46 protein-coding genes (2 of these 46 only partly in view) are annotated in these 57,671 nt (G+C 54.5%); 23 read left to right on the top strand and 23 right to left on the bottom strand.

Going from position 1 to position 57,671, the window contains the following annotated elements; genetic code table 11:
- From glnD to RTX30_RS04905, 3 genes are all read left to right on the top strand, one after another.
- A protein-coding gene (gene glnD, locus RTX30_RS04915; protein ID WP_312687400.1) for a bifunctional uridylyltransferase/uridylyl-removing protein GlnD crosses the window boundary here: on the top strand, nt 1–1,734 show its 3' portion. 942 nt of this gene lie to the left of the window's left edge; the window shows 1,734 of its 2,676 coding nt (coding positions 943–2,676); the start codon falls outside the window, past its left edge; it ends in the stop codon at nt 1,732–1,734.
- A gap of 33 nt (nt 1,735–1,767) precedes the next feature.
- Nucleotides 1,768–2,592 (top strand): 2,3,4,5-tetrahydropyridine-2,6-dicarboxylate N-succinyltransferase, encoded by an 825-nt coding sequence (gene dapD / locus RTX30_RS04910; protein WP_042289888.1) that lies wholly within the window; start codon nt 1,768–1,770, stop codon nt 2,590–2,592.
- 121 nt (nt 2,593–2,713) lie between these two features.
- Nucleotides 2,714–3,103, top strand: coding sequence for a DUF3461 family protein (locus RTX30_RS04905; protein WP_017457991.1), 390 nt, complete (start codon nt 2,714–2,716; stop codon nt 3,101–3,103).
- A gap of 82 nt (nt 3,104–3,185) precedes the next feature.
- Here the strand turns inward: RTX30_RS04905 and cdaR are convergent, their stop codons facing one another.
- The 3 genes from cdaR to dgt all read right to left on the bottom strand — a co-directional run bounded on the left by cdaR (nt 3,186) and on the right by dgt (nt 7,584).
- The gene (cdaR, locus tag RTX30_RS04900; protein WP_312687390.1) at nt 3,186–4,343 is read right to left on the bottom strand and encodes a DNA-binding transcriptional regulator CdaR; all 1,158 of its coding nucleotides are present in this window, start codon (nt 4,341–4,343) and stop codon (nt 3,186–3,188) included.
- Between the two features lie 159 nt (nt 4,344–4,502).
- Nucleotides 4,503–5,933: a serine endoprotease DegP gene (degP, locus tag RTX30_RS04895; protein ID WP_312687388.1), complete on the bottom strand. Its 1,431-nt coding sequence runs from the start codon at nt 5,931–5,933 to the stop codon at nt 4,503–4,505.
- 136 nt (nt 5,934–6,069) lie between these two features.
- A complete protein-coding gene (gene dgt, locus RTX30_RS04890) occupies nt 6,070–7,584 on the bottom strand; it encodes a dGTPase (protein WP_312687386.1) in 1,515 nt (504 codons plus the stop codon).
- A 106-nt stretch (nt 7,585–7,690) separates the two neighbouring features.
- Between dgt and mtnN the strand changes: the two genes are divergently transcribed.
- From mtnN to RTX30_RS04875, 3 genes are read left to right on the top strand one after another with little or no spacing between them, the layout of a single operon-like run.
- Nucleotides 7,691–8,389 (top strand): 5'-methylthioadenosine/S-adenosylhomocysteine nucleosidase, encoded by a 699-nt coding sequence (mtnN, locus tag RTX30_RS04885; RefSeq protein WP_312687383.1) that lies wholly within the window; start codon nt 7,691–7,693, stop codon nt 8,387–8,389.
- Nucleotides 8,382–9,182 (top strand): vitamin B12 ABC transporter substrate-binding protein BtuF, encoded by an 801-nt coding sequence (btuF, locus tag RTX30_RS04880; RefSeq protein ID WP_312687381.1) that lies wholly within the window; start codon nt 8,382–8,384, stop codon nt 9,180–9,182. The genes mtnN and btuF overlap by 8 nt, the downstream gene beginning before the upstream one ends.
- Before the next feature lie 14 nt (nt 9,183–9,196).
- Nucleotides 9,197–9,820: a TRIC cation channel family protein gene (locus tag RTX30_RS04875; RefSeq protein WP_312687378.1), complete on the top strand. Its 624-nt coding sequence runs from the start codon at nt 9,197–9,199 to the stop codon at nt 9,818–9,820.
- A 68-nt stretch (nt 9,821–9,888) separates the two neighbouring features.
- Here RTX30_RS04875 and erpA read toward each other — a convergent pair whose 3' ends face one another.
- On the bottom strand, nt 9,889–10,233 hold the full coding sequence (gene erpA, locus RTX30_RS04870) for an iron-sulfur cluster insertion protein ErpA (RefSeq protein ID WP_023480429.1): 345 nt from the start codon (nt 10,231–10,233) through the stop codon (nt 9,889–9,891).
- 81 nt (nt 10,234–10,314) lie between these two features.
- Nucleotides 10,315–11,724, bottom strand: a complete 1,410-nt coding sequence (gene clcA / locus RTX30_RS04865; RefSeq protein ID WP_312687376.1) for a H(+)/Cl(-) exchange transporter ClcA — start codon at nt 11,722–11,724, stop codon at nt 10,315–10,317.
- A gap of 171 nt (nt 11,725–11,895) precedes the next feature.
- On the opposite strand from clcA, the gene hemL reads away from it, so the two are divergent.
- Nucleotides 11,896–13,176, top strand: coding sequence for a glutamate-1-semialdehyde 2,1-aminomutase (hemL, locus tag RTX30_RS04860; protein ID WP_312687374.1), 1,281 nt, complete (start codon nt 11,896–11,898; stop codon nt 13,174–13,176).
- A 37-nt stretch (nt 13,177–13,213) separates the two neighbouring features.
- Here the strand turns inward: hemL and fhuB are convergent, their stop codons facing one another.
- The 6 genes from fhuB to hrpB all read right to left on the bottom strand — a co-directional run bounded on the left by fhuB (nt 13,214) and on the right by hrpB (nt 24,488).
- A complete protein-coding gene (fhuB, locus tag RTX30_RS04855; protein WP_312687372.1) occupies nt 13,214–15,196 on the bottom strand; it encodes a Fe(3+)-hydroxamate ABC transporter permease FhuB in 1,983 nt (660 codons plus the stop codon).
- Nucleotides 15,193–16,083, bottom strand: coding sequence for a Fe(3+)-hydroxamate ABC transporter substrate-binding protein FhuD (gene fhuD / locus RTX30_RS04850; protein ID WP_312687371.1), 891 nt, complete (start codon nt 16,081–16,083; stop codon nt 15,193–15,195). Before fhuD ends, fhuB begins: the two co-directional genes overlap by 4 nt.
- Nucleotides 16,083–16,880 carry a Fe3+-hydroxamate ABC transporter ATP-binding protein FhuC gene (gene fhuC / locus RTX30_RS04845; protein ID WP_312687369.1) on the bottom strand — a complete coding sequence of 266 codons (798 nt, stop codon included), beginning with the start codon at nt 16,878–16,880 and terminating at the stop codon, nt 16,083–16,085. Before fhuC ends, fhuD begins: the two co-directional genes overlap by 1 nt.
- Nucleotides 16,881–16,927: 47 nt before the next feature.
- A complete protein-coding gene (fhuA, locus tag RTX30_RS04840) occupies nt 16,928–19,171 on the bottom strand; it encodes a ferrichrome porin FhuA (RefSeq protein WP_312687368.1) in 2,244 nt (747 codons plus the stop codon).
- 245 nt (nt 19,172–19,416) lie between these two features.
- Complete coding sequence (mrcB, locus tag RTX30_RS04835; RefSeq protein WP_312687365.1) at nt 19,417–21,942, bottom strand: bifunctional glycosyl transferase/transpeptidase; 2,526 nt, start codon at nt 21,940–21,942, stop codon at nt 19,417–19,419.
- A 116-nt stretch (nt 21,943–22,058) separates the two neighbouring features.
- Nucleotides 22,059–24,488 (bottom strand): ATP-dependent helicase HrpB, encoded by a 2,430-nt coding sequence (hrpB, locus tag RTX30_RS04830; protein WP_312687363.1) that lies wholly within the window; start codon nt 24,486–24,488, stop codon nt 22,059–22,061.
- Between the two features lie 72 nt (nt 24,489–24,560).
- On the opposite strand from hrpB, the gene thpR reads away from it, so the two are divergent.
- From thpR to panD, 9 genes are all read left to right on the top strand, one after another.
- Nucleotides 24,561–25,091, top strand: coding sequence for an RNA 2',3'-cyclic phosphodiesterase (gene thpR / locus RTX30_RS04825; RefSeq protein WP_312687361.1), 531 nt, complete (start codon nt 24,561–24,563; stop codon nt 25,089–25,091).
- A gap of 15 nt (nt 25,092–25,106) precedes the next feature.
- Nucleotides 25,107–25,811 (top strand): DNA/RNA nuclease SfsA, encoded by a 705-nt coding sequence (gene sfsA, locus RTX30_RS04820; RefSeq protein ID WP_312687359.1) that lies wholly within the window; start codon nt 25,107–25,109, stop codon nt 25,809–25,811.
- A 174-nt stretch (nt 25,812–25,985) separates the two neighbouring features.
- On the top strand, nt 25,986–26,441 hold the full coding sequence (gene dksA / locus RTX30_RS04815; protein WP_007373199.1) for an RNA polymerase-binding protein DksA: 456 nt from the start codon (nt 25,986–25,988) through the stop codon (nt 26,439–26,441).
- 87 nt (nt 26,442–26,528) lie between these two features.
- On the top strand, nt 26,529–27,425 hold the full coding sequence (gluQRS, locus tag RTX30_RS04810; protein ID WP_312687357.1) for a tRNA glutamyl-Q(34) synthetase GluQRS: 897 nt from the start codon (nt 26,529–26,531) through the stop codon (nt 27,423–27,425).
- A gap of 56 nt (nt 27,426–27,481) precedes the next feature.
- Nucleotides 27,482–28,879, top strand: a complete 1,398-nt coding sequence (gene pcnB / locus RTX30_RS04805) for a polynucleotide adenylyltransferase PcnB (protein ID WP_312687475.1) — start codon at nt 27,482–27,484, stop codon at nt 28,877–28,879.
- Entirely contained in the window at nt 28,876–29,355 is a 480-nt protein-coding gene (gene folK, locus RTX30_RS04800) for a 2-amino-4-hydroxy-6-hydroxymethyldihydropteridine diphosphokinase (protein ID WP_312687354.1), read from the top strand. Before pcnB ends, folK begins: the two co-directional genes overlap by 4 nt.
- A gap of 109 nt (nt 29,356–29,464) precedes the next feature.
- Nucleotides 29,465–30,256 carry a 3-methyl-2-oxobutanoate hydroxymethyltransferase gene (panB, locus tag RTX30_RS04795; RefSeq protein WP_312687352.1) on the top strand — a complete coding sequence of 264 codons (792 nt, stop codon included), beginning with the start codon at nt 29,465–29,467 and terminating at the stop codon, nt 30,254–30,256.
- An 11-nt stretch (nt 30,257–30,267) separates the two neighbouring features.
- On the top strand, nt 30,268–31,131 hold the full coding sequence (panC, locus tag RTX30_RS04790; protein WP_312687350.1) for a pantoate--beta-alanine ligase: 864 nt from the start codon (nt 30,268–30,270) through the stop codon (nt 31,129–31,131).
- A gap of 102 nt (nt 31,132–31,233) precedes the next feature.
- On the top strand, nt 31,234–31,614 hold the full coding sequence (gene panD / locus RTX30_RS04785) for an aspartate 1-decarboxylase (RefSeq protein ID WP_312687348.1): 381 nt from the start codon (nt 31,234–31,236) through the stop codon (nt 31,612–31,614).
- A 4-nt stretch (nt 31,615–31,618) separates the two neighbouring features.
- On the opposite strand, the gene RTX30_RS04780 is transcribed toward panD, so the two are convergent.
- The 3 genes from RTX30_RS04780 to RTX30_RS04770 form a co-directional block, all read right to left on the bottom strand.
- On the bottom strand, nt 31,619–32,866 hold the full coding sequence (locus RTX30_RS04780; RefSeq protein ID WP_312687345.1) for a polysaccharide deacetylase family protein: 1,248 nt from the start codon (nt 32,864–32,866) through the stop codon (nt 31,619–31,621).
- Between the two features lie 133 nt (nt 32,867–32,999).
- Nucleotides 33,000–33,770 (bottom strand): ABC transporter permease, encoded by a 771-nt coding sequence (locus tag RTX30_RS04775; protein ID WP_312687343.1) that lies wholly within the window; start codon nt 33,768–33,770, stop codon nt 33,000–33,002.
- Entirely contained in the window at nt 33,767–34,693 is a 927-nt protein-coding gene (locus RTX30_RS04770) for an ABC transporter ATP-binding protein (RefSeq protein ID WP_312687341.1), read from the bottom strand. Before RTX30_RS04770 ends, RTX30_RS04775 begins: the two co-directional genes overlap by 4 nt.
- A 107-nt stretch (nt 34,694–34,800) precedes the next feature.
- Here RTX30_RS04770 and can point away from each other — a divergent pair, with 107 nt between their 5' ends.
- Nucleotides 34,801–35,463 (top strand): carbonate dehydratase, encoded by a 663-nt coding sequence (gene can / locus RTX30_RS04765; protein WP_312687339.1) that lies wholly within the window; start codon nt 34,801–34,803, stop codon nt 35,461–35,463.
- Between the two features lie 27 nt (nt 35,464–35,490).
- Here can and hpt read toward each other — a convergent pair whose 3' ends face one another.
- Entirely contained in the window at nt 35,491–36,027 is a 537-nt protein-coding gene (gene hpt, locus RTX30_RS04760) for a hypoxanthine phosphoribosyltransferase (RefSeq protein WP_312687337.1), read from the bottom strand.
- 206 nt (nt 36,028–36,233) lie between these two features.
- On the opposite strand from hpt, the gene RTX30_RS04755 reads away from it, so the two are divergent.
- Nucleotides 36,234–38,624: a glucose/quinate/shikimate family membrane-bound PQQ-dependent dehydrogenase gene (locus tag RTX30_RS04755; protein ID WP_312687336.1), complete on the top strand. Its 2,391-nt coding sequence runs from the start codon at nt 36,234–36,236 to the stop codon at nt 38,622–38,624.
- 41 nt (nt 38,625–38,665) lie between these two features.
- Here the strand turns inward: RTX30_RS04755 and cueO are convergent, their stop codons facing one another.
- Nucleotides 38,666–40,246: a multicopper oxidase CueO gene (gene cueO, locus RTX30_RS04750; RefSeq protein ID WP_312687335.1), complete on the bottom strand. Its 1,581-nt coding sequence runs from the start codon at nt 40,244–40,246 to the stop codon at nt 38,666–38,668.
- A gap of 144 nt (nt 40,247–40,390) precedes the next feature.
- On the opposite strand from cueO, the gene RTX30_RS04745 reads away from it, so the two are divergent.
- The 3 genes from RTX30_RS04745 to speD all read left to right on the top strand — a co-directional run bounded on the left by RTX30_RS04745 (nt 40,391) and on the right by speD (nt 42,553).
- Nucleotides 40,391–40,738, top strand: coding sequence for a YacC family pilotin-like protein (locus RTX30_RS04745; RefSeq protein ID WP_312687333.1), 348 nt, complete (start codon nt 40,391–40,393; stop codon nt 40,736–40,738).
- 148 nt (nt 40,739–40,886) lie between these two features.
- The gene (speE, locus tag RTX30_RS04740; protein ID WP_312687330.1) at nt 40,887–41,744 is read left to right on the top strand and encodes a polyamine aminopropyltransferase; all 858 of its coding nucleotides are present in this window, start codon (nt 40,887–40,889) and stop codon (nt 41,742–41,744) included.
- Nucleotides 41,745–41,758: 14 nt separating this feature from the next.
- The gene (gene speD, locus RTX30_RS04735) at nt 41,759–42,553 is read left to right on the top strand and encodes an adenosylmethionine decarboxylase (protein WP_312687328.1); all 795 of its coding nucleotides are present in this window, start codon (nt 41,759–41,761) and stop codon (nt 42,551–42,553) included.
- A 28-nt stretch (nt 42,554–42,581) separates the two neighbouring features.
- On the opposite strand, the gene yacL is transcribed toward speD, so the two are convergent.
- The 7 genes from yacL to pdhR all read right to left on the bottom strand — a co-directional run bounded on the left by yacL (nt 42,582) and on the right by pdhR (nt 54,817).
- Nucleotides 42,582–42,944, bottom strand: a complete 363-nt coding sequence (yacL, locus tag RTX30_RS04730; protein WP_312687326.1) for a protein YacL — start codon at nt 42,942–42,944, stop codon at nt 42,582–42,584.
- 269 nt (nt 42,945–43,213) lie between these two features.
- A complete protein-coding gene (acnB, locus tag RTX30_RS04725; protein WP_312687324.1) occupies nt 43,214–45,811 on the bottom strand; it encodes a bifunctional aconitate hydratase 2/2-methylisocitrate dehydratase in 2,598 nt (865 codons plus the stop codon).
- Between the two features lie 267 nt (nt 45,812–46,078).
- Nucleotides 46,079–47,506 carry a hypothetical protein gene (locus RTX30_RS04720; RefSeq protein ID WP_312687322.1) on the bottom strand — a complete coding sequence of 476 codons (1,428 nt, stop codon included), beginning with the start codon at nt 47,504–47,506 and terminating at the stop codon, nt 46,079–46,081.
- A gap of 158 nt (nt 47,507–47,664) precedes the next feature.
- A complete protein-coding gene (gene lpdA, locus RTX30_RS04715) occupies nt 47,665–49,089 on the bottom strand; it encodes a dihydrolipoyl dehydrogenase (protein WP_312687473.1) in 1,425 nt (474 codons plus the stop codon).
- A 203-nt stretch (nt 49,090–49,292) separates the two neighbouring features.
- Nucleotides 49,293–51,200, bottom strand: a complete 1,908-nt coding sequence (gene aceF / locus RTX30_RS04710; RefSeq protein ID WP_312687320.1) for a pyruvate dehydrogenase complex dihydrolipoyllysine-residue acetyltransferase — start codon at nt 51,198–51,200, stop codon at nt 49,293–49,295.
- A gap of 14 nt (nt 51,201–51,214) precedes the next feature.
- Entirely contained in the window at nt 51,215–53,878 is a 2,664-nt protein-coding gene (gene aceE, locus RTX30_RS04705) for a pyruvate dehydrogenase (acetyl-transferring), homodimeric type (protein WP_312687318.1), read from the bottom strand.
- 174 nt (nt 53,879–54,052) lie between these two features.
- Nucleotides 54,053–54,817 (bottom strand): pyruvate dehydrogenase complex transcriptional repressor PdhR, encoded by a 765-nt coding sequence (gene pdhR, locus RTX30_RS04700; RefSeq protein WP_312687316.1) that lies wholly within the window; start codon nt 54,815–54,817, stop codon nt 54,053–54,055.
- A gap of 534 nt (nt 54,818–55,351) precedes the next feature.
- Here pdhR and aroP point away from each other — a divergent pair.
- Together aroP and RTX30_RS04690 are read left to right on the top strand one after the other, a co-directional pair.
- On the top strand, nt 55,352–56,725 hold the full coding sequence (aroP, locus tag RTX30_RS04695) for an aromatic amino acid transporter AroP (RefSeq protein ID WP_312687314.1): 1,374 nt from the start codon (nt 55,352–55,354) through the stop codon (nt 56,723–56,725).
- Nucleotides 56,726–56,895: 170 nt separating this feature from the next.
- Nucleotides 56,896–57,671, top strand: partial view of an MFS transporter gene (locus RTX30_RS04690; RefSeq protein ID WP_312687312.1) — the 5' portion only. 628 nt of this gene lie beyond the right edge of the window; the window shows 776 of its 1,404 coding nt (coding positions 1–776); it begins with the start codon at nt 56,896–56,898; its stop codon lies beyond the right edge, outside the window.

The raw sequence follows: 57,671 nt of genomic DNA, 5'->3' as shown, positions 1-57,671 counted from the left end.
AAAGATTTCTTCCGCGTAACGCGCCGCGTTACGGAACTGAATCAGATGCTGCTCCAGCTGTTCGACGAAGCGATCCTGGCGCTAACAGCTGATGAAAAACCGCGTCCTATTGATGATGAGTTCCAGCTGCGCGGCACGCTGATCGACCTGCGCGATGAAACGCTGTTTATCCGGGAACCGCAGGCGATCCTGCGGATGTTCTATATTATGGTGCGCAACAGCACCATTACGGGCATTTACTCCACCACGTTACGGCATTTACGCCACGCCCGCCGTCATCTGACACAGCCGTTGTGCTACATCGCCGAAGCACGCTCAATTTTCCTGAGCATGCTGCGCCATCCCGGAGCCGTCAGCCGCGGTCTGCTGCCCATGCACCGTCACAGTGTCCTGTGGGCCTATATGCCGCAGTGGTCGCACATTGTCGGTCAAATGCAGTTTGATCTGTTTCACGCCTACACCGTCGATGAACACACCATCCGCGTGCTGCTGAAGCTGGAAAGTTTCGCTAAAGAAGATACCCGTAATAAGCATCCCTTATGTGTTGAACTCTGGCCGCGCCTGACGCATCCGGAACTGATTTTGATTGCTGCCCTGTTCCATGATATCGCCAAAGGCCGCGGTGGTGATCATTCGGTGCTGGGCGCGCAGGATGTGCTGAAATTTGCCGAATTGCACGGGCTGAACTCCCGCGAAACGCAACTGGTCGCCTGGCTTGTACGTCACCACTTATTAATGTCGGTAACTGCGCAGCGCCGCGACATTCAGGATCCGGAAGTTATCAAACAGTTCGCCGAAGAAGTACAAACGGAAAATCGCTTGCGCTTCCTGGTCTGCCTGACCGTGGCGGATATCTGCGCCACCAACGAAACACTGTGGAATAGCTGGAAGCAGAGCCTGCTTCGCGAACTCTATTTCGCCACTGAAAAACAGTTACGCCGCGGGATGCAGAACACACCGGATATGCGCGAACGTGTGCGCCATCATCAGTTACAGGCGCTGGCATTGCTGCGCATGGACAATATCGATGAAGAGCAGTTGCATCAGATTTGGGCGCGCTGCCGGGCTAACTACTTTGTTCGTCACAGTCCAAACCAACTGGCCTGGCACGCCCGTCACTTGCTTGAGCACGACTTAACGAAGCCGATGATCCTGCTGAGTCCGCAGGCCACGCGCGGCGGGACCGAGATCTTTATCTGGAGTCCGGACAGGCCGTACCTGTTCGCTGCTGTTTGTGCAGAACTGGACAGGCGCAATCTCAGCGTTCATGACGCGCAAATCTTTACCACCCGCGATGGCATGGCGATGGACACTTTTATTGTGCTGGAGCCAGATGGCAGCCCACTCTCCGCCGATCGTCACGATGCCATTTGCTTTGGGTTGGAGCAAGCCATCACGCAGCATACCTGGCAGCCGCCGCAACCACGTCGTCAACCGGCGAAATTGCGACACTTTACGGTCGATACAGAAGTTAACTTCCTGCCGACCCACACCGACAGAAAATCCTTCCTCGAGTTAATTGCCCTGGATCAACCCGGTTTGCTGGCACGCGTAGGCCAGGTGTTTGCCGACCTTGGAATCTCGCTGCACGGGGCGAGAATTACAACAATTGGTGAACGAGTAGAAGATTTATTTATAATCGCCACCGCCGACCGGCGCGGCCTTAATAATGCGCTGCAAATGGAGGTGCAACAACGGTTGACAGAGGCCCTCAATCCAAACGATAAAGGGTGATGTTTTTTTTACACAGATGGAAAGAGCTTAACAATGCAGCAGTTACAGAACGTTATTGAAACCGCTTTCGAGCGTCGCGCAGAGATCACCCCGGCAAATGTGGATACCGTAACCCGCGAAGCGGTTAATCAGGTTATCTCCCTGCTCGATTCCGGCGCGCTGCGCGTCGCAGAAAAAATCGATGGTCAGTGGGTCACCCACCAGTGGCTGAAGAAAGCGGTTCTGCTCTCTTTCCGCATTAACGATAACCAGGTTATCGACGGTGCAGAAAGCCGCTACTTCGACAAAGTTCCGATGAAATTCGCTGACTACGACGAAGCACGTTTCCAGAAAGAAGGTTTCCGTGTTGTGCCGCCGGCAGCCGTTCGCCAGGGCGCGTTTATCGCCCGCAATACCGTGCTGATGCCGTCTTACGTTAACATCGGTGCCTATGTTGATGAAGGTACCATGGTCGATACCTGGGCAACCGTAGGTTCCTGCGCGCAGATTGGTAAAAATGTTCACCTCTCTGGCGGCGTCGGTATTGGCGGTGTGCTGGAGCCGTTACAGGCAAATCCGACTATCATTGAAGATAACTGCTTTATCGGTGCGCGCTCCGAAGTCGTGGAAGGCGTTATCGTCGAAGAAGGATCTGTTATTTCAATGGGCGTATACATCGGTCAGAGCACCCGCATTTATGATCGCGAAACGGGTGAAGTGCATTACGGTCGTGTACCGGCGGGTTCCGTCGTGGTGTCAGGCAACCTGCCATCAAAAGATGGTAAATACAGCCTTTACTGCGCCGTTATCGTGAAAAAAGTGGATGCGAAAACGCGTGGCAAAGTGGGTATCAACGAACTGCTGCGTACCATCGACTAAGTCTTTCCCTCTCCCTGTTCGGGAGAGGGTGACGTATCCCGCCTTTTTTGTATGCGCTGGTGGAAAAAATAGATTTTTTCGTTAATTATTCATAGGTTATGTTGAGCTTAAGGGTACCGCTATGTACGATAATCTGAAAAGTTTAGGCATTACCAATCCTGATGAAATCGATCGTTATAGCCTCCGTCAGGAAGCCAATAACGATATCCTGAAAATCTATTTTCATAAGGACAAAGGCGAGTTTTTTGCCAAGAGCGTGAAGTTTAAATACCCACGCCAGCGTAAAACCGTGGTCGCAGACGGCGTTGGTCAGGGCTATAAAGAAGTGCAGGAAATCAGTCCTAACCTGCGCTACGTGATCGATGAATTAGATCAAATCTGCCAGCGCGATCGCACTGAAGTGGATCTGAAGCGTAAGATCCTCGACGATCTGCGTCATCTTGAAAGTGTCGTGACTAACAAGATCAATGAAATCGAATCGGATCTTGAAAAGTTAACGCGCGGGAAATAATTGCAGTACGCCTGAAGGCGCCTCGCTTACCTGGCCCGCAGTGTTATATGCAGGCCGGGTAACGGGACGCTGAAGCATCACATTAACGCTGTTCATCCAGTTGCAGCGCCACGTACAGCAGCAACCTGTCGTCAAAGTTGCCCAAATCCAGCCCTGTCAGTTCCGAGATCCGATTCAGACGGTATTCCAGCGTATTGCGGTGAATAAACAGCGCTTTCGACGTCGCCAGAGGCTGCACGTTATGGCGGAACCATGCGGTCAACGTTCGTCTGAGCAATCCGTTGTTATCCATCGCTTTTAAGCGCGACAACGGGCGCGCCAGCTCATTCGCCTGCCAGCCGCCGCGTAAGCTGTCGAGCAGAACGGGTAACATCAAATCCTGATAAAAATAGCTGCGGTTTTCGGGCATACGCTGCTTACCCACCATCATGGTGGTGCGGGCTGTGCGGTACGAACGGGCAATACTCCCAGGCCCGGTAAAATAGTTGCCCAGTGCGACACGGAAACGCAACTGCCCGTTCTCTTTCATCCGGGTTATCAGTTGCTCCACGCGTTTGCGGTGATCTTCCGCATCCCAGCGGCCAAACGGGTTAAGGGCGGGTTTCAGCACCACCATTTCTGTTAATGAAACAATGGCGATAAGGTTGTTACGCTCTGGCGTGGTCAGCGCGTTTTGCAGTTGCTGTAGTTCAGCCATTGCGCTGTCCACACCCAGCTGGCCGCTGTCGACTTCCACAACGGCGACCACACGTGGCTGATTTAGATCGATCCCCAGACGCTGAGCCCACTCTGTCAGCGCGGGCGTATGTTCTTCGGCCTGGATAAGGTTCATTACCAGTTCTTCCCGCAGGCGGCTGTCCTGTGCCAGCAGATGCATCAGACGAGACTGCTCCAGCATCATTTCAGCGGTCATGCAAACCAGCTCGCCGTATTTACGCAACGTTTCCGGTTCGCCGGTAAGTCCGATAACGCCAACAATTTCACCTTCAAGACGCAGCGGCAAGTTGATCCCCTGACGCACGCCGTGCAAGTGGCGGGCTACCGCATCATCAATGTCTACCACTCGCCCCTGGGAGAGGACTAACAGTGCGCCTTCGTGCAATTCTCCAATTCTTTCCCGATCGCCACTGCCGATGATGCGACCTCTTGCATCCATCACGTTAATGTTCGTATCGATAATGCGCATGGTGCGCGCCACGATATCCTGTGCCATTTTGGTATCAAGATGCCAGCCAGCCATGTAACCCTCCCCTGTGCAGAGCCCAAGCATATGGGAAGAAATCAGCGCCCGCACTGTGCAAATGCACAAAGCAGGGGGGAGAAGTATGGAGTTGTGGAAGGCCTCACAAAACAGGAGGAGACCCTCTTCCTCCGGCCGGAAGAAGAGGGTTGCTGCGGGTTATTGCATCAGCAGATAGATGGAACTATCGCCACGCTGAATGTTCAGCGCCAGTACAGAAGGTTTGCTGTCGAGGATTTTGCGTAACTCAGCGATGTTTTTCACAGGCTGCTGGTTGGCACCCACTATCACATCGCCTTTTTTCAGGCCGATTTGCGCAGCCGGCGTGTTGGCTTTTACTGAATTCACCACCACACCTTCTTCTTTGCCTTTATTGCTCATCTCCGCGCCTTCGATGCCGCTAAAGATGGTGCTGGAGTCGACCTGGTTCTGACTGCTTTGCTGCAGTTCCAGCGTAATATTGACTGGCTTACCGTCGCGCAGCAGACCCAGCGCAACTTTGCTGCCAATCGGCATTGACCCCACTTCCGCACGCAGCGCCGCAAAGCTGCTGATGGCCTTACCGTTCAGAGAGGTGATGACATCCCCCGCTTTTACACCGGCTTTCGCAGCAGCAGAATTCGGCATTACCTGGCTTACAAATGCTCCGCGCTGTGCGTCGACTTTCATCGCTTTTGCCAGCTCAGAGTTCAGTTCGGTCCCCATAATGCCCAACTCGCCACGACGCACCTGCCCGAACTGCACCATTTGCGCGGTGAGGTTTTTCACCATGTTGCTCGGAATAGCAAAACCAATACCGATATTACCGCCGTCCGGTGCGAGGATCGCTGTGTTAATCCCGATCAGCTCACCGTTCAGGTTCACCAGCGCGCCGCCCGAATTCCCCCGGTTGATGGCCGCATCGGTCTGGATAAAGTTTTCGTAGTTTTCCGCGTTCAGGCCGCTACGACCTAACGCAGAAACAATCCCGGAGGTCACGGTTTCGCCCAGGCCAAACGGGTTACCGATAGCAACCGTATAGTCGCCAACGCGCAGTGCATCAGAGTCTGCCAGCTTAATCGCCGTCAGGTTTTTCGGGTCCTGAATCTGAATCAACGCAATGTCAGAGCGGGGATCTTTACCTACCACTTTTGCGTCAAATTTACGCCCGTCGCTCAACTGGACTTTAATGGTGTTCGCGTTATCAACTACATGGTTGTTTGTTACCACATAACCTTTCGCGGCATCGATGATTACCCCGGAACCCAGCGCCATAAATTTCTGCTGCTGCGAACCATCAGGAGCGCCCTGTCCGCCCTGCTGGCAGAAAGGCGAGCTCTGGAATGGCGAACCGTCCTGGCAGAACGGTGAATTATCACCAAAGAATTGTTGGAAATTACGCGGCATACGCGGGGTGTTCACCGTCGTGCTGCCTTCTACATTGATACTGACTACCGAAGGCATCACCTTTTCCAGCATAGGCGCGAGGCTCGGCATTTGTTGCGATGGGGTGGCTGAAGATGCTGTTTCCGCCGCCGAAGCCGACAGAGGAGACAACGCTAAACTTAAACTCAGGGCCAGTGCACTCATTGCTAACGTCGTTTTTTTCATGTCTCTCAATCTCATTACCGATTAACGCAAACTGCTGTGTATGTACCACTCAGAGTCGATTTATAGCGTGAAGTTCCGGCATTTCGTTTCCGCAAAAGGTAAAAATTTATTGTCGTTCTTTACAATTCGACGGGGTTTATTCCACCGCCATCAAACGACGATATTCATCCCATGAATAAAGATCTGTCATGCCGCTGATATAATCCTGAATTAATCGACAACGGTGATAATACTCCAGCACCGGATACTCCGCCGACGCCGGGGATAATTTACTGACCGCCTCAACATAGGCTAACCGGTGGCGTGTAGACAGTTTATGAAACAGGCGCGAAGCAATAGGAAAACGCCGCAACCCCTCTTTTTCCACCAGCTCAGTAAAATCCGCCAGAGATAATTGCAACAATGGGCGGTAAATATCCAGCAACCCGCTAATGACGCGATAGCCTTGTAATTCCAGCTGCTCGACATCAGGGTGGCTGAATACCTGCTTTATGGCGACATTTTTATACAATTCAAGTAGCTGGCTAAACCCACTGTCATCTTCAAGTAACGCATGGTTGAATTCACCGCTGAAGATTTGTGGCAAGTTCTCAATAAAACGTTGGGCTGCGTAAGGCACCAGCTTATTAAGGGTATTTACCCGTAAATACATAAAGAATTGATCTTCTGCGCTGCGGCTCATGGAATTAACGCGCGATTTTTCCCAGGCATTCTCAACGACCTGAGCAAATAACGAGCCTTTTTCATGTGTTCCCCACGCCTCATACAGATGCTGATAAAGCTGCTCTGCGGTGAAAATACGCTTCTCTACGGCGTCTTCCAGATCGGCCACGCAATAGGAAATATCATCAGCGGCTTCCATTATCCACGTTAAAGGGAAGCGACTGTAAGTATCGAGGTTTAATTCTTTACGCAGGCGCTCGACATACGCCTCTTCAGAAAAATAGTAGCCTGGCTTTTTCATTAAATAGCTGTGCGAGGCAGGCGGATCGCCCACCCACCAGGCCGGTCGCGTATATTTTAAAATACAGCCTACCTGCGCCCAGGTCAGATTCATTCGCATTAACGTATGCACCAGGCGAATACCTTGTGCATTGCCCTCAAAATGGCTTAGGTCTTGACGCACTTTACTGCGCAGTGCATTAAGCTGCTCTTCACCCTCGCGCAAACGAAGAACGGCCACTTCGCAGCGATCGTCCGGCAAAGGCTGGCTAACCGCATCGTCGGGAGCCAGGCGCTGGCGGAACCAGTCATTGATCGCCGCCTCACCAAAATGCCCAAACGGCGGGTTGCCAATATCGTGCATCAGGCAGGCCATTTCGACGATGCTTTCAAACGGCCCGGTCAGTTCGTCCAGCCCGTACGTTTCCAGCAGCTTTAGCTCTTTTAGTCGGCTGAGGATCTCTTTGGCAATATAGCGCCCCACCTGCTGTACTTCGAGTGAATGCGTTAAACGCGTGCGCACTGCGGCATTGCGCTCCAGTGGAAACACCTGTGTTTTCTGTTGCAAACGTCGGATAGCAGGAGAGTTAACGATACGCCCACGATCGCTTTCAAAAATGCGCAGAATTTCACGTTCACTCTTCATTCCCTGTGGCGAACGGTAACGTCGGTGCCAGTTTATTTTATTGCGAAAGTCGATCTCTGCCATTTTCTCTCCTGTGCAAAGCGTCACGGGATATCATGCAATTGTGTATGCCATGATAGACTATGCCCTGAAAACGTAATTCTGTCTTATCACATTAGCGAGTATCTCCATGAAAATTGGCATTATTGGTGCAATGGAAGAAGAAGTTACGCTGCTGCGTGACAAAATCGAAAACCGCCAGACCCTGAATATTGGCGGAAGCGAAATCTACACCGGTACGCTGAATGGCACTGAAGTCGCACTGCTGAAGTCTGGCATCGGCAAAGTGGCTGCGGCAATGGGCGCGACCTTGCTGCTGGAGCGCTGCAAGCCGGATGTGATTATCAATACCGGTTCCGCAGGCGGTCTGGCATCGACGCTCAAGGTAGGCGATATCGTGGTGTCCGACGAGGCGCGCTACCACGATGCCGACGTCACCGCGTTTGGCTATGAGTATGGCCAGTTACCGGGTTGCCCGGCGGGTTTCAAAGCCGATGACAAACTGGTTGCTGCTGCAGAAGCCTGTATCGGTCAACTGAACCTGCACGCCGTACGCGGCCTGATCGTCAGCGGCGATGCTTTTATCAATGGGTCGGTCGGGCTGGCGAAGATCCGTCACAACTTCCCGCAAGCCGTTGCGGTAGAGATGGAAGCCACTGCCATCGCCCATGTTTGCCATAACTTCGGCGTGCCGTTTGTTGTGGTTCGCGCGATTTCTGACGTGGCGGATCAGCAGTCTCACCTGAGCTTTGATGAGTTCCTGGTGGTTGCCGCCAAACAGTCCAGCCTGATGGTTGAAACGCTGGTGCAGAATCTGGCACGTGGCTAATCGTCTTTATGGGGCGCTTGCCGCCCTGCTTTTGCTGCTCCCGGCGTGGCTCTCCGCCGCGCCACGTGTTATTTCTCTCTCCCCGGCCAATACAGAACTGTTGTTCGCTGCAGGCATTACGCCTGTCGCCGTCAGTAGCCATTCCGATTACCCGCCTGAAGCAGCACATATTGAGCAAGTTGCGAGCTGGCAGGGGATCAATCTCGAACGGATCATCGCCCTGAAACCGGATTTGGTCCTGGCATGGCGTGGGGGCAATACCGAACGTCAGGTTAATCAACTGAAGCAGTTTGGGATCACCGTACTGTGGGTGGATGCCATCACCATTGAACAAGTGGCGGAAACTCTGCGTAAGCTTGCCCCTTATAGCGTGCACCCCGATCAGGCGCAACAGGCCGCGAACCAGCTGCTGGCGCAGTACAACGAACTGAAAGCCCGCTACCAAAACCAACCGAAAAAACGCGTGTTTCTGCAATTTGGCGCGCATCCGTTGTTTACCACCGGCCAGGGTTCTATTCAGAACCAGGTGCTGGAACTGTGCGGCGGGGAAAATATCTTTGCTGCAAGCCGCGTTCCCTGGCCGCAGGTCAGTCGTGAACAGGTACTGGCCCGGCAGCCGCAGGCCATTGTCGTGGCTGGCGACGCAGGCGAAATGCCCAAAATCGAACAGTTCTGGCACAGCCAACTTGATGCGCCGATTATTTCTCTTCACAGCGACTGGTTTGAACGCGCAAGCCCGCGTATTATCCTCGCCGCTCAACAACTCTGTACTGCCCTTGCGCAGGTGAAATAACCGGGGAATCAACCATGCTCGTCTACTGGCTGGATATTATCGGTACTGCCGTGTTTGCCATCTCCGGTGTGCTGCTGGCGGGTAAATTACGCATGGATCCCTTTGGCGTGCTGGTTCTGGGCGTGGTCACCGCCGTCGGGGGCGGCACGATCCGCGATATGGCGCTGGCGCATGGGCCGGTGTTCTGGGTCAAAGATCCTACCGATCTGGTGGTAGCAATGGCGACCTGCATGTTAACCATTGTGCTGGTACGCCAGCCGCGCCGCCTGCCAAAATGGGTGCTGCCGGTGCTGGATGCCGTTGGTCTGGCAGTGTTTGTCGGCATTGGCGTAAATAAAGCCTTTATGGCCGGGACCGGGCCGCTGGTCGCGATCTGTATGGGCGTAGTAACCGGGGTTGGCGGCGGCATTATCCGCGATGTGTTGGCGCGGGAAGTGCCGATGATCCTGCGTACCGAAATCTACGCTACCGCCTGTATTGCTGGCGGTATTGTCCATGCGACAGCCTATTACGTCTTTAGCGTACCGCTGGAAAACGCGAGCATGTTGGGCATGGTGGTGACGCTGGTGATCCGCCTGGCGGCGATTCGCTGGCATCTGAAGTTGCCAACCTTTGCGCTGGATGAGCCCGGGCGTTAAGAGAAGGGAGCGATTCGGCTTACAAAAGCAGCCCGGTAAGCAAAGCGCCACCGGGCATCAGATGGGGATCAGATACTGAATGAAGATCCACACCCGCAGGTGCTGGTCGCGTTCGGGTTGGTAACCACGAAGCGGGAACCTTCCAGGCCTTCGGTGTAATCCACCGAACCACCCACCAGATATTGCAGGCTCATCGGGTCAACCACCAGGCCAACGCCCTGCTTTTCAATGGTCATATCGCCATCGTTGATTTGGTCGTCAAAGGTAAAACCATACTGGAAGCCGCTGCAACCACCACCGGTGATGTAGACACGCAATTTCAGATTGGGGTTCTCTTCATCGGCGATCAGGCTTTTTACTTTGTTGGCTGCTGCGTCGGTAAACTGCAGCGGCAGCGCTACGTCATCACTCATGTCTTGCTCCCATTGCTACTGCGATCTGGGCAAATAGTAACCCGATCTTTTCGGCTATTATCCAATACGCTATTAAATCGTTCAAGTATTCTCCCGCCGCGGCTCCGCAATACTGTTCGCTTCCTGCCTGGCAAGTGTACGTGCCAGGATCGCCGAATAGAGCGGTTTGCCGCCGAGAAACTGTGCTAACAGTGTCGCACCAAGGCAGGTAATGATCATTGGCAGAATAAGCTGATAATTGTCTGTCATTTCCAAAACCAGCACGATCCCTGTTAACGGTGCGCGTAATGAAGCGGCCAGTAACGCGCCCATGCCGGCAATTGCAAACGTTGCAGCATCCATCTGATAATGTGGGAAAATACTCACGCAAATGCTGCCGAAAGCCATTCCCAGCACGGTTCCTAATGCCAGCATAGGTGCAAAGATCCCGCCCGGCGCGCCGGAACTGAAACAGAGCAACGTGGTGCCAACACGCACGAGGAAAATCGCCACCAGCACACCTGCAGTATAGTTCCCCGCCGCCGCTATAGGGATCAGTGCAAAACCTCCACCAGAGAGCGATGGCGCTATCAGGCCGAGTACCCCACAAGCACCACCAATTAACCCACCAATCAGCACCCATTTTCCCGTGTGGCCGCCGTGAAGGCGCTGAAACAGATCCTGCACGCGTAACACCAGTGCATTGAACACCGGCCCGACGCAGCCAAACACCATTCCCAGCACCAGGTAAAGCCAAAGTGTGTAAACAGGCGCATTACTGAGTTTGCCCACATCTATTACCGCCGCTTCGCCATTGAACAGCCGGAACACGATGCTCGACATGATCACCCCGGTAAACACCGCCTTAATGGAGATCAGGCTGTAATGAAACTGCGAACGCATCTCTTCAATAATAAAAAGGATCCCGGCCAGCGGTGCGTTAAAGGCAGCAGACAACCCTGCAGCAGCACCAGTGGCCAGCAGTGTATGCCGCGCCTCTGCACTGCGCATGCGGAACAGATCAGCCACCATGCGGCCAATATTACCGCCAATCTGTACTGTCGGACCTTCGCGACCCAGCACCATCCCTGCACCCAGCGTCCCCATCCCACCTAAAAATTTGACCGGCAAAACACGCCACCAGCGCACCGGACGCAACTCTTCCAGTGCACCTTCAATTTCAGGAATACCTGAACCGCCCGCCTCAGGGGCGAAGCGCCGAACGAGAAAATAGCCGAGCATCGCCAGCAGTGCGGAACCAACAAACGCCAGCAGCCACAACAACCCGCCATGATCCGCCATTTTCCCCAGTGCACCGAGACGCGCATTCACAACGGCATTCACCGCTTTTTCAAACGCCACACCAACCAATCCGGTCAGCGTCCCGGCTATTGCGGCCATCATTAAAATCGCCAGCGGGGTTTTATCGCGTTGCAGCAATTGGCGCAAAATATCTCTGCGCCGACGCCGCTCAACTTGTTGTTGTTCGAAGGAGGAGATTTCTGGAGTCATGAGCCTGAGAATGTCATACAAATATAAACGCCATTGTAGCGGGCCAGAACAGCCGCGTCGCGCCAGAAATGCCTGCAAAATGTGTCGTTTCCGGGGGCAAAACTTTCATAACTTTCCTGTAATCACATAGAATGGCGGGCATTGATTTTTCCACCAACCAGGAATGAAAGCATGAGTAAGTCTGAAAAACTCTATAACGCAGCGCGTGAACTGATCCCCGGCGGCGTAAACTCGCCGGTGCGCGCCTTTACAGGCGTGGGCGGTACACCGCTGTTTATTGAGCGTGCTGACGGTGCTTATTTGTACGATGCCGACGGCAAAGCCTATATCGATTACGTCGGCTCCTGGGGGCCAATGGTGCTGGGACACAACCACCCGGCTATTCGCAACGCGGTCATCGAAGCCGCCAGCCGGGGTCTGAGTTTCGGTGCGCCCACCGAGATGGAAGTCAAAATGGCGGAGCTGGTCACCGAACTGGTACCGACCATGGATATGGTACGCATGGTGAACTCCGGCACCGAAGCCACCATGAGCGCCATCCGCCTTGCGCGTGGTTTTACCGGCCGCGACAAAATCATTAAATTTGAGGGGTGTTACCACGGCCATGCCGACTGCCTGCTGGTGAAAGCGGGTTCCGGCGCGCTGACGCTGGGCCAGCCGAACTCACCGGGCGTTCCGGCTGACTTTGCGAGACATACCCTGACATGTACTTATAACGATCTCGACTCCGTCCGTGCGGCGTTCGAACAATATCCACGGGATATCGCCTGTATCATCGTTGAGCCGGTGGCGGGCAATATGAACTGTATCCCGCCGCAGCCAGAATTCCTGCCAGGCCTGCGCGCACTGTGCGATGAGTTTGGTGCCCTGCTGATTATCGATGAAGTCATGACCGGTTTCCGCGTTGCGCTGGCCGGGGCGCAGGACTATTACGGCGTGGTGCCGGATCTGACCTGTCTGGGCAAAATTATCGGTGGCGGCATGCCGGTCGGCGCATTTGGCGGCCGCCGGGATGTGATGGAAGCCCTGGCCCCCACCGGGCCGGTTTACCAGGCGGGGACACTTTCCGGAAACCCGATTGCCATGGCGGCAGGCTACGCCTGCTTAACCGAAGTGGCGCAGCCTGGCATTCACGCTACCCTGACCGAACTGACCAGCCAGCTGGCAAACGGTCTGCTGGAAGCGGCGCAGCAGGCAGGCATTCCACTGGTGGTGAACCATGTCGGTGGAATGTTTGGTCTGTTCTTTACTGATGCGCAGAGCGTCACCTGCTATCAGGATGTGGTGAAATGCGATGTGGAGCGTTTCAAACGCTTCTTCCACCTGATGCTGGAAGAAGGCGTCTACTTTGCGCCGTCGGCCTTTGAAGCGGGCTTTATGTCCGTGGCGCACAGCGAAGAAGATATTGATAATACGATTGATGCCGCGCGCCGCGTATTTGCGAAGCTGTAAGCAGCCCTTCCCTCTCCCCAGTGGGGAGAGGGAAAACTCAGCGGCTTTGCTTTCTTAGCAGATAGATAAAATAGGGCGCGCCAATAAACGTCGACAACAGACCCGCCGGGATCTGATACGGAAACAGCACCATACGCCCGCACCAGTCCGCAAACACCAGCAGCAACCCACCCACCAGTGCAGACATCACCATATGCGGCAACGTCCTACGAAAGCCCATCATGCGCGCAATATGCGGGGCCATCAAACCTACAAAACTGAGCGGGCCAATGGTCATTGTCGCTGTTGCGGTAAGCCCTGCCGCCAGCAGCAGTAGCGCAACACGCGACGGTGTTAACGCCATGCCCACCGATCGCGCGGTATCGCTCCCCAGCGGTAAGATCATCAACCAGCGGCGGCACAATGGCGTGAGTGCCAGCAGGATGACCATCATCAGGCTGGTGCGCCAGACCTGGTCTGTAGAAGCGTTATAGGTCGAACCGGAGATCCATGTCAGCACGCCCGCCATGCGCGGATCGCCGCTTGCCTGTAACATCATCAGCAACATGGTAAACGCGGTGCTTAAGGCCATTCCGGCCAGCAGCATACGGTGCGGAGAAAACCCACCGCGCCCGGCAGCCAGCATAATGATCAGCAGCGTACCTGCCGCGCCGAGGCTTCCGGCGGGCATCAGCCAGCCAAACGCATTCCCCGGCACAAAGAACAACATCAGCACCACGCCAAATGCCGCCCCGGAACTGATCCCCAGCACTTCCGGGCTGGCCATCGGATTGCCGGTCAGCCGCTGAATAATACAGCCCGCCACTGCCAGCATTACCCCGGCGGTTAACGCGGCGATAATGCGCGGCCAGCGCCACTCCAGTAATTGATCGAGCAGCATACCGCTGGCCCAGTGCCAGCCTTGTACATCCCGCCCGAAAGCCAGCGCTACCCACATCGCCAGCAGCAACACCACGACGCCAGCCAGGGCAAACCCCTGCACATGCTGGCGCTCGGGCGGAATATTATCGCCAGCGTTCATGGCTGGCGCGCTCATGCTACGCAAACGCGGCAGCAGCCATAACAACAGCGGCGCACCGATCAACGCGGTGATCGAGCCTGTGGAGACTTCCCGCCAGACGCGGGTCAACATCCAGATAACCTGATCGGAGAGCCACAGGATCAATGCGCCAATGAGCGGGGCCAGCATCAGGCGCGCCAGCAGTCTGCGTGCGCCGAGCATTTTCGCCAGTAAGGGGGCAAACAGGCCGATAAAACCAATGATCCCGACGGCGTTAACCAGCAACGCACTGAGGGCAATCGCCAGCGTCAGCGCCGCCAGGCGAGCCAGCGATAATGCCAGCCCAAGATTACGGGCCACGCCGTCGTCAAGGCCCATTAAGGTGAGCGGGCGCAACAACAGCAGCGTCAGCAACCCACCTCCCAGCAGTTGCGGCCACAGGCGCTGGACAACACTCCAGTCAGTCTGGGTCAGCGTACCGGTGCTCCACAAGAACATGCTTTGCAATTGATCGTGATGGAACAGCGCCAGAAGTTGGTTAATGGCCCCACAGTAAAGGCTGACCACCAGCCCGGCGAGGATCAGCGTGACCGGTGATAAGCGTTTACCCCAGGCGACACCAAACACCAGCGCCCCGACCAGACTCGCTCCCGCCAGCGCGGCGAACTGCGAGGCCAGCACACCCGGGATCGCCCATAACGTTGTGATGGTAATACCAAGCTGCGCACCGGTTGCCACGCCAAGCGTGGTCGGCTCCGCCAGCGGGTTTCGTAACACCTGCTGGAACAGCACGCCAACCAGCCCAAGCCCCGCGCCGACCAGCAACGAAATGACTAACCGGGGCAGCAAACTATAGTGGAACAGCATCTGATTGATCTGATCCTGGTCCGGCGCGCGCAGCGCCTCTCCCCACTGCGCACGGGGCAGTGCAATAGTCAAATTGGACCAGCTAAGCCAGGCGGCGGCAACAAACAACACGGCCAACAGCAGCGCCGGAAAAGGAGAAATACGTCGACTCATGCTTTTGCTCCCAGCGCATTGTCCAGTACGCGCGTGAAATGCATGGCCGACAACGTAGCACCGTAGAACCAGACCGCCGGTACACGCTGGAAGCGCCCGGCGCGGACAAACGGCATCGACTGCCATAGCGGCGTCGTCATCAGTTTTTGCATTGCCAGATCGTTGCCGTGATCAAAGCACAGCACATCGACATCTTTGTACTCTGCCAGTCTGTCGATACCGACCGCCACACTTCCCCAGAAGGTGGTTTCTCCGTGCCATGCATTGCGGATGCCCATACTGTCGAGAACTTCCTGGAAGAGGCAATTTGGCCCGAACGCCAGCACATGGCGCGCATCCAGCAGCGTGATCATTAATAGCGGACGATCGCCACGGCGGGCGAAGCGCGGTTTTGTCCTGGCGATCAGCGCATCAAATTCATCAAGGTGCTTTTTGGCAGCCGCTTCGCGGTTCAGTAACTGTGCCATCTCATTCAGCGAGTGACGCGCCATGGTCAGCGGTTTTTTGCCATCACTGAAAGTAAAACCGCGCCCCGGCGCAATTCTTGCCAGTTTGGTTTCAGCAGGGCCATAACCCGCCGACCAGACCAGATACGAAGGTTTCATTTGCGTGAGTAATTCGAGATTCGGCTCGGTGCGCAGCCCCACATCGATAACCGACGCAGGGAGAGCGGGCTCGTTTACCCAGACGTTATAGCTCCCGATGTCCGCCACGCCATAAGGCGCAATGCCCAGCGCCAGTAAGAGCTCCACCGGGAGCCACTCGAGCGCAACAATGCGCTGTGGATCGACCGACGCCGCCTTCGCGTTATGCATCTGCCATAACAAGGGGGAAAGCGCCATCGCGGTCAGCAAACGGCGACGGCTAATCTGATGTAATTCAACCATTAGTAGACAAAACTCACGGGTGCCGCGCCGGACGGATGTGGAAGGATCCCCATCGGGATGCCGTAAATGTGTTCGAGGGTATCGGCTCGCATGAGTACATCCGGCGTGCCTTCGGCGATCATCTCCCCACCGCGGAGCGCCACCAGATAGTCGCAGTATCGCGCGGCCATATTAATATCGTGCAGAACGGCAATCACCGTCAGCCCGCGCTGCTGGCTGAGGCGATGCACCAGCGCCAGTACATCCACCTGGTGGGCAATATCAAGCGCAGAGGTGGGTTCATCTAACAACAGGCAACGGCTGTCTTGCGCCACCAGCATGGCAATCCACGCCCGCTGGCGTTCGCCACCTGAAAGGCTGTCCACCAGGCGGTGAGCCAGCGGTTTTAATCCAACCAGTGCAATGGCTTCTTCCACTTTTTCACGGTCAGCGATGCCAAATCGTCCCAACGCGCCGTGCCACGGATAACGCCCTATCGCCACCAGTTCACGTACGGTCATCCCCTCCGCCTGCGGCAATTGCTGCGGCAGATAGGCCACTTTGCGGGCAAAGGCTTTGCTGTTCCAGTTTTCCAGCGGCTGGCCATCCAGCAGGATAGTGCCGTCAGAGGGCGGCTGATGGCGGCCGAGCATTTTCAGCAGGGTAGATTTACCCGATCCGTTGTGACCAATCAGGCCCGTAACGTTGCCGACCGGAAAAGTCAGGGATAACGGATGCAGCAACGTGCGCCCAGGGACGCTAAAGGTGACATCAGTCAGTTGAAAAGTGGTATCGGGAAGCGTTTTGTTATCCTGCATGGTAGCCAACTTGTCAGAGGGCACGGCGAACCGTGCCCGAAGAGAGATTAGAAGCGGAAGGTTGCGGTCGCCACCACCTGACGCTCAGCGCCCCAGAAACAGCCATAGGTGTTGAAGCAACTGGCCACGTATTCACGATCGAAGAGATTGTTTACATGCAGCGCGACGTTCGAGCCCGCCAGGCCGACACGCGCCAGATCGTAACGAACCAGGGCGTCTACAACTGTGTAGCTGCCCACCCTGAAGGAGTTTGCCGGGTCGCCATAGCTGGAGCCAGTAAAGCGTGCCCCCGTACCTAACGTCAGGCCAGACAATGCGCCATCGTAGAAGGTGTAATCACCCCACAGCGATGCCATATGCTTAGGCACCTGGGCTGGCGTGTTACCTTTATAGCTGGTATCGGTGGTGTATTCCGCTTGCGTATAGGTATAAGAGCTCACCACATTAACGTTCGCCGACAACGCGGCTTTGGCTTCAATTTCTACACCGCGCGCGCGGATTTCGCCGCCTTCAACAGAGAAAAGCGAACCGGCCGGATCGGCCATCAGGTTATTGCTCTTGGTCAGTTGGTAAAGCGCACCTGTCAGCACAATCGGACGATCTTTCGGGCTATATTTCACGCCGGCTTCGTACTGCTTACCTTTAGACGGTGCGAAAATTGCTCCGCTCGCACCTGTGGTCGAAGCGGGTTCGAACGATTCGCTATAGCTGAAATATGGCGTTACGCCATTATCAAACAGATAGTTAACACCACCACGCCAGGTAAATTCGTTGTCATCACGTTTTGTTGCGGTATTTGTCGTGCGGTTGAACGCACTCTGTTCCGCCCAGTCGTAACGGCCCCCTAATGTCACCAGAACCTTGTCCCACTGTGCTTGATCCTGTACGTAAAGACCGGTCTGTTTCTGACGGTTAAGGATTTGGTAAGCGCCCGAGGTTTTGGCATCTTTAGAACCAAAATCGAAATTGCTGGCAACGGGATTATACAAATCCAGTAACGGTACTGAGTTGTCGTAGCCAAACCAGGCATTGATATCATTACGCATGCGCATAAAGTCGAGGCCAGTCAACACAGTGTGTTCAATACCGCCAGTTGCGAAGCTGCTCTGCAATTGCGTATCGACAGAGAAGTTTTGCAGTTTCTCGCTATCGACAACATATTTGCGCGCCAGATAATGCCCTTTGTCAGCAGCAGACAATGCATTGCAACTGGCATTACCGGAGTTTGCCGCATCACTGCAAACTCCGTAGCCATACACGCTGTTTTGGGCTGTTTTGTTTTCTGCATAACGTAAATTCTGGCGTACAGTAAAGGTGTCATTAAAGCTATGCTCGAAACTGTAACCCACCATTTTCTCATTACGAGAATAGGTATTGTTCTTCGCACCTTCGTTGAAATCGGTCGACAGACGCGAGCCATTCGGTAGCGGCTGAACCGTACCCTCTTTCGGCAACCAGCCGTAATAACCCGTATCCGGTTCGTTCTGGAAATAGGACAGGAACGTAAAGTTAGTCTTATCGTCCGGGCGCCAAGTAAAAGAGGGGGCGATGGTATAGCGCTGCTCTTTCTTGTCGACCTGCTGTGCGTTGGCAGAGCGCGCCAGACCGGTTAAACGGTAAGAGAAGAAACCGTCATCATCCAGCGCATCGCTGAAGTCGAATCCGGTCTGGAATAGGTTATCAGTACCTGCCTTAAACTGAATTTCATACAGGGGTGTCGTAGTTGGACGCTTGCTGACCATATTCAGCAAGCCGCCCGGGCTACTTTTTCCGTAGAGTACAGAAGTCGGGCCACGCAGGACTTCAGCACGTTCAAGCATATAAGGATCAATTACCGCGTCGTTATAGAAGTTGCCCTGCATCTTCAGGCCGTCGAGGTAGTTATTCTGGCTCTGCCCATCAGCGGCGAAACCACGGATGATCAGATAGTCATAAGTGTTCGATGCACCGCGTGTACCGACAGCGACCCCCGGTGTATAACTCAGGGCTTCTTTTACCGATTTCGGCTGATGCAGTGCGATCTCTTCGCTGGTCACTACAGAGATTGACTGCGGTGTTTTCTCCAGCGGCGTATCCGTTTTGGTTGCCGTTGCAGTATGTTTCGCCGCGATGGTGGCCGCCGGGCCCCATGCGCTTTCCTGTGGAGCCGCGCTGGTGACGGTAATGGTTTCTTCTTTTGGGGTTGTTGCTGCCTGTGCATAAACAGACATGCCGCTAACCGCTGTGGCTACTACTACTGCGATTTTACGCAGCGTAGTGTTAACTGGCTGAGCAGTATCAGGACGTGCCATTGGTTTATCTCTGAATCAATGAGTGAATGATAACGTAAACGAGAATTATTATTATGACCGCAGCATAATATGCGAAGCGCCGCCTGCATAGCAAGCAGTTAGCCGCCCGAACAGGCGCAAAGGGCGAAGGAGTAACCAGACAAAAAGCAGGGGGTTAATCGGGTATTACGCAGGGATTAATCACGCGTTATGGGGATGTTTTACTAACAAGAAAAACCCCGGCCAGACGGCCGGGGTTGATAAGGTTAATTGCTGCCGAACATCTCTTTGATCCAGCCCGCCACGCCATCGCTTTTCTGCTCCTGCTGCGGCGGTTGCTGAGGTTGTTGCTGCGGCTGCTGCGGCTGCGTGGACTGATCAAACGGATTCCCGGTCTGCGGCTGCATCTGGTTTTGCTGACAGAGCGTTTCCGGGTTGGTTGTCCATACCGGCAACTGGCGCATACCGCCACCGCCGCAAACAAAGTTACCCATATCGTCGACACCCATCGTGGTAATGTCTTCCGGCGGCGTTAAATCCAGCGGGATGGGTGACTGATTCTCCAGGTAACGCTGGTAAATAGCCATCGCGCCGCTCGCGCCATACAGCTTGGTCGGCTGGTTGTTGTCGCGTCCGACCCAGGTAATGGTCACTTCACGCCCGTCGATACCCGCAAACCAGGTGTCGACGTTATTGTTGGTGGTCCCGGTTTTCCCTGCCAGATGCAGACCCGGATATTTCGCACCAAGCTGGCGACCCGTACCACGCTGAATCACCTGCTGCATGGTCCACAACGTCAGGTAGGCTGCCTGCGCCGGTACTGCGCGCTCCGCCTGCGGGAAACTCTGGTACAGCACCGTGCCGTCTTCCGCGATGACCGAACGCAGCGCAGAGAGCGGCGCACGGTTACCGCCGCTGGCGATCGTCTGGAAAGCCTGTGCCACTTCAATCGGCGTCAGGTTCAGCGCGCCCAACAACATCGACGGCATTCCGGTCAACTGATCCTTCGGTGCCCCCAGTTTTTGCCAGGTATCCGTCACTGCCGGTAAGCCAATCGCCATCCCGAGGTTCACAGTCGGTACGTTCATCGAGCGGGTCAGCGCATCCACCAGCATCACCTGGCCACTGAAGCGACGATCGTCGTTCTGTGGCGCCCACACCTGGCCATTCGACAGACGCAGCGAAATCGGCGCATCTGCAATCCAGGTATTCAAACGATAAGTGTTCGGCTGACTCAGCGCCGTCAGGTAGGTTGCGGGTTTTGCCAGCGAGCCGATAGAACGACGCGCCTGCATGGCACGGTTATAACCGGCAAACTGCGGCGTCGCCCCGCCGACCATCGCCCGTACCTCACCGGTAAAGCGATCAACCACCACCATCGCGGTTTCCAGGTCGGTCAGCTTGCGCTGTTTGATCAACGCCGGGATCCCTTCAACCGCCGCTTTTTCGGCAGCATCCTGCGCAACGGAGTCAAAGGTGGTAAAGATCTTCACGCCGGAGAGATCTTTCACTTTATCGCCCAGTTTCGCCTGCAGTTCCTGGCGCACCATCTGCATAAAGGCTGGCTGTGGAGAGATCACCCCACCGCGTGGCTGCACACCCAATGGACGGGCGCTCAGCATGTCATACAGTTCCTGGTCGATAACGTTCTGTTGCTGTAACAGACGCAACACCAGGTTGCGGCGTTCCAGCGCCAGTTTCGGGTTGCGCCACGGGTTGTAAACCGATGCTCCTTTTACCATCCCCACCAGCAGTGCCTGCTGGTCGAGACTGAGTTCTTCCACCGGGCGACCAAAATAGTAGAGGCTCGCCAGCGGGAAACCGCGGATCTCATTATCGCCGCTCTGACCGAGATAGACCTCGTTCATATACAGCTCAAGAATGCGATCCTTGCTGTAACGGGCATCCATAATCAGCGCCATATAGGCTTCGTTGGCCTTACGCCAGTAAGAGCGCTCACTGCTAAGGAACAGGTTTTTCACCAACTGTTGCGTCAGGGTACTTGCCCCCTGCACTGTACGGCCTGCGGTCAGATTCGCCAGCACAGCACGACCAATGGAGTAAAAACTGATGCCATCGTGCTCGTAGAAATGGCGGTCTTCGGTGGCCAGCAGCGTATCGACCAGCAGATCCGGGAAGCCATTACGCGGTACAAACAGGCGCTGCTCGCCGTTGGGCGAGGAGAGCATGGTGATCAAACGCGGATCGAGGCGGAAGAAACCAAACTGGCGGTTGCTGTCCATGTTCTCGATGGTTTCCAGACGATCGCCATCAAACGTCAGGCGCGCACGCACCTGCCCTTCTTTACTGTCCGGGAAATCAAACGGACGGCGGATCATCTCAATGCTTTTCGCCTGCACCGTAAACTCGCCGGGACGCGTCATCTTCGTCACCTGGCGGTACTGCGTGGCTTCCAGCAGTTTCACCATCTCGTTTTTACCGATCGCCATATCCGGTTCGAGGTTAACCATCCGGCCATAGACTGCTGCAGGCAGCTGCCAGACTTTACCGTCAATACGGGCGCGGATTTTTTGATCAAGATAGACGCCATACATCGCGCACAGCACAGCCAGAACGATGAAAATTTTTACCAACAGCCAGAACCAGCCACGTTTACCGCGGGGCTTTCTGCCTTTGCCTCTCCCTTTTTTCGGCATGGGTTTCTCATTCTCATCATCGTCTTCATAATCGTCATACTCCTCTTCCCGGAGTCGACGACGACTGATTTTCTCTTTCGCCGGGCGCGCAGGTTTCCCCTTGCGTCCAATTGGCTCGCGGTCATTCCCCGCCATGCTTTACTCTCCGCAACTTTCAGGCGCAAGGGCCTGATTCTCAACTCTTCTGCACAATGGCAGAAGAAGAAATCTCTCAATTTTTACCCGCACCGGGTGACACTGGGTTGACCGGTTCAGGAATATTTTTTTGTCCGCCGCGTGGGCGCGGTGTTCGCCGGATCATCCGGCCAGACGTGTTTCGGGTAACGCCCTTTCATCTCTTTTTGCACTTCGCGCCAGGAGCCAGCCCAAAACGCGCCTAAATCACGCGTAATTTGCAGCGGCCTCTGCGCAGGCGACAACAACTCCAGCACCAGCGGCACGCGGCCCTGCGCGATAACAGGCGTAGTGGATTCACCAAACATTTCCTGAATGCGAACCGCCAGCGTCGGCGGGTTATCTTCGTGATAACGAATGGCTATCCGGCTTCCGGTCGGCACAGTGTAATGCGCAGGAAGCTCACTATCCAGCCGTTGACGTAATGACCAGGGCAACGCGTTTTGTAACGCCTGCGTAACATCCAACGCTTTCAGATCGCGCAACGAACGGATGCCGCCCATTTGCGGCAGTAACCACTGTTCGAGATTGTCCAGCAGCGAGGCCTCATCCATCGCAGGCCATGCCGTTTCCGGTAGCCATTTCGCCGCACAGTGTAACCGCAAACGCAGCTGTTCCGCTTCTGGCGTCCAGTCCAACACACGTAGCCCTTTGTCACGAATGCCATTGAGCATCGCCTGATGTAACTCGTCTTCTGACGGTTTTGCCAGCGGCTGCACTTTTACCGTTAGCTGGCCAATCTGGCTGCGGCGCCAGGCTTTTAACGTGCCTTGCGCCTCGTCCCACTCAACGGTGTCCGACTGCTGTAACAACTGCGGGCACTCATCGATCAGCGCATCAATCTCCAGCGGCAACGCCAGCAAAATACGTGCGTCCGGCGATTGACTTCCCTGCAATAACAGCGGGGCGATCAGCCACTCGTGGCGGCTTAGCGCATCATCGGCATCCAGCGTAGCCCCCATCCCGTTCGCGAGTTGATAACGCCCTTCCTGGCCCCGCCTGCGGGCAATACGATCGGCAAACGCACGCGCCAGAAGCCTGGCCAGCGCACGGTTGTCCGGCTCGCCGGTGGTGCTTTTCAAACGACGCGCAAGCTGGCGGGCGCGCTGCTGCCAGTTCGCTTGATGGCGGGAAAAAGCGAAACGTAAATCACTGTTTCCGGCGCGCGGCGGCTCTTCAAGAATGGCCACCAGCTTCGCTGCTGTCGCAATCTCATCATCACTCCGGGCGCAAGCCAGCATCGCTGCAAGACGGGGATCGGTGCCCAGCGCCGCCATTTTGCGGCCAAACGCCGTTAAACGTTCTGCCTCCTGCGCCTGTAACTGCCCCAGGAGTTTGCGCGCCGCTGCCATGTTGACTGCCGGGGGCTGATCCAGCCAGCGCAACTGGGCAGGATCCTGGCATCCCCACTGTAATAATTCCATCAACAGCCCGGATAAATCGCTATGCAGGATTTCGGGGCTGCTTTGCGCGGCGGCCCGTTCGGCTTGCTCTTTCCCCAGCAAGTGCAAGCAGATCCCGGGTTCAAGTCGGCCCGCACGACCCGCGCGCTGCGTCATTGACGCAACACTGATTCGCTGGGTAATAAGGCGGGTTAAACCGCTACGCGCATCAAAACGGGCTACCCGCTCAAGGGCGCTATCGACCACCAGACGGATCCCTTCGATAGTAAGGCTGGTTTCGGCAATATTGGTCGCCAGCACCACTTTTCTTTGCCCCGCCGGGGGCGGCAGTATCGCTTTACGCTGCTCATGTAACGGCAGCGCGCCATAGAGCGGGCAGAGCATAACATCGCTTCCCACCCGGGAAACCAATTGCTCCTGTACCCGCTGGATTTCACCCACGCCGGGCAGAAACAACAGCAACGAACCTGCTTCGTTGCGCAGTAATTCCGCCGCCATTTGTGCCACGGCTTCGTCAAAACGCAACTGTACGGGCAGCGCCTGGTAGCGCTGCTCAACCGGGTACGCTCGCCCCTGCGAAACGATCACTGGCGCGTCCGGCAACAGAGCCTGTAAGCGTTCGTTATCCAGTGTTGCGGACATCACCAGCAGTTTGAGATCGTCCCGCAGCCCTTGCTGCACATCCAGCAACAATGCCAGCGCAAGATCGGCCTGCAAGCTGCGCTCATGAAACTCATCCAGGATCACCAGTCCCACGCCAGCCAGTTCAGGATCCTGCTGGATCAGACGGGTGAGAATGCCTTCGGTCACCACTTCCAGACGGGTCTGTGGCCCAACACAGGTTTCGGCGCGCATACGGTAGCCGACGGTCTCGCCGGGCTTCTCGTTAAGCTGTTCCGCGAGACGCTGCGCCACGTTACGTGCTGCCAGCCGGCGAGGCTCCAGCAGAAGGATACGCCCTTCAATATTCCCCTGTTGCAGCAACTGCAGCGGTAGCCATGTGGATTTCCCGGCTCCGGTAGGCGCGCTCAGCAATACCTGGGGAGCGCTTTGCAGCGCAGAGAGAATGTCGGGCAAAACGGCGGCGACCGGCAATAAGGACACAAAAGCTCCAGAGGGTTAACATACGATGGCGCAGTAGTATACCATCGCCGCAAACCATTACCGAGTGACGCTATGTCTGAAGCCAAACGGCTGTTTTTTGCCATCGAACTGCCTGCCGATATCCAGTCGCAGATTGTAACCTGGCGCGCGCAGCACTTTTTGCCGGAGGCAGGCAGGCCGATCGCGGCCGCCAACCTGCACCTGACGCTGGCTTTTCTTGGCGAGATCAGCCGCGCAAAGCAGCAAGCGCTGGAAACGCTTGCCGCACGCATTCGCCAGCCGGGGTTTACGCTCACGCTGGACGATGCCGGGCAGTGGCTGCGCTCGCGTGTGGTATGGATCGGTACGCGCCAGACGCCGCGAGGTTTGCTGCAGCTGGCGGATATGTTGCGCGCGCAGGCCGCACGCAACGGTTGCTACCAAAGCCCACAGCCGTTTCACCCGCACATTACGCTACTGCGCGATGCCAGCCATGCCGTCTCCCTTCCTCCGCCGGGCTTTCGTTGGTCATTTCCGGTGAATGAATTTGTGCTGTATGAATCGCAATTTATTAACGGACGCACCCGCTACACGCCGCTTAATCGCTGGTCATTAAAAACATAACAATAAGGATTTCCGATGCTGTTTTTTCCACCGCTTAAATCCGCCACGCTGATTCAACGCTATAAACGATTCCTTGCCGATGTCATGACGCCACAAGGCGAAACGCTGACGCTTCACTGCCCAAATACTGGCGCAATGACCGGTTGCGCGACGCCCGGTGATACGGTGTGGTATTCCACTTCAGAAAATCCTAAACGCAAATATGCGCATACCTGGGAATTGACTCAAACCCAAAAAGGCGCATTTATTTGTGTCAATACGTTGCGAGCAAATACGCTGGCCAAAGAAGCAATACTCGGCGGAATAGTACCGGAACTGGCTGGCTACAGCGTGCTGAAAAGCGAAGTTAAATATGGTGCGGAACGTAGCAGAATTGATTTCCTGTTACAGGCGGATGATCGCCCCAACTGCTATATTGAAGTGAAATCGGTCACGCTCGCCGAGCAGCAAGCAGGTTATTTCCCGGATGCGGTCACGCTCCGTGGTCAGAAGCATCTGCGGGAATTAATGAGCGTGGCGGCAAACGGCGATCGCGCTGTAATCCTGTTTGCCGTCTTGCATTCATCCGTTGAACATTTTTCTCCAGCGCGCCATATTGATGAGGAATACGCACGTTTATTGAATGACGCACAACGTCAGGGGGTCGAAATTCTCGCTTATAAAGCGGAACTTTCTGCCGATAACATCACTCTGAGTTTGCCGGTGCCTTTCACCGTATAGAGGCAAGCGTTTGACTATTAAATGTTCTGGTCGCGTGCGCAAATACGCTTTTCTTCACAGGGTTGTCAAGTGTTAGGTATAGAAATTTGCCATCCTGAAAAGCATCTGCTATTTATAGCGGCCTGATTTTTCCCCCAACACGGGGATCGATAGTGCGTGTTAAGGAGAAGCAACATGCAAGAAGGGCAAAACCGTAAAACATCGTCCCTGAGTATTCTCGCCATCGCTGGGGTGGAGCCGTATCAAGAGAAACCGGGCGAAGAGTATATGAACGAAGCCCAGCTGGCGCACTTCAAGCGTATTCTTGAAGCATGGCGTAATCAACTCAGGGATGAAGTCGATCGCACCGTCACACATATGCAAGACGAAGCTGCAAACTTCCCTGATCCGGTTGATCGTGCCGCTCAGGAAGAAGAGTTCAGCCTCGAACTGCGTAACCGTGATCGCGAGCGCAAGTTGATCAAAAAGATCGAGAAGACGCTGAAAAAAGTGGAAGACGAAGATTTCGGCTTCTGCGAATCCTGCGGCGTGGAAATTGGTATCCGCCGTCTGGAAGCGCGTCCGACTGCCGATCTGTGCATCGACTGCAAAACGCTGGCGGAAATCCGCGAAAAACAGATGGCGGGTTGATAACCCGTTATCACTGATAGCGCGCCGCGCAAGGGCGGCTGCGCCTTATACGGCGGGATTTATTCCCGCCCTATATTTCCTGTCGATATGCCTGAATCACACTATATTGGGCGCTTTGCGCCGTCTCCGTCCGGTGAACTGCATTTCGGTTCGCTGATTGCCGCTCTCGGCAGCTATCTGCAAGCGCGCGCCGCACAAGGCGTCTGGCTTGTCCGCATTGAAGATATCGATCCTCCCCGCGAAGTGCCCGGCGCGGCCAACACCATTCTTCGCCAGCTTGAGCACTACGGCCTGCACTGGGACGGTGACGTACTGTGGCAATCGCAACGCCACGATGCCTACCGCGAGGCGCTTGCCGCCTTGCAGCGCAAAGGATTAAGTTATTTCTGCACCTGTACGCGTGCACGGATCCAGAGTGTCGGTGGCATCTACGATGGTTATTGCCGTACCCGACACAACGGGCCAGAAAACGCCGCCGTGCGGCTGGTGCAGCAACATCCGGTGCTGCACTTTGAGGATAAATTGCGCGGGCGCATTACTGCCGATGAAAAACTGGCGCGCGAAGACTTTATTATTCATCGCCGTGACGGGTTGTTTGCTTACAATCTGGCGGTGGTGGTCGATGATCATTTTCAGGGCGTGAGCGAAATCGTCCGCGGCGCCGATCTGATTGAACCGACCGTGCGGCAAATTTCGCTTTATCAGCAGCTTGGCTGGCAGGTGCCGGGGTACATTCATTTACCGCTGGCGCTCAACGAGCAAGGGAATAAACTCTCCAAGCAAAACCATGCCCCAGCCTTGCCTGGGGGCGATCCGCGTCCCATAATAATCAGGGCTTTACAATTCCTGAACCAAGATGTAACAAAAGAATGGCAGGATCTCAGCATTGATGCCTTGCTGAAAAAGGCAGTGGCCAACTGGACGCTTTCCCGCGTTCCGGGAACAGCGGTTGCGAATACGGCATTCTCAAATGCCTCGCGCTGAGCTATGATTAGCCGCTATTTTTTTGTCCTGACGTTTGACACTTACCGAGGTGTACTATTTTTACCCGAGTCGCTAATTTTTGCCGCAAGGTGCTGAGCCGCGAAGAGAGCATGGTCGTTGAGGCTATGGCCCAACCACAGATGACGGTTATTCCGCGTGAACAGCACGCTATTTCCCGCAAAGATATCAGTGAAAATGCGCTCAAGGTGCTCTATCGTCTGAATAAAGCGGGCTACGACGCTTACCTGGTAGGCGGCGGCGTGCGTGACTTATTGCTGGGCAAAAAACCAAAAGATTTTGACGTCACCACCAACGCCACGCCGGATCAGGTGCGCAAACTGTTCCGCAACTGCCGTCTGGTTGGTCGCCGTTTCCGCCTGGCGCATGTCATGTTCGGGCCGGAAATCATTGAAGTCGCCACCTTCCGTGGGCACCACGACGATCAACAAACCGATCGCACCATCTCCCAACGCGGGCAGAACGGAATGTTGCTGCGCGATAATATCTTCGGCTCCATTGAAGAAGATGCCCAGCGCCGTGACTTCACCATCAACAGCCTTTATTACAGCGTCGCCGACTTTACCGTGCGCGATTACGTGGGCGGCATGCGCGATCTGGAAGAAGGCGTCATTCGCCTGATCGGCAACCCGGAAACCCGCTACCGCGAAGATCCGGTACGCATGCTGCGCGCCGTGCGTTTCGCGGCCAAGCTGGGAATGCGTATCAGCGATGAAACCGCCGAGCCTATCCCGCGTCTTGCAACGTTAATTAACGATGTTCCGCCGGCTCGTCTGTTCGAAGAGTCGCTGAAATTGCTGCAGGCAGGCTACGGTTACGATACCTGCCAGTTACTGCGTGAATATGGTTTATTCCAGCCCCTGTTCCCGACCATCACCCGTTATTTCACCGAAAACGGTGATAGCCCGATGGAACGCATTATTGAGCAGGTGCTGAAAAACACCGATAACCGCATCCACAATGATATGCGCGTTAACCCGGCGTTCCTGTTTGCCGCGATGTTCTGGTATCCGCTGTTGGAGAATGCGCAGCGTATCGCTCAGGAAGGCGGGCTGGCCTATTACGACGCCTTCGCGCTGGCAATGAATGATGTGCTGGATGAGGCCTGCCGTTCGCTGGCGATCCCTAAACGTATCACCACGTTGATCCGGGATATCTGGCAGCTGCAGTTGCGGATGTCGCGTCGCCAGGGCAAGCGAGCCTGGAAACTGATGGAACATCCGAAATTCCGCGCCGCCTATGATCTAATGGCGCTCCGCGCCGATGCGGAACGCAACGGCGAATTGCAGCGACTGGTGAAATGGTGGGGTGAATTCCAGGTTTCTGCGCCTCCCACCCAAAAAGATATGCTGGATAACCTGGGCGATGAACCGGCCGAACGCCGTCGTCACCGTCGTCCACGCAAACGTGCGCCGCGCCGTGAGGGCAGTGCATGACCCTTGCGTATATCGCGCTGGGCAGCAATCTGGCTTCACCGCTTGATCAGGTGAATGCCGCGATCGTCGCGATTGGAGAGATCCCGCAGAGTCATATTGTGGCGGTCTCTTCGTTATACCGTACTCCCCCACTCGGCCCGCCGGATCAACCGGACTACCTCAACGCGGCTGTCGCGCTGGAAACCGAACTCGCGCCAGAAGCGCTCCTCGACCATACACAACGTATTGAGTTACAGCAGGGCCGCGTGCGCAAAGCTGAACGCTGGGGGCCGCGCACGCTCGATCTCGATATTATGCTGTTTGGCGAGTTATCACTCAATACGGCGCGCCTGACAGTGCCACATTACGACATGAAAAACCGGGGCTTTATGCTGTGGCCGTTATTTGAAATCGCCCCAGATCTGCACTTCCCGGACGGCGCCTCCTTGCAGGCGATCCTGACGCAACTCAACGCGCCAAAACCCGACGTCTGGTAATACCCGCCATTCTTTCCACCCGCGTCTCACGGGTTGTCTAAAATCATTGCCCGCCTGAGTGGTGCTGTTAAAATGCGCCAGAATTCGTTCTGGACTATCAGGAAACGCTATGAAACCGACCACCCTCTCCTGGCTACACAAGTGCAAGCAGGAAAAGAAACGCTTCGCCACCATCACCGCTTACGACTACAGCTTCGCGAAACTGTTCGCTGAAGAAGGCATTAATGTACTGCTGGTGGGCGACTCGCTGGGAATGACGGTGCAAGGTCATGATTCCACCCTTCCGGTTACGGTGGCGGATATTGCCTACCATACTCAGGCAGTGCGCCGCGGTGCGCCGGCCTGCCTGTTACTCGCCGACCTGCCGTTTATGGCTTATGCCACGCCAGAGCAGGCATTCGAAAATTCCGCCGTTGTCATGCGCGCAGGCGCCAATATGGTCAAAATTGAAGGCGGCGCCTGGCTGGTGCCGACGGTAAAAATGCTCACTGAGCGCGCCGTTCCGGTGTGCGGTCATTTAGGCTTAACGCCACAATCGGTGAACATTTTCGGCGGCTATAAAGTACAGGGACGCGGCGATGCGGCTCAGGTCCTGTTTGATGATGCGCTGGCGCTGGAAGCCGCAGGCGCGCAATTGCTGGTACTGGAGTGTGTACCGGTTGAGCTGGCGCAGCGTATTACCGAAGCGCTGAGCATTCCGGTGATCGGCATTGGCGCAGGTAACGTCACCGATGGTCAGATTCTGGTAATGCATGACGCCTTTGGCATTACCGGCGGGCATATTCCCAAATTTGCGAAAAATTTCCTGAATGAAGCAGGCGACATGCGCGCCGCCGTTAGGCAGTATGTTGCTGACGTCGAGTCCGGCGCTTACCCGGGCGAAGAACACAGTTTCCATTAAGGAGTCCTGTTGTGTTGATTATTGAAACCCTCCCGCTGCTCCGTCAGCATATCCGCAGACTGCGCCAGGAAGGTAAACGCATTGCGCTGGTGCCCACCATGGGTAACCTGCACGATGGCCACATGAAACTGGTTGATGAAGCCAAAGCCCGCGCCGACGCGGTAGTGGTCAGTATTTTTGTCAACCCGATGCAGTTTGACCGCCCGGATGATCTGGCACGCTACCCGCGCACCTTGCAGGAAGACTGCGAAAAGCTTAACAAACGCAAAGTGGACTTCGTCTTTGCGCCCGCCCCGGCGGATATCTACCCGCAGGGTACCGATACGCAAACCTATGTGGATGTTCCGGGTATCTCTACCATGCTGGAAGGCGCTAGCCGTCCGGGCCATTTCCGTGGCGTGTCGACCATTGTCAGCAAGCTGTTTAACCTGGTGCAGCCAGACATCGCCTGTTTTGGTGAAAAGGATTACCAGCAGCTGCAACTGATCCGCAAAATGGTTGCTGATATGGGCTACGACATTGAAATTGTCGGCGTTCCTACGGTGCGTGCAAAAGATGGCCTGGCGCTGAGTTCGCGTAACGGCTATCTCACCGCAGAACAGCGCAAAATCGCCCCGGCATTGAGCAAAGTGATGAACGCTATCGCCGGGAAACTGCTGGCAGGCGAGCGCAACGAAGAAGAACTGGTAGCGATTGCGGAACAGGAAATTAACGATGCCGGTTTACGGGCGGATGATATTCAAATCCGCGATGCCGACACGTTACTGGCGCTGTCAGAGAGCAGCCAGCGCGCCGTGATTTTGATGGCGGCATGGCTCGGCCAGGCGCGCCTTATTGATAATAAAGTGGTTGAACTCCCCCGTCTGGCGGGGTAAATAGATGGGCAATATGCCGCGCGATAAGTGTGGCGTTACCGTACGGGGGATTAGCAGGGAGCGGCTCCCCTTTTACAGGTTAATTATCACGGGATTTAACTTATGATTCGCACAATGCTGCAAGGCAAGCTCCACCGCGTCAAAGTGACTCAGGCCGACCTGCATTACGAAGGCTCCTGCGCCATTGACCAGGATTTCCTTGAGGCGGCTGGTATTCTGGAATACGAAGCCATTGATATTTATAACGTGACCAACGGTAAACGTTTCTCCACCTACGCGATTGCCGGTGAGCGCGGTTCAAAAATCATTTCGGTCAACGGTGCAGCAGCGCATTGCGCTGACGTTGGCGATATCCTGATTATCGCCAGCTATGTCACCATGCCGGATGAAGCTGCCCGTAACTGGCAGCCGAAAGTGGCCTATTTTGATGGTGACAATGAAATGAAACGCACGGCCAAAGCCGTGCCGGTTCAGGTTGCCTGATGCCCTACCCCTGCGGCTGGTTACTGATCAGCCGCGACATCACTTCCAGCGAGTCCGTTCTTAACACATAGAGTCGCTTCAGTAAGAAGGGATTATCTCCCGGTTTCACCTTTCCGCGTACCGTGGTCACGGCCAGATGGAACCCCGCGTCATTCGCCGCTTTTACCGCTTTATCGTCATACACGCCGAACGGATATGCCAGATAGAGTACATGCGGATTAAACTGCGCCAGCGCGCGGCGCGAGCGTTTAAAGTCGAACAAAATATTGTGGTAGTTGCGGCTGAGCAGAATCGGATGCATCGTCGTTTCGTCAACACGGTGCAGGAAATGCGTATGCGACTGCACATCGAATACGTCACGGATACTGTTCAGTTCCGAAACGCTCATAAACTGCAGTGATTTGGGATCCCACGGCTGCGGCTTCAGCTTAATACGCGACGAGATGATAAAAGCTGTGGCTTTAAAACCATACTGTCGCAGTATGGGCCAGGCATAGCGGCTGACTGACTTCAGGCCATCATCAAAGGTGATCACCACCGACCGTGCGGGCAGATTCATGCGGTTGCGCACATAGCCTTCCAGCTGATACATCGACAAGGTGGTATAGCCCTGGTCGCGCAGCCAGGCCATCTGGTTAGTAAATGCGCGCACCGAAGTCGTGGTTGAAGTGTGCCGAAAACGGGTGTTTTCTTCATCGCGCAGAATATGGTGATACGTCAGCACCGGGATGCCGTTATCTTCCTGCGCGTCCAGGCTGCTCACCCACGCCAGACGGTTGCCAATGCGGATCTGAAACCAGGTCTGATTGAGACGATCTTTCAATTTATCGATAATCGGATAGCGCAGATTTTCCACCAGCGTACCAAACCGCTCGCTGGTGATATCCGGCGCGTTGTAGAGCGGAGTGGGTTGCCACGTAATGAGATTCTGGTTACTCAACGGCTTGTTCAAATCACCGAGGCTGTCTTCCACACGCTGGTTACCCGAAACGCTTTCCAGATGGCCTTTATCGATAAATCCGCTGCCAAAGCCAAAGCGGAATGCATAGTAATCTTCCGCACCTGGCACCACGGCGATAATTTGCCCGGCACGAATATGCCCGACAGTAATCACTTTATCCCCCACCTGCGCCCAGATATCGGCATCTTCAGTGGTTTGCATATAACGCGCGGGAATGCGTTGCTCACTGATAATGCTGGCAGTAGCGCCGCAGCTTATCAGCAAAAGCAGAATGGCAATAAAACGAGACATGAGACGGACCGGGTTAAGAGACTGCGCTAAGTGTAACAAAATTTGACTGAACGAATGACCGTGAAAAGTACAAAAAAAGGTCTAACTCGGCGGATTGGCTCTCCTGCCGTGAGGAGAGCCAGCCCGGCACAGCTTAGCTGCGCAATCCGCGACCGCGTTGGATCAGATACCAGCACAGCACATAGAAGGCGATGATAAACACCACCAGCACGCCGACGGTAGTAAACAGCGGAACATCGGTAATGCCAAGGAAGCCAAAGCGGAAACCGCTGATCATATAGACAATCGGGTTCAGGTGCGAAAGCGCCTGCCAGAAGGGCGGTAACAGCGTTAACGAATAGAAGACACCCCCGAGGTAAGTCAGCGGTGTCAGTACAAAAGTGGGGATCAGGCTGATGTCATCAAAGGTTTTGGCAAACACCGCATTCAACAAACCAGCGAGGGAAAACAGCACCGCTGTCAGCAGTAACGTCAGCCCGACAAACAACCATGAATGCACCTGAAACGGCACAAAAAATAGCGAAACCGCCGTAACCAGCACACCGACACAAACGCCGCGCGCCACGCCACCGCCGACATAGCCGGCAATAATTACGTGCGTAGGCACCGGGGCAACCAGCAACTCTTCAATGTTGCGCTGAAATTTGGCGCTAAAGAACGAGGAGGCCACGTTGGCATAAGCGTTAGTAATCACCGCCATCATGATCAGGCCCGGCACAATAAACTGCATATAAGTGAAGCCATGCATTTCGCCAATGCGCGAACCAATCAGGTTGCCGAAAATAATAAAGTACAGCGTCATGGTGATCACTGGCGGCACCAGCGTTTGCACCCAGATACGCATAAAGCGCTGGATCTCTTTATGCCAGATACTTTTCAGCGCCACCCAAAAAAGCTGCATCATGCGCGTTCTCCTTCTTTTTCATGCACCAGCGTGACGAACAGCTCTTCCAGACGGTTGGCTTTATTACGCATGCTCAATACCTGTACACCCTGGGCACTCAGCTGACTGAAAACACTATTAACCCCCTGCTCGCGCAAAACTTCCACTTCAAGGGTTGCAGTGTCTACCAGCCGATATTGATACCCTTCCAGTTTCGGCAGCGGGCTTTTCGGCGCCAAATCAAGAATAAACGTCTCTGATTTCAACTTCGAAAGCAGCGCTTTCATGGAGGTATTTTCAATCAGTTCACCGCGCTGGATGATGCCAATGTTGCGGCACAGCATCTCGGCTTCTTCCAGGTAGTGGGTGGTCAGAATAATGGTGGTGCCTTTATCGTTCAGATCTTTCAAAAAGCCCCACATTGAGCGGCGTAACTCAATGTCTACGCCCGCAGTTGGCTCATCGAGGATCAGCAGCTTCGGCTCATGCATCAGCGCGCGGGCAATCATCAAACGGCGCTTCATGCCACCGGATAACATGCGCGCACGTTCGTTGCGTTTTTCCCACAGATCGAGCTGATTCAGGTATTTTTCACTGCGTACCAGCGCATCTTTACGATCGACGCCGTAGTAACCCGCCTGGTTAACCACAATCTGTTGTACGGTTTCAAACGGGTTAAAATTGAATTCCTGCGGCACCAGCCCCAGTTGGCGCTTGGCGTTTACCACGTCTTTTTCCAGGTCGTAGCCAAAGACGTTAACGCGCCCGGACGATTTATTTACCAGCGAGCTGATAATGCCGATGGTGGTCGATTTTCCTGCGCCATTCGGCCCGAGAAGGGCATAGAAATCCCCCGCTTCTACTTGTAAATCAATACCCCGCAGCGCCTGGACGCCGCCCGGATAGGTTTTTTTAAGCTGCTCAAGCTCCAGTGCAATGGTCATGAATTATCACTTACCTGTTTTCTTACACTCGATGTGTGGTTTAAAAAGAGTTGGAGTTGACCTATATTAGCGCAACGCACTTATTTGGTTACAGGTCGTTAACTTCCATGAAAGACATAGATACACTCATCAGCAACAATGCACTATGGTCAAAAATGCTGGTGGAAGAAGATCCCGGATTTTTCGAAACACTGGCGCAAGCACAGAAGCCGCGCTTTCTCTGGATTGGATGCTCTGACTCCCGCGTTCCTGCTGAACGCCTGACCGGCCTTGAGCCTGGTGAACTGTTTGTTCACCGCAATGTTGCCAACCTGGTTATCCATACCGATCTCAACTGCCTTTCCGTTGTTCAGTACGCTGTCGATGTGCTGGAAGTTGAACACATCATCATTTGCGGCCACTACGGCTGCGGCGGTGTGCAGGCGGCGGTGGAAAACCCAGAACTGGGGCTTATCAACAACTGGCTGCTGCACATTCGCGATATCTGGTTTAAACATAGCTCGCTGCTCGGCGCAATGCCTGAAGAACGCCGTCTCGATACGCTGTGCGAACTGAACGTGATGGAACAGGTGTACAACCTGGGTCACTCCACGATCATGCAATCTGCCTGGAAACGCGGTCAGAAAGTGACCATTCACGGCTGGGCCTACGGTATACACGATGGCCTGCTGCGTGACCTGGATGTGACGGCCACCAACCGCGAAACACTGGAGCAACGTTACCGCAAAGGGATCTGCAACCTCAGCCAAAAGCACATCAACCACAAATAACAATCGGGGCCATCGGCCCCGATTTTTTTATTCGTCCAGCATCACAACCTTGCCGACATAAGGCAAATGGCGATAGCGCTGGGCATAATCAATGCCGTAACCCACCACAAACTCATCCGGAATCGAAAAACCGACAAACTCGACAGGCACGTCCACTTCGCGGCGGGAAGGTTTATCGAGCAAAGTGCAGATCGCCAGTGATTTCGGCGCACGCAGGCTGAGGATTTCGCGCACTTTAGACAGCGTATTACCGGAATCGATAATGTCTTCAACAATCAGCACGTCTTTGCCACGAATGTCTTCATCCAGATCTTTGAGGATTTTCACGTCACGGGTGGTAGACATACCGCTGCCGTAGCTGGAAGCGGTCATAAAATCGACTTCGTGCGACACCTGCACTTCACGGCACAGGTCGGCCATAAACATAAACGATCCGCGCAGCAGACCCACCAGCACCATTTCGCTACCGCTATTTTTGTAACGCTCAGTGATTTGACGACCCAGCTCAGCAATACGCGCTTTGATCTCCGCTTCCGGGATCATCACTTCAACAGTGTGTTTCATTTTTAACTAACCATATGATTTAAATGATAAATCATTCAATACCGACAACCATTGCCGATCATTGAAACGCAAGGTGCGCAGTATACCAGCAAAACAATCTCTGCGGGTTATTCCCCCACAAAGCTCATTTTGTGATGACGGTCACACTTGTTAACTCCTATAATTACTTGCTATCAAAATATTAACAAACCGATGGATGTCTTTTTATGGCGGAAACAAAAAATCAACAACCCCGGCTCCTGGTGACGCTGACAGCGTTATTTGCGGCCTTCTGTGGGTTATATCTTCTCATTGGCGGCGTCTGGCTGGTCGCGATTGGCGGTTCCTGGTATTACCCGATCGCCGGCCTGGCGATGCTGGGCGTAACGTGGCAACTCTGGAAACGGAAACGTGCCGCGCTCTGGCTGTACGCAGCCTTACTGCTGGTCACGATGTTATGGGGCGTGTGGGAAGTCGGCTTCGACTTCTGGGCACTCACGCCGCGTAGCGACATTCTGGTCTTCTTCGGGATCTGGCTGATCCTGCCGTTTGTCTGGCGTCGGTTGAGTGTTCCTGCCAATGGCGCGGTCGCGGCATTAGTGGTGGCGCTGTTGATAAGCGGCGGTATCCTCACCTGGGCCGGTTTCAATGACCCGCAGGAGATCCATGGCACACTGAGCGCCGATAGCACGCCCGCACAGCCGATTTCCCCGGTGGCAGACAGCGACTGGCCTGCTTATGGTCGTAACCAGGAAGGCCAACGCTATTCGCCGTTGAAACAGATTAATGCTGGAAACGTGCACAACCTGAAAGAGGCCTGGGTGTTCCGTACCGGTGATGTGAAGCTGCCGAATGATCCGGGCGAACTCACCAACGAAGTGACGCCGATTAAAGTGGGCGACACGCTTTTCCTGTGTACGGCGCACCAGCGTCTGTTCGCGCTGGATGCCGCCACCGGTAAAGAGAAATGGCACTTTGATCCGCAACTCAATTCCAACCCGTCGTTCCAGCATGTGACATGCCGTGGTGTCTCTTACCACGAAGCCCGTGCCGATAACGCCAGCCCGGATGTGGTAGCCGATTGCCCGCGCCGCATTATCCTGCCGGTAAACGATGGCCGCCTGTTTGCCGTTAATGCCGACAATGGCCAGCTGTGCGAAACATTTGCCAATAAAGGCATTCTCAATCTGCAAACCAATATGCCGGATACAACGCCGGGTCTGTATGAACCGACCTCTCCGCCTATCATCACCGATAAAACGATTGTGATTGCCGGCTCGGTAACGGATAACTTCTCTACCCGTGAAACGTCCGGCGTGATCCGCGGCTTCGACGTGAATACCGGTAAACTGCTGTGGGCTTTTGATCCGGGCGCGAAAGATCCAAACGCGATCCCGTCTGACCAGCATACCTTTACCTTTAACTCGCCCAACTCCTGGGCACCTGCGGCCTATGACGCGAAGCTGGATTTAGTCTATTTGCCGATGGGCGTGACGACGCCGGATATCTGGGGCGGTAAACGCACACCGGATCAGGAACGTTATGCCAGCTCGATCGTCGCGCTGAATGCAACAACCGGTAAACTGGCATGGAGCTACCAGACGGTACACCACGATCTGTGGGATATGGATATGCCGTCGCAGCCGACCCTGGCGGACATTACCGTTAATGGCAAAACCGTTCCGGTAATCTATGCCCCGGCAAAAACGGGTAACATTTTCGTGCTGGATCGCACGAACGGTAAGCTGGTGGTTCCGGCACCGGAAAAACCGGTTCCGCAGGGCGCAGCGAAAGGCGATTATGTCACGCCGACTCAACCGTTCTCTGATTTGAGCTTCCGTCCGAAGAAAAACCTCAGCGGCGCGGACATGTGGGGCGCCACTATGTTCGATCAGTTGGTGTGCCGCGTAATGTTTCATCAGCTGCGCTATGAAGGCATTTTCACCCCACCGTCTGAACAAGGTACGCTGGTGTTCCCGGGCAATCTGGGCATGTTCGAATGGGGTGGTATCTCCGTTGATCCAAACCGTCAGGTGGCGATTGCTAACCCAATGGCGCTGCCGTTTGTGTCGAAACTGATCCCACGCGGTCCGGGTAACCCGATGGAGCCACCGAAAGATGCGAAAGGCACAGGCACAGAATCCGGTATTCAGCCGCAGTATGGCGTGCCTTTTGGCGTGACGCTGAACCCGTTCCTGTCGCCGTTTGGTCTGCCATGTAAGCAACCGGCCTGGGGTTATATCTCCGCATTGGATCTGAAAACCAATCAGGTAGTGTGGAAAAAACGTATTGGTACACCGCAGGACAGCATGCCGTTCCCGATGCCGGTTCCAGTGCCGTTCAATATGGGTATGCCGATGCTGGGCGGCCCGATTTCGACAGCCGGTAACGTCCTGTTTATCGCCGCGACCGCAGATAACTACCTGCGCGCTTACGATATGAGCAACGGTGAGAAACTGTGGCAGGGTCGGTTGCCCGCAGGCGGCCAGGCAACGCCGATGACCTATGAAGTGAATGGCAAGCAGTATGTGGTCATTTCCGCAGGCGGTCACGGTTCGTTCGGTACCAAAATGGGCGACTACATTGTGGCCTATGCACTGCCGGATGACGCGAAGTAATCACCTTATTCCCCTCTCCCAAACGGGAGAGGGGAATGTCTTTATACCGTAAATCCGAGCATCATCCCGCTGTCTTCATGCTCCAGCAAATGACAATGCGCCATGTAGGCATACTCTTTCGGCGCATCATGCTGGAAGCGTACTAACACTTCGCTGCGCGCCCCAGACACATTGACCGTATCTTTCCAGCCCGCGCGATGCGTCGCAGGCGGTTTACCGTTTTCCGAAAGTATACGGAACTGTGTGCCGTGAATATGAAACGGATGCAGCATCATGTCACCTTCGCCGGAGATCACCCAGCGCTCATACTGCCCTTTTTGCGCGGCAAATTGTGGGCTCGCCATATCAAACGCTTTGCCGTTGATACGGTTGGCATTGTGGAAATCAAAACCGCTGCCGTGGTTCATTTGCCCGTGCCCCCCTTGTCCATGATTCATTGGCATATTCGCCATCTGATCATGGTTCATCTCGCCATGATGCATCGCCATTCCAGCCATGGCTTTCTCGCCATACTTCTGTTGCAACGCCTGCATACCCATCATGTCAAGCATCGGATCCATCGACAGTTGTAAAGTACGCTGTGTTAATCCATTCAGCGCTGGCAGGCCCGGCAGCGACACCAGTTTATCTGGCAGGGTACCGGACGCCGTCACCTGCAGCGGCTGAATGCGCACCACGGGGTGCGGTTGATCGAAGGGTGCGACAGTCATGCCCATCTGTTGCACGGGCAGGGTCATCAGATCAAACGGCTTACCGTCACTCAAATCCACCAGCACTTCAAAGCGTTCGCCCATCAACACGGGCAGCTCTGTCACTTTTACCGGCTCACTTAACAACCCGCCGTCGCTGGCGATCACGTACAACGGACGGCGATCGCTGGCCGCAAAATTCAGTGAACGGGCGTTACAACCATTGAGTAAGCGCAGACGTAACCAGCCACGCGGCGCCGAATGCTGAGGATAGATCGCCCCATTCGCCAGTAAAGTATCGCCGAACCAGCCAACCGCCGCACTCATCACATCCAGTTGGTAATCAATTTGCCCCTGCGGAGTAAACTTTTTGTCCTGCACAATAACGGGCACATCATCAATACCCCACTGCTGAGGCAGGCGAAGCTGGCGCAGTGTGTCGTCTTCGATCAGTACCAGACCAGCAAGCCCCATCGCGACCTGACGGCCCGTTTTACCGTGTTGATGCGGGTGGAACCAGCAGGTGGCGGCTTGCTGGGTTGGAGTAAACGTGACCGAGCGCTTGCCCCCGGGTTTGATCACCCCTTGCGGCCCGCCATCGACTTCGCCAGCGACCTCCACGCCGTGCCAGTGCACCGTGGTTTCTTCCGCCAGCGTGTTATGAATATCAACGGTAACGTTCTGCCCCTGGCGCAACTGGATAGCAGGCCCAAGCAGTGCGCCGTTATAGCCCCAGGTGGTGGCTGCGTTACCGCCAAACTGAGTTTGCCCCGCCTGAACAGTCAATCGAATCCGGCTTTGTGCATCGGCGCTGAGTAACGGCGGGACCGGCAACGCCGGGCGTTCAGCGGCCAGCAGCGTTCGGCTCCACAGCGGCAGCGCGCTTATTACGCCCAGGGCCGCAGAATATTTTAAAAAATCACGACGTTGCATAAGTATTTCCTTATCGATTGCAGGCGATAGATTGAGCTTAAACCCTCCCCCTGGCGGAAGGTCAAGAAAACGGACAATAATAAATATCGTCGCCTTATGCGGACTGTGCTAACGTTTAATTTCCGTTACACCGTGGTAGAAATAATGAAGACGTTTTTCAGAACAGTAATTATTGGCAGCTTACTGGCTGTCTCCGCTAACAGTTACGCGCTGAGTGAATCCGAAGCTGAAGACATGGCCGATCTGACAGCCGTGTTCGTATTTCTGAAAAACGACTGCGGTTACAACAACTTACCTAACGGGCAGATCCGCCGCGCACTGGTCTTTTTTGCCCAGCAAAACCAGTGGGATCTTAGCAACTATGATGCCTGGGATATGAAATCACTGGGCGAAGATAGTTACCGCGACCTGAGCGGCATTGGTATTCCTACCGCCAAAAAATGTAAAGCCCTCGCGCGCGACTCATTAAGTCTTCTTGCCTACGTGAAATAATCCCTGAATACGTTGCGTTCGACGTCAATACCGGGCTTACAGCGCAATGTATTACGGAATAATGATTAAATTCTGACCGTGCATGCCGGGCCAGAGTTGGCTATTATGTTGCGCTCGTTTTTTGCGGGTGTTAACAAAGGAGCAAGCCATGGCCGACAACACGATGTGGCACGAGACGCTGCATGACCACTTTGGTCAGTATTTTGCCGTTGATAAAGTGCTGTACCACGAAAAAACCGACCATCAGGATCTGGTCATCTTTGAGAACGCCGCTTTTGGCCGCGTAATGGCGCTGGATGGCGTGGTGCAAACCACCGAACGCGACGAATTTATCTATCACGAGATGATGACCCACGTTCCGCTGCTGGCTCACGGCCATGCTAAACACGTGCTGATCATTGGCGGCGGTGACGGCGCCATGCTGCGTGAAGTCACCCGCCATAAAAACATTGAAACCATCACTATGGTGGAAATCGACGCGGGCGTAGTTTCGTTCTGCCGTCAGTACTTGCCGAAGCACAACGCGGGCGCTTATGACGATCCACGTTTTCAGTTGGTGATCGACGACGGCGTCAATTTTGTGAACCACACCCAGCAAACCTTCGACGTGATCATTTCCGATTGTACCGATCCTGTCGGCCCAGGAGAGAGCCTGTTCACCTCTGAATTCTATGAAGGCTGTAAGCGCTGTCTTAACCCCGGCGGCATTTTTGTGGCGCAAAATGGTGTGAGTTTTCTTCAACAGGATGAAGCCGTGGGCAGCCACCGCAAGCTGAGCCACTACTTTGGCGATGTCAGCTTCTATCAGGCCGCCGTACCAACCTATTATGGCGGCATTATGACTTTCGCCTGGGCAACCGATAATGACGTGCTGCGTCACCTCTCAACGGAGATCATTGCCGCCCGCTTCCACAGCGCCGCGCTGACCTGCCGTTACTACAATCCGGCGATCCATACCGCGGCTTTTGCCCTGCCGCAATATCTGCAAGACGCCCTGTCCTTCTAAGGAGGTGATAAAAATTGAAAAAGCTGAAACTGCATGGCTTTAACAACCTGACGAAAAGCCTGAGTTTTTGTATTTACGATATCTGCTACGCCAAAACCGCCGAAGAGCGTGATGGCTACATTGCCTATATTGATGAACTCTATAACGCCAATCGCCTGACGGAGATCCTGACGGAAACCTGCAATATCATCGGCGCAAATATCCTGAACATTGCCCGTCAGGATTACGAGCCGCAGGGCGCGAGCGTCACTATCCTGGTGAGCGAAGAACCCGTGGATCCGCAACTTATCGACAAAACGGAACATCCTGGCCCACTGCCAGAAGCCGTCGTCGCGCATCTCGATAAAAGCCATATTTGCGTGCATACCTATCCTGAGAGCCATCCGGAGGGCGGCTTGTGCACCTTCCGTGCCGATATTGAAGTGTCTACCTGCGGTGTTATCTCGCCACTCAACGCGCTGAATTACCTGATCCACCAGCTTGAGTCGGATATCGTCACGGTCGATTACCGTGTGCGCGGCTTCACCCGTGACGTCAACGGCATGAAGCACTTCATCGATCATGAGATCAATTCGATTCAGAACTTTATGTCAGAGGATATGAAGTCGCTGTACGACATGGTGGATGTGAATGTGTACCAGGAAAATATCTTCCATACCAAGATGTTGCTTAAAGAGTTCGACCTTAAGCACTATATGTTCCACACCAGACCGGAAGACTTAACTGCGGAAGAACGCAAAGAGATCACTCAGGCACTCTGGAAAGAGATGCGCGAAATCTATTACGGCCGGAATATCCCCACCGTATAACGCGGACGGAGCACGGAGGCTCCGTCATCTAGCGCTGTTTAAGAAACGCCCGGTACGCAGCCACAACCTGCAGAAAATCTTCCACGCCGCACAGCGACAGACTCTCTTCATCGTAATAGCTCATTCCCTCTTCGATTTCGTCACCGGAAAACTCCAGCTGGTTAGCGCGTATCATGACTTCTTCGCCATCCATCCACAGCGTGTATTCATGGCCGGCACGCTGCCATGAGCGCTCGCTGCCTTTTACCGCTTTTGCGGCCTGCTCCACTTCGTCAAGCAACGCCAGGTTCTCTTTCACTTCTTCATTGAACCAATGCCCGACGACTTCGTGGCCCATCGACATTCGTACTTTGACGATGCCGGTGATATCACGCAAAAATTCGTAATCCATAATCGCTTCCTCTTGCTGGCTTAAAAACCGCCTGTGCTGTAATTATCGCAGCACAATACAAGAAAAACAGCGCGTCCGCCGGAAGCCGCAAAAAATATCCCCGCCTGAGTCGCCTGTTCGCGCAGAAATTACCCGCCGGGCAACATCCCGCCATGTACGGCATCAGAATACGGTCAAAAAAGGGACACATGAGAAGCGTCGCTAAGTACAGCGAACTAATACAGCGAAGAGAGAATAAAAAAAGCCACCCCGAAAGGTGGCTTAGAGGATTAGACCGCGGTCTGGAAAATCACGCCGTCGGCTTTATCGGTGTACTGCTGTAACTGATCGAAGTTGAGGTAGCGGTAAGTATCCAGCGCCGTTTTATCGACCTGCGACATAAAGGTGAGATACTCTTCCGGCGTTGGCAGTTTGCCAATCAGCGCGGCAACCGCCGCCAGCTCCGCAGAGGCCAGATAGACGTTCGCACCCGTACCTAAACGGTTCGGGAAGTTACGGGTCGAAGTGGACACTACGGTCGCACCATCCGCCACACGCGCCTGGTTACCCATACACAGGGAACAACCCGGGATCTCAATACGCGCACCGCTCTTACCGAACACGCTGTAATAGCCTTCTTCCGTCAACTGCGCGGCATCCATACGGGTCGGCGGCGCAACCCACAGGCGGGTCGGCAACTGGCCTTTATGGCTATCCAGAAGTTTACCTGCCGCCCGGAAGTGACCAATGTTGGTCATACAGGAGCCGATAAAGACCTCATCGATGCTGGCGCCTTGCACATCAGAGAGCAAACGCGCATCGTCCGGATCGTTCGGCGCGCAGAGGATCGGCTCTTTGATTTCAGCCAGATCGATATCGATCACAGCTGCGTATTCTGCATCGGCGTCAGCTTCCAGCAATTGCGGATCGGCCAGCCATTTCTCCATGCCCTGAACGCGGCGCTCCAGCGTACGGCGATCGCCGTAACCTTCGGAGATCATCCACTTCAGCAACACGATGTTCGAGCTGAGGTACTCGATGATCGGTTCTTTGTTCAGCTTGATGGTGCAACCTGCAGCGGAACGCTCTGCAGAGGCATCTGTTAACTCAAACGCCTGCTCGACTTTCAGATCCGGCAGACCTTCGATTTCCAGAATGCGGCCAGAGAAAATGTTTTTCTTCCCTTTCTTCTCAACGGTCAGCAGGCCCTGTTTGATGGCATACAACGGAATGGCATGCACCAGATCGCGCAGGGTAATACCCGGCTGCATTTTGCCTTTAAAGCGCACCAGCACCGATTCCGGCATATCCAGCGGCATTACGCCCGTCGCAGCAGCAAACGCGACCAGACCGGAACCTGCCGGGAAGGAGATGCCAATTGGGAAGCGGGTATGCGAGTCACCACCGGTACCCACGGTATCCGGCAGCAGCATGCGGTTCAGCCAGGAGTGGATAACGCCATCGCCCGGACGCAGGGAAACCCCGCCACGGTTCATAATAAAGTCCGGCAGCGTGTGGTGCGTGGTCACATCAACTGGCTTCGGATAGGCCGCCGTGTGGCAGAAAGACTGCATTACCAGGTCAGAAGAGAAGCCCAGGCACGCCAGGTCTTTCAGTTCATCACGGGTCATTGGGCCGGTGGTGTCCTGAGAACCTACAGACGTCATTTTCGGTTCGCAGTAAGCGCCAGGACGGATACCGTCCACGCCACAAGCGCGACCGACCATTTTCTGCGCCAGCGAGTAACCACGGTTGCTTTCTGCTACGTCTTTCGCCTGACGGAACACATCGCTGTGCGGCAGACCGAGCGCTTCGCGCGCTTTGGTCGTCAGCCCACGACCGATGATCAGCGGAATACGGCCACCGGCACGCACTTCGTCGATCAGGACATCAGTTTTCAGCTCGAAATTCGCCAGCAGTTCGCCGGTTTCGTGGTTGCGGACTTCGCCTTTGAACGGATAAACATCAATCACGTCGCCCATGTTCAGGCTGTTAACATCCACTTCGATTGGCAGCGCACCCGCATCTTCCATTGTGTTAAAGAAGATGGGCGCAATTTTACCGCCGAGCACCAGACCGCCGCCGCGCTTGTTCGGCACGTTCGGAATGTCATCGCCCATAAACCACAGCACAGAGTTGGTCGCGGATTTACGCGAAGAACCGGTACCGACCACATCACCGACGTAAGCCAGCGGAAAGCCTTTTTTCGCCAGTGCTTCAATTTGTTTAATTGGACCAATCACACCCGGCTGATCCGGTTCGATACCTTCACGCGCGTTTTTCAGCATTGCCAGTGCGTGCAGCGGGATATCCGGGCGGGACCATGCATCCGGTGCCGGAGAGAGGTCATCCGTGTTGGTTTCACCGGTGACTTTGAACACTGTGACAGTGATTTTGTCGGCCAGCGCCGGGCGGCTCAGGAACCACTCAGCATCAGCCCAGGACTGCATCACCTGCTTCGCGTAAGCGTTGCCTGCTTTCGCTTTCTCTTCCACATCATAGAAGTTATCAAACATCAGCAGAGTATGTGACAGCGCTTTAGCGGCAATGGGCGCGAGCTTGTCATTATCCAGTGCGTCGATCAGCGGATGAATGTTATAGCCACCCTGCATGGTGCCCAGCAATTCGATGGCTTTTTCAGGCGTAACCAGTGGGGAGGTCGCTTCGCCTTTGGCGATAGCAGCAAGGAAACCCGCTTTTACGTAGGCGGCTTCATCAACGCCCGGCGGGACACGGTTGGTCAGCAGATCAATCAGGAATTCTTCTTCGCCAGCAGGCGGGCTTTTCAGCAGCTCGACAAGGCCTGCCATTTGGGTTGCATCTAATGGTTTTGGCGCAATCCCCTCAGCGGCACGTTCAGCTACGTGCTTACGGTATTCTTCTAGCACGACGGTTCTCCTCGCTCTCATTGTCATAATGCGGCAGGCGTTTCTCTTCACGCTCCTGTGAGACAGCAGTTTGTAGGGTAAATCCGCGAACCGCGTCGGGCAGCATAGCAGGATTTCCGGGGGGTGTTAATCTGTTTACAAAAAAGCAACATAAAAAATTAGCTGAATCGTTAAAGGCGGAATAATGCAGGTGGGAGAAGGGTTTTAGGGAAGAGATTCCTCGCCGGGAAAAACCAGAAACGGCCCCTCAGGGCCGTTTTGGTGACGCTATTGCGCCGCCGCTCGCAGCAGGGAAACGACGTTATTACGCGTGTACTGTTCCGGGTCCACGGTTTGATCAACCATTTCGCCCATCACGTATTTTTTCGTGGTGTGGCGGTTATTAACCTGCTCGTGTTGACCTACGCTCGCCAGTTGCCCACGACCTGTGTAATTGAGCGTGGTGCTACTCTCTTCGTCATTTTCCAGCAGGTGATAATAGTAGTTCTGCGGCGACTTCATGGCGTTCAACGCCAGCGGAATAGACGGATCTAATGCTTCATGCCAGGCGGCACTAAGATGGCTGCGCGCTGTCTGCTTCACGGTTTTTGAACCGTCATTCGCCACGGACTCTTCAGTGGTCTGCGAAGCCTGGTACGCGAAACGTTCTTTCTCGTCCTGCCGCGACGGATTAATGGATTCCTCCGTTTGCGTCAGCGTCAGGGAGAAGTCATTCAGCCCGCTCAGCCGCGATTTGCCGTTATCCCCTACGCGAATATCCGCCACACCCACTTTTAATGATTCATCGTTGGCCGCTGTGGTATTCAGCGCGCGGAACACCGACTTCAACGCCGCCATTTGCTCGCGATCGCCATGCCCCGCGATACGTGCTTTATCAAACTTCTCATCATACGCATTCAGCGCACTTTGCTGCTGGGCATAATTACCGGACAACGCCGAATGAGAAACATCGCTGCTCATCTTCAGCGAGAAGTCGCGATCTTCATAGGCGACCCAGCGCTCTTTGCTGTCTGCATGAAAATTGAGCGATTGCTGAGAATCGTTGCCAATACGGGCATCCGTTTTCAGATCCACAGACTTAAGCACGCTACTGTCGAATTGCGTTAAGCCGGTTATGTCCAGCTCTGGCGACTCAGCGCCCAGTCCGTTTAACGTTTTCTGAAATGCAGCCCCGAGGTTGGCAATCGCATCGGCTTCATCATCGTTCAGACTGTTGCCCTCGGTTTTGACCTCTACCGCCATGCCATCTTCTTGCTGGGTCATGGTCAGGTGCACAGTCGAGCCCGACTGGGTGACGATATCCAGCGTGACCGCAGACGCTTTGCCGCCGTTGCTGTTCATCGCTAAGCCAGTCAGCGCCTGGGTGAAATCGGCACGATCTTCTTTCAGGTTACCCAGCAGCGCACTGCCAAGATTGCCCAATGCCGATACCGAGCCGCTGCCCATGGCAGACTGCATTAGCTGTTGGATAGCCGGGTTATTTTGCGGGGATACGCTGGCGCTGATTTTTTTCGGCGACAGGCTGTAAACGGCGGCGATTTCTGACGTCTGGCTACCAAATATCACTTTTGCCGATGCCGCGGAACCCGCAGAAGCGCTGTTGCTTTTAGCCGCTCGCGCCGGGGTATTCACTGTTACAGTGGGAGTCACTCGCGCCGCGGTGGAAAGCGACGACAGGTTGAGGCCGTTGATCATGACGATAAAACTCCTTCTCTCGCCGGGAATGGTCGACAGCAGGTAATATCGGCAAAATGGCGGAAATATTGAGCCCCTGGCAGAGGGAATCACTGGCAGATCACGAAAACGAGGCAAAAAAAACGCCTCCGAAGAGGCGTTTCAGCGAAAAGAAAAATTTATTTTTTCTTCGCTTTCGGGTTCGGCAGGTCAGTAATGCTTCCTTCGAACACTTCCGCCGCCAGACCGACAGATTCGTGCAGTGTCGGGTGAGCGTGGATAGTCAGAGCGATATCTTCAGCATCGCAACCCATTTCGATAGCCAGCCCGATTTCACCCAACAGCTCGCCGCCATTGGTGCCGACAATCGCGCCACCAATGACACGGTGCGTCTCTTTGTCGAAAATCAGTTTGGTCATACCGTCTGCGCAATCAGAAGCGATAGCACGGCCAGAAGCAGCCCACGGGAAGGTGGCAGTTTCATAGCTGATGCCTTTCTCTTTCGCTTCTTTCTCGGTCAGGCCAACCCATGCCACTTCTGGCTCGGTGTAAGCGATAGACGGGATCACTTTCGGATCGAAGTAGTGTTTCTTACCGGCGATAACTTCAGCGGCCACGTGGCCTTCATGCACGCCTTTATGCGCCAGCATTGGCTGACCGACGATATCGCCGATAGCGAAGATGTGCGGCACGTTGGTGCGCAGCTGTTTATCAACGCGGATAAAGCCACGGTCGTCCACTTCGACACCGGCTTTGCCTGCATCAAGATTTTTACCGTTCGGCACACGGCCGATAGCCACCAGCACGGCGTCGTAACGCTGTGGTTCGGCAGGGGCTTTTTTACCTTCCATGGAAACGTAAATACCGTCTTCTTTCGCTTCAACGGCAGTCACTTTGGTTTCCAGCATCAGGTTGAATTTCTTGCTGATGCGTTTGGTAAAGACTTTAACGATGTCTTTGTCAGCAGCCGGGATAACCTGGTCGAACATTTCAACCACGTCAATATCTGAACCCAGCGCATGGTACACGGTACCCATTTCCAGACCGATGATACCGCCACCCATAACCAGCAGGCGCTTCGGCACTTCTTTCAGTTCCAGCGCATCGGTGGAGTCCCACACGCGCGGATCTTCATGCGGAATGAATGGCAGTTCGATTGGACGGGAGCCCGCCGCGATAATCGCGTTGTCGAAGTTGATCACGGTTTTGCCGTTTTCGCCTTCCACTTCCAGGGTGTTAGCCCCGGTGAATTTACCCAGACCGTTAACCACTTTCACTTTACGGCCTTTCGCCATACCAGCCAGACCACCGGTCAGCTGCGTGATCACTTTTTCTTTCCAGGTACGAATTTTGTCGATATCGGTTTTCGGCTCGCCGAAGACGATACCGTGTTCAGCCAGCGCTTTGGCTTCTTCGATAACTTTCGCTACGTGCAGCAGCGCTTTAGAAGGGATACAACCCACGTTCAGACAAACACCACCGAGGGTGTTGTAACGTTCAACGATGACGGTTTCCAGACCTAAATCAGCGCAACGGAAGGCAGCAGAGTAACCTGCCGGGCCTGCCCCAAGTACCACGACCTGAGTTTTGATTTCAGTACTCATCATGACCTCTTATTGATTTCCGGCGGTCAGGGGTACTTCATGTCGCCCTTCATCCACCGGGACGTTCTATCCGCCCGCAGTTTACAAAAATGTTAACAATTTTGAAACAACAAACGGCAAACGATTTGTCCTTTGCCCCTGATAACCCCAAAAGCAGTATGAGATTAGCAGAAAAAAGCCGGCCGTCAGGCCGGCTTTCTCGATTACATCACCAGACGGCGGATGTCAGACAACATGTTGTTGATGATGGTAATAAAGCGCGCACCATCAGCCCCGTCAATCACACGGTGGTCGAAGGAGAGCGAAATCGGCATCATCAGACGCGGTACGAACTCTTTACCGTTCCAGACCGGCTCCATTGCAGACTTGGAGACACCCAGGATAGCCACTTCCGGCGCGTTAACAATCGGCGCAAAGTGGGTGGTACCCAGGCCGCCGATGCTGGAGATGGTGAAGCACCCGCCCTGCATTTCGCCAGCGGTCAGTTTACCGTCACGCGCTTTCTTAGAGATCACCGTCAGTTCGCGGGACAACTCGGTCACGCTCTTCTTGTTCACGTCTTTAAAGACCGGAACAACCAGACCGTTCGGCGTATCAACCGCCACACCGATGTTGATGTATTTCTTCAGCGTCAGTTTCTGACCATCTTCAGACAGAGAACTGTTGAAGCGCGGCATCTGCTCCAGCGCGGCTGCAACGGCTTTCATGATGAAGACAACCGGGGTAAATTTCACATCCAGTTTGCGCTTCTCAGCTTCGGCGTTCTGCTGTTTACGGAACGCTTCCAGATCGGTGATATCAGTTTTGTCGAAGTGAGTAACGTGCGGGATCATGACCCAGTTACGGCTCAGGTTAGCACCAGAGATTTTCTGGATACGGCCCAGTTCCACTTCTTCGATTTCGCCAAACTTGCTGAAGTCCACTTTCGGCCACGGCAGCAGACCCGGCAGAGAGCCGCCTGTTGCGCCAGCAGCAGGTGCAGATTCAGCACGTTTCACCGCGTCTTTCACATAAGCCTGAACGTCTTCGCGCAGGATACGACCTTTACGGCCCGTTCCTTTCACTTTTGCCAGGTTAACACCGAACTCGCGCGCCAGGCGGCGGATCAGCGGTGTCGCGTGGACGTAAGCGTCGTTTTCTGCGAAGTCAGATTTACCGTCTGCTTTAGCCGGAGCCGCAGCCGGTTTTTCCGCCTGAGCAGCCGGGGCCGGAGCAGCAGCGGCAGCAGGTGCAGCAGCCGGAGCTGCGGCAGGCGCTGCGCCTTCCACTTCAAATACCATGATCAGCGAGCCGGTGGAGACTTTGTCGCCCACGTTGACTTTCAGCTCTTTCACAGTACCGGCGAACGGTGCCGGAACTTCCATTGACGCTTTGTCGCCTTCAACGGTGATCAGGGACTGTTCAGCGGAGACTTTGTCACCCACTTTTACCAGCACTTCGGTCACTTCAACTTCGTCGCCACCGATGTCCGGTACATTCACTTCTTTCGGGCCAGACGCTGCTGCCGGTGCGCTTGCCGCAGCCGGAGCGGCCGCTTGTGCCGGTGCTGCAGCGGCAGCCGGTGCGGCGCCAGTAACCTCGAAGATCATGATCAGCGAACCGGTGGACACTTTGTCGCCGGTGTTGATTTTGATCTCTTTCACGGTGCCTGCAAACGGCGCCGGGACTTCCATAGAGGCTTTGTCGCCTTCGACGGTGATCAGTGACTGCTCAGCAGTCACGGTATCGCCGACTTTGACCAGGATCTCGGTGACTTCAACTTCGTCGCCGCCGATATCCGGGACATTAACTTCTTTGGCTGCTGCAGCGGCCGGTGCTGCTGCAGGCGCGGCTTCTTTCTTCTCTTCTGCCGGAGCAGGTGCAGCGGCTGCTGCACCTTCGGCGGAATCGAAAATCATGATCAGTTTGCCCGTCTCGGTTTTGTCGCCAACAGAGACTTTGATCTCTTTAACAACGCCAGCCTGCGGAGACGGAACTTCCATAGAGGCTTTGTCGCCTTCTACGGTGATCAGCGACTGTTCAGCTTCAACTTTGTCGCCTACTTTGACCAGGATCTCGGTGATTTCAACTTCATCAGCCCCGATGTCCGGTACATTGATTTCGATAGCCATTATTTCTTTACCTCTTATGCCAGACGCGGGTTAACTTTATCTGCATCGATGTTGAACTTGGTGATTGCTTCCGCCACCACTTTCTTGTCGATTTCGCCACGTTTAGCCAGTTCGCCCAGCGCTGCAACAACCACGTAAGAAGCATCAACTTCGAAGTGGTGACGCAGGTTTTCACGGCTGTCGGAACGACCGAAGCCATCCGTACCCAGTACACGGTAATCATCAGCAGGTACATAAGTACGAACCTGCTCAGCGAACAGTTTCATATAGTCAGTGGATGCCACAGCCGGTGCGTCGTTCATCACCTGAGCGATGTACGGTACACGCGGGGTTTCCAGCGGATGCAGCATGTTCCAGCGCTCACAATCCTGGCCATCACGTGCCAGTTCAGTGAAGGAAGTCACGCTGTACACGTCAGAACCCACGCCGTAATCTTTCGCCAGGATCTGCGCAGCTTCACGAACGTGACGCAGGATAGAACCTGAGCCCAGCAGCTGAACTTTACCTTTGCTACCGGCAACGGTTTCGAGTTTATAGATACCTTTACGGATACCTTCCTCAGCACCTTCCGGCATGGCCGGCATGTGGTAGTTTTCGTTCAGCGTGGTGATGTAGTAGTAAACGTTCTCTTGTTTCTCACCGTACATACGCTCCAGGCCGTCGTGCATGATCACAGCCACTTCGTATGCGTAAGACGGGTCATAAGAGATACAGTTCGGGATGGTCAGCGACTGAATATGGCTGTGGCCATCTTCGTGCTGCAGACCTTCGCCGTTCAGCGTTGTACGACCAGAAGTACCGCCAACCAGGAAGCCACGAGCCTGCTGGTCGCCTGCCTGCCAGCACAGATCGCCGATACGCTGGAAACCGAACATGGAGTAGTAAATGTAGAACGGGATCATCGGCAGGTTGTTGGTGCTGTAAGAGGTCGCAGCCGCCAGCCAGGATGCGCCGGCACCCAGTTCGTTGATCCCTTCCTGCAGGATCTGGCCTTTTTCGTCTTCTTTGTAGTAAGCAACCTGCTCACGGTCCTGCGGGGTGTACTGCTGACCGTTCGGGCTGTAAATACCAATCTGACGGAACAGACCTTCCATACCGAAAGTACGCGCTTCATCGGCGATGATCGGAACCAGACGATCTTTGATCGACTTGTTCTTCAGCATTACGTTCAGGGCACGAACGAAAGCGATAGTGGTGGAGATCTCTTTATTCTGCTCTTCCAGCAACTGGGAGAAGTCAGACAGCGCAGGCAGTTCCAGCTTCTCGGTGAAGTTCGGCTGACGAGAAGGCAGATAGCCTTTCAGCGCCTGGCGACGTTCGTGCAGGTACTTGTGCTCTTCTGAACCTTCCGGGAAGGTGATGTAAGAGAGTTTTTCTACCTGCTCGTCGGTCACCGGAACATTGAAGCGGTCGCGGATATAACGCACGCCGTCCATGTTCATTTTCTTCACCTGGTGAGCGATGTTTTTACCTTCTGCGGTATCACCCATGCCGTAACCTTTGATGGTATGGGCCAGGATTACAGTCGCTTTACCTTTGGTTTCACGTGCTTTTTTCAGTGCAGCGTAGATTTTCTTCGGATCGTGGCCGCCACGGTTCAGGGACCAGATTTGCTCATCAGTCCAGTCTGCAACCAGCGCTGCGGTTTCCGGGTATTTACCGAAGAAGTGTTCGCGAACGTACGCGCCATCTTTGGATTTAAAGGTCTGGTAGTCGCCGTCAACGGTTTCGTTCATCAGCTGGATCAGTTTACCGCTGGTATCTTTACGCAGCAGCTCGTCCCAACGAGAACCCCACATCACCTTGATCACGTTCCAGCCAGCACCGCTAAAGATGCCTTCCAGTTCGTTGATGATTTTGCCGTTACCGGTGACCGGGCCATCAAGACGCTGCAGGTTACAGTTGATGATGAAGCACAGGTTGTCCAGTTTTTCACGGGTCGCGATGGTGATGGCGCCTTTGGATTCCGGCTCATCCATCTCACCGTCGCCGAGGAAAGCGTAAACGGTTTGTTCAGACGTATCTTTCAGGCCGCGATGTTCCAGATATTTCAGGAATTTCGCCTGATAGATCGCACCAATCGGGCCCAGACCCATGGATACGGTCGGGAACTGCCAGAATTCCGGCATCAGTTTCGGGTGCGGGTAAGAAGAGAGGCCTTTACCGTGAACTTCCTGGCGGAAGTTGTTCATCTGCTCTTCAGTCAGACGTCCTTCCAGGAACGCACGTGCGTAGATGCCCGGAGAGATATGGCCCTGGAAGTACACCAGGTCGCCGCCGTCTTTCTCGTTACGGGCACGGAAGAAGTGGTTGAAGCACACTTCGTAAACAGTTGCAGAAGACTGGAAGGAAGCCATGTGGCCGCCCAGCTCGAGGTCTTTTTTGGACGCGCGCAGAACCGTCATGATTGCGTTCCAGCGGATAGCTGAACGAATACGACGTTCCAGTTCCAGATTGCCCGGGTATTCCGGTTCATCTTCAACGGCAATAGTGTTTACATAGTTGCTCGCCCCTGTGCCAGCTGCCACTTTCACACCGCCTTTGCGGGCTTCTGAAAGGAGCTGGTCAATCAGATACTGAGCGCGCTCAACACCTTCTTCACGGATGACCGATTCGATCGCCTGTAGCCAGTCGCGAGTTTCGATCGGATCCACGTCATTTTGTAAACGTTCTGACATGGGGGGTATTCCTTATCTATCTAATACGTTGATTTGTCTGGAACCTGTCCCATTGCATTCTCATTATTACAGGACAACAAAAGTGCAATAAGACAGGTTCTGCGTTTAGTTGCCGCGCTCTAAAGGTCGGCGCTGGTGTTACAACTCTTCCGGTGCAAACTGCACCAGAAAATCTTAATTCTTTCTCTGTTCCAGCCGGCGGAGCGAACGTTCACGACGGCTCTGCTCACGGCTGCGATCCAACAAAATCTCTTCGATAAATGCCAGGTGACGGTGCGATGCTTCTCGCGCCTCTTCCGGCTGACCGGCCATGATCGCTGCGAAAATGCTGGCGCGATGATTGCTAACCAGCGGCAGCATTTCGCGGCGCGCGTACAGCAATTCAAAGTTCTGACGAACGTTCTGTGCCAGCATCGGCTCCATGCAGCGTAGCAGATGTAGCAGAACAACATTATGTGCCGCTTCGGTTACGGCAATTTGATACTGCACGACAGCATCGGACTCCGCGTCCAGATCCCCTGACTGCTGAGCCAGCTCAATAGCCCGATGCAGTTCGCCGATACGAACTTTGTCTTCATCGGTGCTACGGAGCGCAGCGTAATAGGCGGCAATGCCTTCCAGCGCGTGGCGGGTTTCAAGCAGGTCAAACTGGGATTCTGGATGGTCGGTCAGGAGTTCTACCAGCGGATCGCTGAAGCTCTGCCACAGGCTGCTTTGGACAAAGGTCCCGCCCCCCTGGCGACGGAGAAGCAGCCCTTTTGCTTCGAGACGTTGAATGGCCTCGCGCAGTGAAGGACGAGAAACGTCGAACTGTTTGGCCAGCTCACGCTCTGGAGGCAGTTTTTCACCGGGGCGTAATGTCCCCTCAAGAATCAAAAACTCCAGTTGCTGCTCAATCACATCGGATAGTTTTGGCTGGCGGATTTTGCTGTAGGCCATTGTTCCCTGTCTCTACCATTCGCCCGGAGTAAATTGGTCTTACCAATTTCATGTTCGTGACGCTAAAGTAACAAAGTATTCACCTTCTGTCCATACAGGTTTTGATTGAAATCAGTAAACCACGCACATTTTAACAATGTTACAGAAATGACGTTTCAAAGATGTAACCTTGCACAAATGACCCGTTTACCACGAAAGAGGCAGTTTTAACTTTCCTGAAACGACAAATAAGGCATATGAACCGATTCAGTCGGTGAATATTTGAATTTAAATTCAACAAAAATGAATAAATATTAATTTTCAGTATAGACAGGTGGTAAAAGGGTTACTGACAAACGGTTTCTTTTTCATCAGGTCGTCATCACACCTTCATAAAGCAGATGCATTCCCTCGCGCTTACCACTATTCTGAGCTCTATGAAAGAGATGAGTGAAAAATCACATCATCCTTTCGTAAACCAATAAATACAAAAAACGGAATTTATTCCTTACACGCAAACGACAGCGTACATATAACAACCACACACGAGGTTTCATGATGGAAGGTCAACAGCATGGCGATCAGCTAAGGCGCGGCCTTAAGAACCGCCATATTCAGCTTATTGCGCTGGGTGGAGCTATCGGGACTGGCCTGTTTCTGGGCAGCGCGTCAGTCATTCAATCCGCCGGCCCTGGCATTATTCTGGGTTATGCCATTGCAGGCTTTATTGCATTTTTGATTATGCGTCAGTTGGGCGAAATGGTAGTGGAAGAGCCGGTCGCGGGTTCATTCAGCCACTTTGCCTACAAATATTGGGGTAGCTTTGCTGGCTTTGCTTCCGGCTGGAACTACTGGGTTCTGTATGTACTGGTCGCGATGGCGGAACTGACCGCTGTCGGCAAATACATCCAGTTTTGGTGGCCAGAGATCCCAACGTGGGCTTCTGCTGCTGCCTTCTTTGTCATCATTAATGCCATCAACCTTACCAACGTCAAAGTGTTTGGCGAGATGGAATTCTGGTTCGCCATTATCAAAGTGGTGGCCGTGGTGGCAATGATCCTGTTCGGCGGCTGGCTGCTGTTTAGCGGCAACGCTGGCCCGCAAGCGACAGTGCGTAACCTTTGGGAACAAGGCGGCTTCCTGCCGCACGGCTTTTCCGGGCTGGTAATGATGATGGCCATCATTATGTTCTCTTTTGGCGGCCTGGAGCTGGTTGGCATTACCGCCGCTGAAGCCGACAACCCGGAGCAAAGCATTCCGAAAGCCACCAATCAGGTTATCTACCGCATCCTGATCTTCTATGTGGGTTCACTGGCTATTCTGCTTTCGTTGCTGCCATGGACACGCGTTACCGCCGACACCAGTCCGTTTGTTCTGATTTTCCACGAACTGGGCGATACGCTGGTGGCAAACGCGCTGAACATCGTGGTGCTGACCGCCGCGTTGTCGGTCTACAACAGCTGCGTTTACTGCAATAGCCGTATGCTGTTCGGCCTCGCGCAGCAGGGTAATGCGCCAAAAGCGCTGCTCTCGGTGGACAAGCGCGGCGTACCGGTGAATACCATTCTGGTTTCTGCGGTCGTTACAGCGCTGTGCGTGCTGATCAACTACCTGGCACCGGAATCCGCATTTGGCTTGCTGATGGCGCTGGTGGTTTCTGCGCTGGTGATTAACTGGGCGATGATCAGCCTGGCGCATATGCGCTTCCGCCGTGCTAAGCAGTTGCAGGGGGTCACACCGCGATTCCCGGCGCTGCTCTACCCGTTAGGTAACTGGATCTGCCTGGTGTTTATGGCCGCTGTGCTGGTGATTATGCTGATGACGCCAGGTATGGCGATCTCCGTATATCTGATCCCCGTCTGGATTGCTATCCTCGGCGTTGGCTACGCGCTTAAGCAGAAAAATGCAAAAGCCGTAAAAGCTAATTAATCCTTATTCTGCGCCCCTCTCCCGCCAGGGAGAGGGTTGTTATCACAATGTTACCTTCCTCACACTTCCTTTTACATAGCCATTTTGTCCATCTCTGCGGCCTGATCCTGCTACGCAAAGAAAAATTTACAGGTGAATAATTCTTCCATATCTCAAATGGGGAACCGGCAATGGGCAACAAACTGTCTGTTAAAGAAAAGATTGGCTACGGCATGGGCGATGCCGGATGTAATATTATTTTCGGCGCCATCATGTTGTTTGTGAACTATTTCTATACTGATATCTTCGGCCTCGCCCCGGCGCTGGTCGGGGTATTACTGCTGTCGATTCGCGTTATTGATGCGGTGACCGACCCGTTAATGGGGGCTCTCGCCGACCGAACACAAAGCAAGTATGGGCGTTTCCGTCCGTGGCTGTTGTGGATAGCCCTGCCCTATGCTGTGTTCAGCGTACTGATGTTCACCACTCCGGACTGGACCTACAACAGCAAGGTGATTTATGCCTTTATCACCTACTTCCTGCTGTCGCTGACTTATACCGCCATCAATATTCCTTACTGCTCGCTGGGCGGCGTGATAACCAACGATCCGAAGGAACGTGTGGCCTGCCAGTCTTACCGCTTCGTGATGGTCGGGATTGCCACCCTGCTACTCTCATTAACCCTGCTGCCGATGGCGGAATGGTTCGGCGGCGCCGACAAAGCCAAAGGCTACCAGTTGGCGATGACCGTGCTGGCATTTATTGGCATGTGTATGTTTCTGTTCTGTTTTGCCACTGTTCGCGAGCGCGTTCACCCGGCTGTGCCAACCAACGATGACCTGAAAAAAGACTTTAAAGATGTGTGGAAAAACGACCAGTGGGTGCGCATTCTGCTGCTGACGCTATCAAACGTCTGCCCCGGTTTTATTCGCATGGCGGCAACCATGTATTACGTGACCTGGGTAAT

It is taken from the genome of Kosakonia sp., from assembly GCF_032052965.1.
Lineage (GTDB): Bacteria > Pseudomonadota > Gammaproteobacteria > Enterobacterales > Enterobacteriaceae > Kosakonia.
Note: the sequence above shows the minus strand (reverse complement) of the source record. Positions and strands in the feature narration are given on the sequence as shown.

Coding starts and splice junctions, on each gene's coding strand:
- dapD (WP_042289888.1), top strand. CDS start 1,768: ATGCAGCAGTTACAGAACGTTATTGAAACCGCTTTCGAGCGTCGCGCA.
- RTX30_RS04905 (WP_017457991.1), top strand. CDS start 2,714: ATGTACGATAATCTGAAAAGTTTAGGCATTACCAATCCTGATGAAATC.
- cdaR (WP_312687390.1), bottom strand. CDS start 4,343: ATGGCTGGCTGGCATCTTGATACCAAAATGGCACAGGATATCGTGGCG.
- degP (WP_312687388.1), bottom strand. CDS start 5,933: ATGAAAAAAACGACGTTAGCAATGAGTGCACTGGCCCTGAGTTTAAGT.
- dgt (WP_312687386.1), bottom strand. CDS start 7,584: ATGGCAGAGATCGACTTTCGCAATAAAATAAACTGGCACCGACGTTAC.
- mtnN (WP_312687383.1), top strand. CDS start 7,691: ATGAAAATTGGCATTATTGGTGCAATGGAAGAAGAAGTTACGCTGCTG.
- RTX30_RS04875 (WP_312687378.1), top strand. CDS start 9,197: ATGCTCGTCTACTGGCTGGATATTATCGGTACTGCCGTGTTTGCCATC.
- erpA (WP_023480429.1), bottom strand. CDS start 10,233: ATGAGTGATGACGTAGCGCTGCCGCTGCAGTTTACCGACGCAGCAGCC.
- clcA (WP_312687376.1), bottom strand. CDS start 11,724: ATGACTCCAGAAATCTCCTCCTTCGAACAACAACAAGTTGAGCGGCGT.
- hemL (WP_312687374.1), top strand. CDS start 11,896: ATGAGTAAGTCTGAAAAACTCTATAACGCAGCGCGTGAACTGATCCCC.
- fhuB (WP_312687372.1), bottom strand. CDS start 15,196: ATGAGTCGACGTATTTCTCCTTTTCCGGCGCTGCTGTTGGCCGTGTTG.
- fhuD (WP_312687371.1), bottom strand. CDS start 16,083: ATGGTTGAATTACATCAGATTAGCCGTCGCCGTTTGCTGACCGCGATG.
- fhuC (WP_312687369.1), bottom strand. CDS start 16,880: ATGCAGGATAACAAAACGCTTCCCGATACCACTTTTCAACTGACTGAT.
- fhuA (WP_312687368.1), bottom strand. CDS start 19,171: ATGGCACGTCCTGATACTGCTCAGCCAGTTAACACTACGCTGCGTAAA.
- mrcB (WP_312687365.1), bottom strand. CDS start 21,942: ATGGCGGGGAATGACCGCGAGCCAATTGGACGCAAGGGGAAACCTGCG.
- thpR (WP_312687361.1), top strand. CDS start 24,561: ATGTCTGAAGCCAAACGGCTGTTTTTTGCCATCGAACTGCCTGCCGAT.
- sfsA (WP_312687359.1), top strand. CDS start 25,107: ATGCTGTTTTTTCCACCGCTTAAATCCGCCACGCTGATTCAACGCTAT.
- dksA (WP_007373199.1), top strand. CDS start 25,986: ATGCAAGAAGGGCAAAACCGTAAAACATCGTCCCTGAGTATTCTCGCC.
- gluQRS (WP_312687357.1), top strand. CDS start 26,529: ATGCCTGAATCACACTATATTGGGCGCTTTGCGCCGTCTCCGTCCGGT.
- folK (WP_312687354.1), top strand. CDS start 28,876: ATGACCCTTGCGTATATCGCGCTGGGCAGCAATCTGGCTTCACCGCTT.
- panB (WP_312687352.1), top strand. CDS start 29,465: ATGAAACCGACCACCCTCTCCTGGCTACACAAGTGCAAGCAGGAAAAG.
- panD (WP_312687348.1), top strand. CDS start 31,234: ATGATTCGCACAATGCTGCAAGGCAAGCTCCACCGCGTCAAAGTGACT.
- RTX30_RS04780 (WP_312687345.1), bottom strand. CDS start 32,866: ATGTCTCGTTTTATTGCCATTCTGCTTTTGCTGATAAGCTGCGGCGCT.
- RTX30_RS04775 (WP_312687343.1), bottom strand. CDS start 33,770: ATGATGCAGCTTTTTTGGGTGGCGCTGAAAAGTATCTGGCATAAAGAG.
- RTX30_RS04770 (WP_312687341.1), bottom strand. CDS start 34,693: ATGACCATTGCACTGGAGCTTGAGCAGCTTAAAAAAACCTATCCGGGC.
- can (WP_312687339.1), top strand. CDS start 34,801: ATGAAAGACATAGATACACTCATCAGCAACAATGCACTATGGTCAAAA.
- hpt (WP_312687337.1), bottom strand. CDS start 36,027: ATGAAACACACTGTTGAAGTGATGATCCCGGAAGCGGAGATCAAAGCG.
- RTX30_RS04755 (WP_312687336.1), top strand. CDS start 36,234: ATGGCGGAAACAAAAAATCAACAACCCCGGCTCCTGGTGACGCTGACA.
- cueO (WP_312687335.1), bottom strand. CDS start 40,246: ATGCAACGTCGTGATTTTTTAAAATATTCTGCGGCCCTGGGCGTAATA.
- RTX30_RS04745 (WP_312687333.1), top strand. CDS start 40,391: ATGAAGACGTTTTTCAGAACAGTAATTATTGGCAGCTTACTGGCTGTC.
- speE (WP_312687330.1), top strand. CDS start 40,887: ATGGCCGACAACACGATGTGGCACGAGACGCTGCATGACCACTTTGGT.
- yacL (WP_312687326.1), bottom strand. CDS start 42,944: ATGGATTACGAATTTTTGCGTGATATCACCGGCATCGTCAAAGTACGA.
- RTX30_RS04720 (WP_312687322.1), bottom strand. CDS start 47,506: ATGATCAACGGCCTCAACCTGTCGTCGCTTTCCACCGCGGCGCGAGTG.
- lpdA (WP_312687473.1), bottom strand. CDS start 49,089: ATGAGTACTGAAATCAAAACTCAGGTCGTGGTACTTGGGGCAGGCCCG.
- aceF (WP_312687320.1), bottom strand. CDS start 51,200: ATGGCTATCGAAATCAATGTACCGGACATCGGGGCTGATGAAGTTGAA.
- aceE (WP_312687318.1), bottom strand. CDS start 53,878: ATGTCAGAACGTTTACAAAATGACGTGGATCCGATCGAAACTCGCGAC.
- pdhR (WP_312687316.1), bottom strand. CDS start 54,817: ATGGCCTACAGCAAAATCCGCCAGCCAAAACTATCCGATGTGATTGAG.
- aroP (WP_312687314.1), top strand. CDS start 55,352: ATGATGGAAGGTCAACAGCATGGCGATCAGCTAAGGCGCGGCCTTAAG.